The sequence below is a fragment of the Bradyrhizobium sp. USDA 4461 genome (assembly GCF_054055655.1).
The window spans coordinates 6,237,762-6,295,432 of record NZ_JBSRXM010000001.1 but is presented as its reverse complement, the minus strand read 5'-3'; the positions used below and the strand labels follow the sequence as shown (position 1 = coordinate 6,295,432).

Below are 57,671 nucleotides of genomic sequence, written 5' to 3'. Positions count from 1 at the left end.
CGACCCACCCGGGCTTCGCCAAGGGCAAGATGGAGCACGCGATCAAGATCGCGGCCGCAATCGTCGATCGCCTGCCGAAGGACACCTGCTCGCCCGAGACCACCGAGGGCAAGGAAGGTTTTCTGCATCCGGTCGCGATCTCAGGCGCGCTGGAGACCGCGCGGATCGATTTCATCGTGCGCGATTTCACCGAGGCCGGCCTGAAGCAGAAGGAAACGCTGCTCGAAGCGATCGTGAAGGACGTCATGAAGGGGTATCCGCGCTCGACCTACCGCATGGAGGTCAAGCAGCAATACCGCAACATGAAGGAGGTGATCGATCGCTATCCCCAGATCGTCGCCTATGCGATCGAGGCGATCCAGCGCGCGGGCCTCGCGCCGGTGAAGACCTCGATCCGCGGCGGCACCGACGGCTCGCGGCTGTCGTTCATGGGATTGCCCTGCCCGAACATCTTCGCCGGCGAGCACGCCTTCCACTCGCGGCTCGAATGGGTCAGCCGCCAGGACATGGAGAAGGCCGTGCAGACCATCGTGCACCTGGCGATGATCTGGGAAGAGCGGGCCTGAGATCTCGAACAGTCCTCTTCGTCATTGCGAACCAACCGGTCGGCGCGAACCGCCGCCGGATGACAAGCTCCGCGAAGCAATCCATGTCTCCGCACGCGGCACGATGGATTGCTTCGTCGCTATGCACCTCGCAATGACGGCGCTAACAACCCGTTCCGTTACGCCCGCGCCGTGACGATCCAGATCGCGCCCGGCAGCAGCACCGAATCGCCCTTCGCAAACGGCGCCAGCGCCTCGCGCATCGAGGCGATGGCGGCCGCGCGCACCTCATCCGGATGCCCTTCCAGCGCGCGGCTGGCCGGTCCGATCTCGAGCGTGCCCTGGATCGCGGCATCGATGCCGCGGCCGGTGGCGACATCGAGCTCGACCCTGCACGGCTCCATCGCAATGCCGGAGAAGCCAGCTTCAGCGAGGATCCGCTTCACCCGGGCTTCGGATGCAAACGAAAACGGACCGGGATCCTCAGGCCCGAGCTGCGGCAGCTTCGGCACGTGCTTGTAGACCGCGGCAAGCGGCGCCATGAAGAACGGGTTCTCGCGCGGCTCCTGCCAGCAGGCGAAGGCAAGACGACCGGTCGGCTTCATCGCCTTGTGCAGATTGGCGAACGATGCCGCCGGATCGGCGAAGAACATCACGCCGAAGCGCGAGGCCAACAGATCAAAGCTTTCGGGCGCGAACGGATGGACGGTCGCGTCGGCCAGCGCGAACTCGACCGGCAATCCCTGCGGCGTGCTCTGCCGCGCCCGCGACAGCATCGGCTCCGAGACGTCGACGCCGAGCACCCGGCCGTCGGGCGCGACTTTCGCCGCCAGCGCGAAGCTCGAGGCGCCGCTGCCGCAGCCGACATCGACCACACGCTCGCCTCCCTTCGGCGCGGCGCGATCGATCAGGAGATCGAGCACCGGCTGCAGCACGATGTCCTGCGCGGCCTGCCGGGTGGCCCAGCGCTGTCCGCCCGGCCCGTTCCAATATGCAATCTGATCGGCGTTTTGCGGGTGGCCTGCGTTCATCGGATCAAACCTCGTTGCGGAAGCATCCGGCGATGCTAGCAGCTCTCGCGCGTCGCAGCGCGCAACATCGGCGTGACCTGATAGGTGAATCCGGCGTTGGCCCTGGTGACGGGATCGTTGGCGACGATCTCGTTGGGATCGGCATCATCCGATAGTTGCAGCACGCCCAATCCCCAGACACCGGTGGGATCGGCGACCGGTCCGAAGATCAGCGCCTTGCCGGCCTGCAGCAGCTCACCGCAATAGGCGACGTGCGCCTGCATGATGGCGGCCTCCTGCGGCGTCATGTCCTGCGGAAAGGTCGGGCGCGGTCCGGTCAATTTGCAAACGTAGTACTTCATCGGACGGATCCGCAGACGGGAATCATTTGGCGGCTGCGCTGGTCGGCTTGGCCTGCTTCGGTGCGGCGGTCTTCGCGGCAGCGCCCTTGGGCGCGTCATTGCTGCGCGCAATGCCCCACGGGTCGGACGGCTTCTGGTCCGGCACGCCGCTCAGCGCACGCTGATAGGCGCGCTGCTGCCGCGCCTCGTTGGCCAGATCCGCCGGTGATTTCTCGACCTCTTCGCGATAGCGCTGGACGTGGTCGGCCTGCGCGAGTGCTGGTCCGGCAATCATGGTGAGAAGAAAAATCGCGGCGAGTTTGCGCATGCATCAAGTTCCCGGTTAGGCGGGGAAGAATAGCATCGCAGCCGCGTCGGCATCAAACCCACATCGCATCGCGCCGGCAGGAACCGCTCTCAGGCGAAAGCGTGACTTTCGGCATCTTTTCCCCGATCGGAGACCAAATAGCCTTTGCACACCAGCGCGGAGCAAGCGCGATCCCGGCCACCCCACAACTACCCCGAGGCCGGGATCGCGCCCTCTCCGCGCGCGCATGGAGGCCGAGCCATGGCCTTGCTACGGAGAGCTCATCAGCCCGAGGCCGCCTTGCAGCTCGTGAAACACCGCGCCATCGTCATCCTGCGCGAGTACGTGCAAGTGGAGGCTGAGCTGGTTGGAAGGGCTGTGGTCCTTACCGATGGGACGGCGGGGACCGTCGCGGACGTGTTCCTAGACGAGTCCCATGGGCTGCGCATATCGATCAAGGGCCATATCGGGAAGTGGCCGATCTCGACGATCAAGATGCTTCAGCAATAGAGCGGCGGCGTATCAGAGATGGGAGAACCGGTCCGCCGCGCTCTTCGAGCTTCGGCGTGACAGCCTTCACCCTGCGGCACCGAACAAGCGGATGAATTTGTGCTCAAGGCTGGCTTGCCCAGCCGTAGCCCGTGAGGTGCGAAGGCTGGTGGGCGGTGAGAGGATCGAACTCCCGACCAATGGTGTGTAAAACCAGTGCTCTACCGCTGAGCTAACCGCCCTTGCCCGCGGCGCCTCTTTAGCCTCGCCTGCCCCCGAGGTGCAAGGCCGCAAAGTCTCGATCCGTGGGCTTCAATCCTTTTCAATCCGTGGACCGTGCCGGCAATCCCTGGAGATCGTTGATCCAGGGTGCAGCCGAGCGGCACCAGAGCTGGCGTCGCGGGGGCAATTGGCCGCGCTGGCGGATGCTGCCCCAGCGGATGCCCCAGTCGTCGGGGCCGCCATCCTCGCCGCTCGTGAACAGCGGCGAGCCGCAATCGCCGCAAAAATGCTGGAAGCGGATCCGGCCGTTATCGCCCCGCTTGCCGTACACCTTTGGCTGACGCCCGGTGAGGTGGACCTGCTCGGCGGCGCAGATCACCGTGACGCGATAGGGCGAGCCGGTCAGCGCCTGGCAGTCCGTGCAATGGCAGATCGACACGAGCTCGGGGTCGATCTCGGCCCGATAGGTCACCGCCCCGCAATGGCATTGCCCGTCGATCTGCATCCGCACTCTCCCAAGTCCGTCAGACAAAGTCACTCGCCGGACCCCGGTTCCACCAGCACGGCCGGGCCTCCGGCCTACCACGTCAGGGCGCAATGCTGGTATCCCGGATCGGCCTTGTTTGGGATACCAAACCGGGATACGCCGATCACCTGACGCAGGAACGGCGCCATGTCACAGATGCTGCAAATCCACGACCAGCTCCGGGAAATGATCCTCTCACTCGACCTCGGCCCCGGCGAACGGCTGACCGAGCGCTGGCTGGAGAGCCGGTTCGAGGGATCGCGCACTCCGATCCGCGCCGCGCTGGTGCGGCTCGAAGGCGAAGAGCTGGTCCGCCGCGACGGCCGCAACTGGATCGTCGCGCCGATCGACCTCGGTGAGCTCGAAGCGCTGGCCGAGTTCCGGATCCCGCTGGAGACGACGGCCGTCCGTCTCGCCTGTGCGCGCGCGAGCGCGGCCGACATCGCCGCGATCGAAGAGATGCTCGATGCCTGCCAGTCCGGCGCGCCGCGCGAGGAATGGCACCGGGTCGGCACGGATTTCCATGTCGAGATCGCGCGGCTCTCCGGCAACCCCTTCATCGTCAAGGCGATCAAGGGCGCCATGACCCGGCTGTCGCGGGCGCGCTGGCTCGAAGTGTGGACCGAACCGTCGCGCGAGCAGGCTTGGCGCGAGCACCGCCGCATCCTCGGCTTCATCGAGGCCAACGATCCGGAGGTCGCCGCGCGCGAAGCCGCCGATCATATCAAGGACACCCGCGATCGCCTGCTGCGTTCGCTGAACGAGGATCGCCGCGGCCTGCGGGCGCGCGGCTTCGCCGTGATCGGGCTGCGCTGACATGGATATGGAAGTCGATCGCGAAGCCCTGCTCGACGCGGGCCCCTGGAAGCGCAACCTGATCGTCTGCGTGTTCGGCTCCTTCACGACCATCGTCGGCATGACCCTGCTGCTGCCGTTCCTGCCGCTCTATGTCGAGCAGCTCGGCGTCACCGATCACGCCGCTATCGTGCAATGGTCGGGTATCGCCTATGGCGCAACCTTCTTCAGCGCGGCACTGACGGCGCCGCTGTGGGGCCGGCTTGCCGATCGCTACGGCCGCAAGCTGATGCTGATCCGCGCCAGCCTCGGCATGGCGATCGCGATGTCGCTGATCGGCATGGCGCATAACGTCTACGAGCTGGTCGGCTTGCGGCTGCTGACCGGCCTGCTCGGCGGCTACGCCTCGGGCTCGACCGTGCTGGTCGCGGCGCAGACGCCGAAGGCGCGGTCCGGCTGGGCGATCGGCGTGCTGTCCGCCGGCATCATGGCCGGCAGCCTGGTTGGTCCGTTGATCGGCGGCGTGCTGCCGAACCTGATCGGCATCCGCGCGACCTTCTTCCTGATCGGCGGCGTGATCTTCTTCACCTTCCTCGGCACCACCTTCCTGATCCGCGAGGAGCCGCGTCCGAAGACGGCTAAAGGTAGCAAATCGCGCGGCGGCTGGGCGCTGGTTCCGGACAAGCGCCCCGTCATCGCGATGTGGGGAACCGGCCTGCTGCTGATGATCGCCAACATGTCGATCGAGCCGATCATCACGGTCTATGTCGCCCAATTGGTCGAGGCGCCACAGGTCACGTTCGTGGCCGGGCTCGTGATGTCGGCTGCGGCGTTCGGCAGCCTGTTGTCGTCGTCGCATCTCGGCAAGCTCGCCGATCGCGTCGGCCACTGGCGGATCATCACCATTTGCCTTGCGGTCTCCGCGCTGCTCCTGATCCCGCAGGCTTTCGTGGTCAGCGGCTGGCAGCTGATCCTGCTGCGCTTCCTGATGGGGCTCGCGCTCGGCGGCCTCTTGCCCTGCATCGCCAGCGTGATCCGGCACAACGTCCCCGACGCCGTCACCGGCAGCATGCTCGGCTACTCGATCTCGGCGCAATATGCCGGCCAGGTGATCGGCCCGCTCGCCGGCGGATTCATCGGCGGCCATATCGGCATGGCGCGCGGTGTTCCTCGGGACCAGCGTGCTGATGGCGCTCGGCGCGCTCGGCAATTTCATGGTCGAGAAAAAAGAGTAGTCGGCCTCGACCGAGCCCCCTCGCTCGCAAACCGCCAAAACAAAAACGGCGCCCGAAGGCGCCGTTTTCTATTTCAACTGGAGCTCGCGTCAGTGCGCCGTCAGGCCGCCGGACGCTTCATCCGAAGCATCGGGCTTGACGTCGACCTTGCTGGTCTCCTCTTCCCAGACGATCGGCGCGGGCACGCGGACCAGCGCCTTGGCGACGACCTCATCCAGCCGCGAGACCGGGATGATCTCCATGCCGCCCTTGATCGCATCGGAAATCTCCGTGAGATCCTTGGCGTTGTCCTCCGGGATCAGCACAGTCTTGATACCGCCGCGAGCGGCAGCCAACAGCTTCTCCTTCAGACCGCCGATCGGCAGCACGCGACCGCGCAGCGTGATCTCGCCGGTCATCGCGACATCGTGGCGGACCGGAATGCCGGTCATGACCGAGATGATCGCAGTGGCCATCGCCACGCCGGCGGACGGACCGTCCTTCGGCGTTGCGCCCTCCGGCACGTGAACGTGGATGTCGCGCCGGTCGAACATCGGCGGTTCGATGCCGTAGGTGATCGCACGCGAGCGGACGTAAGACGCCGCCGCCGAGATCGATTCCTTCATCACGTCGCGCAGATTGCCCGTGACCGTCATCTTGCCCTTACCGGGCATCATGACGCCTTCAATGGTCAACAGCTCGCCGCCGACATCGGTCCAGGCCAGACCCGTGACGATACCGACCTGATCCTCGTCGTCGATCTCGCCGAAGCGATACTTCGGAACGCCGAGGAACTCTTCGATATTCGCCTCGGTGACCTTCACCGACTTCTTCTTGGAGATCATCAGCTCCTTCACCGCCTTGCGGGCGAGTGTGGAGAGCTCGCGCTCCAGGTTACGCACGCCCGCTTCGCGGGTGTAGCGGCGGATCATCAAGAGCAGGGCCGCGTCGTCGATCGACCATTCCTTGGAGTCCAGACCGTGCTTGGAGAGCGCGCTCGGGATCAGATGCTTGCGCGCGATCTCGACCTTCTCGTTCTCGGTGTAGCCGGCGATCCGGATGATCTCCATGCGGTCCATCAGCGGGCCCGGAATATTCAGCGTATTCGCGGTCGTGATGAACATCACGTTGGACAGGTCGTAGTCGACCTCCAGGTAATGGTCGTTGAAGGTCGAGTTCTGCTCGGGGTCGAGGACCTCGAGCAGCGCCGACGACGGATCGCCGCGGAAATCGGCGCCCATCTTGTCGATCTCGTCCAGCAGGAACAGCGGGTTCGAAGTCTTCGCCTTGCGCATCGACTGGATGATCTTGCCGGGCATCGAGCCGATATAGGTGCGACGGTGACCGCGGATCTCGGCCTCGTCACGCACGCCGCCGAGCGACACGCGCACGAACTCGCGCCCCGTAGCCTTGGCGATCGACTTGCCGAGCGAGGTCTTGCCGACGCCGGGAGGCCCGACCAGGCACAGGATCGGTCCAGTCAGCTTGTTGGCGCGCGACTGCACCGCGAGATACTCGACGATGCGGTCCTTGACCTTCTCGAGCCCGTAGTGATCGGAGTCCAAGACCGCCTGCGCGGCCTCGAGGTCCTTCTTGACCTTGGACTTCTTGCCCCACGGGATCGACAGCAGCCAATCCAGATAGTTGCGCACGACGGTCGCTTCCGCGGACATCGGCGACATCTGGCGCAGCTTCTTCAGCTCGTGCTGGGCCTTCTCGCGCGCTTCCTTGGACAGCTTGGTCTTGGAGATCTTCTCCTCCAGATCGGCCAGCTCGTCGCGACCTTCGTCGTCGCCGAGCTCCTTCTGGATCGCCTTCATCTGCTCGTTCAGGTAATACTCGCGCTGGGTCTTCTCCATCTGGCGCTTGACGCGCGAGCGGATGCGCTTCTCGACCTGCAGCACCGAGATCTCGCTCTCCATCAGGCCGAGCACCTTCTCCAGGCGCTGCGTGACGGACAACGTCTCCAGGATGCCCTGCCGATCGGCGATCTTGACCGCGAGATGCGAGGCGACGGTGTCGCCGAGCTTGGCGAAATCGGTGATCGCCTGGACCACGCCGACGACCTCGGCGGAGATCTTCTTGTTCAGCTTCACATAGCTTTCGAAGTCGGACACCACCGACCGCGCCAGCGCCTCGGCCTCGACCGAGTTGGCGTCCGTGTCGGCGAGCGCAACCGCGGTCGCCTCGTAATATTCGCTGCGGTCGGAATACTTCTCGACCCGCGCGCGCTCGAGGCCCTCGACCAGCACCTTCACGGTGCCGTCGGGCAGCTTCAGCAGCTGCAGGACGCTGGCGAGCGTACCGGTCTCGTAAATTGAATCGGGAGCCGGATCATCGTCGGACGCGTTCTTCTGCGTCGCGAGCATGATCAGCGCGTCGTTCTTCATCACCTCTTCGAGGGCGCGGATCGATTTCTCGCGGCCGACGAACAGCGGCACAATCATGTGCGGGAAGACGACGATGTCGCGGAGCGGCAGCACCGGATAGGAGTGGCTTTCGCCGTGGACGATCGTTGGCCGGGGTTTTGAAGTCGTCATGGCCTATTCCTTTTGTTTTGCCCCCTTGCACGCAGTCCGCCTGCTTGCGCAACCGCCACAAGGTGCCTTGGTGATCCGGAACGAGAATGCCGTCAGCAGCCGCTTATTCCGCATCGTGAAGCGACGAATCTCAACGCGTGAGACCCCTCGCTGATAGCATTAGGTGGCTATCCGGCAGGGGGGTGTCAAGTCCGAGAAGTGCCGGGAAATATAGGCTAAACAAGCATTTGCGGCTACGCCGCAAGAGCGCTGCTGCTGCGCCACAGCGGCCGCCGGATCGCCCGGCAGCCGTGCATTTTTGGCGGGTCGGAGACCGCGCTCTTACGCGCTCGCGCTGCTCTCGACGGCGCGGTCGGAACGATCCGCGTAGATGTAGAGCGGACGCGCCGTTCCCTCGACCACTTCGCGCGAGATCACGACTTCCTCGACGCCTTCCAGGCCCGGAAGGTCGAACATGGTCTCGAGCAGGATGCTCTCCAGGATCGACCGCAGGCCGCGCGCACCGGTCTTGCGCTCGATCGCCTTGCGGGCGACCGCGCCAAGCGCCTCGTCGGCGAAGGTCAGCTCGATGTTCTCCATCTCGAACAGCCGCTGGTACTGCTTCACCAGCGCGTTCTTCGGATCGGTCAGGATCTTCTTCAGCGAGGTCTCGTCGAGGTCCTCCAGCGTCGCGACGACGGGCAGACGGCCGACGAATTCCGGAATCAGGCCATACTTCAACAGGTCTTCCGGCTCGACGTGACGGAAGATCTCACCGGTACGGCGGTCCTCCGGCGCAAGCACCTGCGCCGCGAAGCCGATCGAGGTCGAGCGGCCGCGCGCGGAGATGATCTTCTCGAGGCCCGAGAACGCACCGCCGCAGATGAACAGGATGTTGGTGGTGTCCACCTGCAGGAACTCCTGCTGCGGATGCTTGCGGCCGCCCTGCGGCGGGACCGAGGCCACCGTGCCTTCCATGATCTTCAGCAGCGCCTGCTGGACGCCCTCGCCCGACACGTCGCGGGTGATCGAGGGATTGTCCGACTTGCGGCTGATCTTGTCGATTTCGTCGATGTAGACGATGCCGCGCTGCGCACGCTCGACGTTGTAGTCGGCGGCCTGCAGCAGCTTCAGGATGATGTTCTCGACGTCCTCGCCGACATAGCCGGCCTCGGTCAGCGTCGTCGCATCGGCCATGGTAAACGGAACGTCAAGGATGCGCGCCAGCGTCTGCGCCAGCAGCGTCTTGCCCGAACCGGTCGGACCGATCAGCAGGATGTTCGACTTCGCGAGCTCGACGTCGTTGTGCTTGGTCTGATGGTTGAGCCGCTTGTAGTGGTTGTGGACGGCGACCGACAGCACCTTCTTGGCATGGCTCTGGCCGATCACGTAGTCGTCCAAAACCTTGCAGATCTCCTTCGGCGTCGGGATGCCGTCGCGCGACTTCACCAGCGAGGACTTGTTCTCCTCGCGAATGATGTCCATGCACAGTTCGACACACTCGTCGCAAATGAAGACAGTCGGTCCGGCAATCAGCTTGCGAACTTCATGCTGGCTCTTGCCGCAGAACGAGCAGTATAGCGTGTTCTTGGCGTCGCTCGTGCCGACCTTACTCATTCATTATCTCCGTCCGCCGTTCGATCTTGTTTGCCAGATCGACCCAATCCGGCACAAAACCGGGGTCTTGGGTAGATAGAGCAAATTCCGTACCAAAAAAGACCCTACGCAATACTGACCGTTGCAATCACGGTTTATTCGAATCTCCGCGATCATAGTCGATGCATTACAGCCAACCATGCTGGCATCCGACTATCAAGAATTCGCTAATCGGATGGCCGGCTCAAGACCGTGACAATACCGTGATTTTCCACGACCGCACGTGGAATACACGTCGAAATCCACGGAACGTTGCGGGATTACCACGCCGGCCAATGAGCACGAAAGCGGAACTTTCCGCTCCCGCCCATGCACTTGCGGGGTACTCCGCCGTCCCCCGCTTTGCCGGGTATGTGAGGCGTCAATGTGGTGGTCACACCAACGCCTCGGGATCTCTGCCAGGATCAGGCGGCCTTCGCGGAGGCCGGATCCTCGGGACGCTTGTCGATCACCTTGTCGACGAGGCCGAACGCCTTGGCGTCCTCGGCGGTGAGGAACTTGTCGCGCTCGAGCGCGTCCTCGATCGCCTTGTAGGTCTGGCCGGTGTGCTTCACGTAGATCTCGTTGAGGCGCTTCTTGAGATTCAGGATCTCCTGCGCGTGCAGCATGATGTCGGTGGCCTGGCCCTGGAAGCCGCCGGAGGGCTGATGCACCATGATGCGGGAATTCGGCAGCGTGAAGCGCATGTCCTTCTCGCCGGCTGCCAGCAGCAGCGAGCCCATCGAGGCCGCCTGCCCCGTGCACAGCGTCGACACCGGCGGACGGATGAACTGCATCGTGTCGTAGATCGCAAGGCCCGACGTCACCACGCCACCCGGCGAGTTGATGTACATCGAGATTTCCTTCTTCGGATTCTCGGCCTCGAGGAACAGGAGCTGCGCGACGATCAGCGTCGACATGCCGTCTTCCACCGGGCCGGTGACGAAGATGATGCGCTCTTTCAAGAGGCGCGAGAAAATGTCGTAGGCGCGTTCGCCGCGATTGGTCTGCTCGACGACCATCGGCACGAGGTTCATGTAGGTTTCAACGGGATCGCGCATGGAAGAACCCAGGGGTTAGGGGTGATGCAGAACTTTGCTCAAGACGACACTTTGCTCAAGACGACTTGGCTTAACGCTTAACCCAGATATGGGCCAATTTCCGGCCGACAAGACCGGGCAGCTGGCCGCACTACCCATCTGGGCAGGTCGCAGGAGTTCAAGCTGATTCGCGTCCGCACGCCTAGCGACGGGAGCCGTCGCGAGGCGCGCTTTCGCGGTTCATCATTAACGCGAGGTGCCGGAATTAAGCGGCAGTTTTCTCGGCGTCGTCTTCATCCTTGAACAGCTCTTCCTTGGTGACCTTCTTCTCGGTCACATTGGCGAGCTCGAGCACGAAGTCGACGACCTTGTCCTCGTAGATCGGGGCGCGGAGCTGGGCCAGCGCCTGGGCATTGCTGCGGTAGTAGTCCCAGACTTCCTTCTCGCGGCCGGGCGTCTGGCGCGCGCGCTCGATCACGGCACGCGACACCTCGTCGTCGGTCACGGTGATCTTGTTCTTCTCGCCGATCTCCGACAGCACGAGGCCGAGGCGGACGCGGCGGTCGGCGATCTTGTGGTACTCTTCCTTGGCCGCTTCCTCGGTGGTGTTCTCGTCGGCGAAGGTCTTGCCGGACGAGTCCATCTCGGCCTTGATCGAGTTCCACATCAGGTTGAACTCTTCGGCGACAAGCGACGGCGGCGCCTCGAATTTGTGGCTCTCGTCGAGGCGGTCGAGCAGCGCGCGCTTGACCTTCTGGCGGGTCGCGCCGGCGAACTCGGCCGTCAGGCGCTCGCGCATCAGCTCCTTCAGCTTGTCGAGCGACTCGAGGCCCAGCGTCTTGGCGAACTCCTCGTCGACCGTGACCTCGCCGGGCGCCTCGATCAGGGTCGCGGTGGTCTCGAACTCGGCCGGCTGGCCGGCGAGCTTTTCGTTAAGGTAGTTCTTCGGGAACGGCACCATCAGCGTGCGGGTCTCGCCCGCGCCGATGCCGGTCAGCTGCTCCTCGAAGCCCGGAATGAACTGGCCGGCGCCGAGCACGACCTGGATGCCCTCGCCGGTGCCGCCCTCGAAGGCCTCACCGTTGATGGTGCCCTTGAAGTTGATGGTGACGCGATCGCCCTTCTCGGCCTTGGCCCCCTCGGCCTTGGCGTTGTACGGGCGGCTACCCTCGGCGATCCGCTTGATGGCATCGTCGACGTCGGCGTCGGAGACCTCGACCACCGGCTTCTCGACCGAGAACGACTTGAAATCGGCGAGCTGGATCGGCGGCACGACTTCGATCGCGACGGTGTAGGTCAGGTCGGTCTTGCCCGACAGCAATTCCTCGACCTCGGCCTTCTCGGTCGGCATCGTGATCTTCGGCTCGCCGGCGAGGCGGAAGCCGCGATCCTCGAAGATCTGCCGGTTGGTGTCGCTGATGGTCTGGTCGATGGTCTCGGCCATCACCGAGCGGCCGTAGATCTTCTTCAGATGCGCCACCGGCACCTTGCCCGGACGGAAGCCGTTGAGACGGACCTTGTCCTTGAGGTCGACCAGCTTGGCGCCCGCCTTGGCATCGAGATCGGATGCCGGAACGCTGATCTTGAATTCGTGCTTCAGTCCCTCGTTGAGGGTCTCGGTGACCTGCATGGTATCAATCTTCTTCCGCTTTTGCCGCGGCTTGAAGCAGCCGTGACAGTGTTCAATCTGTGCGACGCTTAAGCCTTGCGGCCTGACGTCTGTGGGTTCGGCGAACCCTCGACCCCTTCGGGGCCCAAGGTTCTCCAAGAAATCGTCATGCAAACGCTGTAAGCGCTTGGTGCGGGCGGAGGGACTCGAACCCCCACAACTTTCGTCACTGGAACCTAAATCCAGCGCGTCTACCAGTTCCGCCACGCCCGCGCGAAAAGCATCCAGTCCGGCCGCGATGCCGCGGGCGGCCGGGCTTATAACATGCGCCCACCGGTTCGCAGCAAAAAAATGGCCACTGGAGAGCCCGCCCTGCGACCGATCGCGACTGGACAGGTACCCTCTAAAATGGTCCGCATCGGCCGGATGGCAAGTCCCGCAACACGTCCCGAATTTTCGCTCACCCGGCGCCACCTGATGGCCGCGCTCGGCGCCGCGGCGCTTTGCCCGGCATGGCCTGCGACCGGCTCGGCACAGGGCCGCGCCGCGGTCGCGCTGGTGGCCAAAACCGACCGCATCGCGCTGCGTCCGGACGGCCCGGAAACCCCGGTCTGGTCGCTCGGCAGCGGCGAGCTGCGCTTCAAGCGCGGCGAGCTGCTCGATGTGACCTTTGGCAACGAGCTGCCGGTCTCGGCCGCGCTCGATTGCCGCGGGCTCGATGGCATCCCGGCCGCGGAGCCGCTGGCCTCGCGGGCGCCCCTCGCCACAGGAGCAAAGGATACCTTCCAGCTGCCGCTCCGCCATGCCGGCACCTTCCTGTGCACGCCGCTGCTCGGCGATGGCGGAGCGGCGCCGACGCGGCCGCGCCCGCTGATCGTCACCGGCGCTTCCCCGGTCGCGGTCGATCGCGACGAGGTCTTGCTGATCGAGGAATGGCGCCTGCGGCCGGACGGCAGCGCGATCCCGCCCGGCAGCGATCCCAAGGATTCGACGCCAATTCATACAATTAACGGCAAAATCTCATACGAGATCTCGGCACCGGCCAATACCCGGCTCAGACTCCGCTTCATCAATGGCAGCCAACGCAGCGTGCTGGCGGTCAAGCTGGAGAACCTCGACGTCCGGGTGATGGCGATCGACGGCCAGCCGGCCGAACCGTTTTCGGCCCGCAACGGTGCCCTGGTGCTGGCTCCCGGCAGCCGTACGGATGTATTTGTCGACGCGGCCGGGCCGGCCGGAACCGGCTTTCCGATCCTGCTGCATGACGGCAAGCAGGCGCGCCCGGTCGGCAAGCTCATCGTCTCGAACGAACCGCCGATCCGGCCGGCGCCGTTCCCGCCCGCGCCGCCGCTGCCGGGTAACGACATGCCGGCCGCGCTCGACCTCAAGAGCGCCGCACGATTCGATCTCGCGCTCGGCATGCCGACCGATTGGTTCCGCCCTGCGGAGTTCAAGCCGTCGGCCGCGCCGGCGTTTCAGGCCAAAGCCGGCCGGCCGGTGGTGCTGGCGCTGACCAACCGCGGTGCGATCGCCAGCGTCTTTCGCCTGCACGGCCACCACTTCCGTCTGCTCGATCGGCTCGACGACGGCTGGAAGCCGTTCTGGCTCGACACGCTCGCGATCGAGCCCGGCCAGACCCAGCGCATCGCCTTCCTCGCCGAGTATCCCGGCCGCTATCTGATCGAGCAGGTCGCAGCCGATTGGGCCGCGCCCCGGCTCGTCCGATGGTACAGTGTCCAATAACAACAAGGGGAAACGTCCATGGGCCAGACAGTTGCGGCGATCCGCGGAGTGAAGGCGCGAAGCGTCGTGGTGCCGCTCAAGCGTCCGGTGAAGAACGCCTTCGGCGTGATCGATTCCGGCCCGCTGTTCCTGATCGATGTCGAGACCGATCAAGGTGTTACCGGCCGTACCTACATCTTCGCCTACAGCAAGCTCACGCTTAACCCGCTTTGTTATCTGATCGAGGAGATCGGCCGCGAGCTCATCGGCAAGCCGGTCGCGCCGTTCGACCTGATGAAGGCGATGGACGCCAGGTTTCGGCTGCTCGGCTCGCAAGGCCTGGTCGGCATGGCGGTGTCCGGCCTCGACATGGCCTATTGGGACGTGCTCGGCCAGCTCGCCGGCCGGCCGCTGGTCGAGCTGCTCGGCGGCTCGGCAAAGCCGATCAGGGCCTATGACAGCTACGGCGTGGTCGATCCGGTGGCTGACGAGCGCGCGCTGCGCCGTTCGCTCGACCAGGGTTTTCGCGGCATCAAGATCAAGGGCGGCGACGGCGATGCCGCCAATGACGAGCGCGTCGTCAAGGGCGTGCGCGCCCTGCTCGGTCCCGACATCGCGCTGATGATCGACTTCAACCAGTCGCTCGATCCGGCGGAAGCGACCCGCCGCATCGCCCGGCTTGCCCCCTACGATCTGCACTGGATCGAGGAGCCGGTGCCGCAGGAAAGCCTGTCCGGCCACGCCAAGGTCCGCGAGACCTCGCCGACGCCGATCCAGGCCGGCGAGAACTGGTGGTTTCCGCGCGGCTTCGCCGAGGCTGTCGCCGCCGGCGCATCCGACTTCATCATGCCCGACGTGATGAAGGTCGGCGGCGTCACCGGCTGGATGCAGGTCGCGGGACAGGCCGATGCCGCCTCGATCCCGATGTCGAGCCATCTGTTCGCCGAGGTCAGCGCGCATCTGCTGGCGGTGACGCCGACCGCGCACTGGCTCGAATTCCTCGACTTCGCCGGCGCGATCCTCACAAGGCCCGCCGAGATCATCGATGGCGCGGTGACCGCGCGCGGTCCGGGGCTCGGCATCGAGTGGAACGAGCCGGCGGTGGCGAAATATCTGGTAAGCTAGATTCGATCCAGTCTCATCGCGCTTTGGCGCGTCGAAATGGGTGAGGAGCCCGGAGGTCGTGCCAGTTTCCCCGCGCCTTTCGACCACCTCATTCGGCAAGTCCCTGGTGTTGTCGAGGCTCGTCCTGACCGGCCTGATCGCCGCATGCCTCACCGGACCGGCGTCCGGCAAGGATCGCGACGACGACAGCGGCAACTCGAACGCGGCGCCGAATATCTATCTCGATTTGCGGACAAGCTACGCAACGGTGCCGGCCGGCGCCCTGCCGGTCGGTTTCGGCAGCCCGGCTCTCTTCAGCGCGCTGCAGTCGCTCGCGCTTGCCAGGGGCGGCTCGCTTCCCGCGAGCGTACCCCTGCCATCCCGCCAATCGCTTGCCGTCGATTTCCCCTTGACGGTGGATGTCTCCGATACGGTCTCGCTCTACGCCGGCATGTCCGGCACGACGACCTACGGGCCGGCGCAGGGTTGGTCACCCTTCGACGCCACCAGTTGGAACGTCGGGTTCCAGGCGGACCTCTACAGTCAGAACGGCGGCTCGATCCCGACCATCACCTGGCAATCGACGTTCACCCAGACAATCCCGAACGGGCCGACGGCCACGACGACCTTCAACAACATTCTCGAGTTCGACTACGCCTTCGATGAGGACGCGACACGGGGAATGCTGGCGGGCATCCAGGACACCCGCGTCGAGGTCGCGACCGCGTTGGCCAGGATCCATCCGAACGTCATCGGCTATGTCGGCGGCTATTATCAGTGGCCGAGCAATTGGAAATTCACCGGCCGCGCCGGCGTGCAATACTTTGGCGGCGCGCAGCTCCTGAGCTTCGCGCCGATCCAGTCCTTCACCCAGCCCATTCTCAGGCTCGATCTCGATCGGATGGACGACAACGACAATCGTCTGTTCGGGGTCACGGCCCAGATCATATGGGTACCGAAGCCATCCTATCAGCTGACGCTGAGAACGCCGCTTTATCTCGTGCGCAAGTGATGCAGCCTGCCCTGTCGCAATCATAAATCGGCGAATGGGCGGCGGCTGCCCACCGGCGATCATGCGCTTCACCTTTGGCACGCATTGATGTAGGCCAACAAGACATCGGAGCGCCCAATGTCCACCACCAACAAGCTGACGCTCAAATTCCGTTGTCCGGCGGAGCTTGAGGGACTGATTCCGCGGCCTATCCCAGCGGCCCAGGGCGTTCCCGACTGGCTCAAGGCGATGCCGGCGACGGCGTTCTCCTCGATCAACCTGCACGACGAGGACACCATCAAGCGCTGCCCGCCATTCGTCGATGCGATGACCAGCGGATTCCTGCTGCCGCTGGTCTGCGATCTCAAGATCGAGGACGGCGAGATCACCTGGGACCACGACCTGCCGCCGGGAGGCACGCCCGAATTCCCGCGCTCGCCGATCGGATTTCACGACCCCGGTCAGGTCACCGGCACCCCGCTGTTCGAAGAGGGACGCTTCTTCCTCAAATTCCACAATCTGTGGACCGTCGAAGCTCCCGAAGGCTACGCGGTCTACTTCACGCATCCCGTCAACCGGTTCGACCTGCCGTTCACCACGCTCACCGGCCTGGTCAATTCCGATCTCTATGCCGACAATTGGGTGCATTTCCCGGCATACTGGCACGATAAGAATTTCAGAGGCGTCCTGCCCAAGGGGACTCCGATCGCGCAGTGCATTCCGGTGAAGCGCGACAGCTGGACCGCGGAGGCATCGCCGTTCACCACGGATGAAGCCAAGCGCGTCGGCGAATTTCGCGGCGAGCTCAAGCGCGAGCCCAACCTCTACCGCAGAAAATTCAGGGCCTAGTGTGCTGAATGCGAAGTTCGTGTGATCTCGCGGCTGCCATTTTCACGAACTTGGCATTCATAAAGCACACTAGAATCATAAGTTTGGTAGTGCCCTTGAATTTTGAAGTTCGCTCCCTTGGCGATCCTTACATTACCACGCACAGCGCACGATGGCCTTGCTTGCGTAAGAGCGCGTGACATTCGAGAACTCACCCTCGAACGTCGCAGCGGCCGACCAGCCGTTCGTCCATTTCTTCTCGATCGACGCCGTGGTGAGTGCGGAGTCCGAAGCCTGAGCGGCGCCGTTGACGACGAAGCTTGCGCCCGGCAGCGCCTGGAAGGTCGCGGCGATCGAACGATCCGGATCAAAGTCATGCGCCCAGGCAAGGCGCCCGCGCAGCGTCAGCGCGCCATCGCGAAGCGCGAACGACTTGTCTGTGCGGAAACCTAATTCGCTACGCGTGTCGGTCGGACTTCTTGCGCCATAGGTCAGCGCGAAGGCTGACGCGCCTGAGATCACCTGCTCGGCATAAGAAGGCACATTGAACGTGGTGAACTGCGCGGCCGCATAGGGCGTCAGCCCAGCCCCGCTCCATGGTTCGAGGAAGCGATACCCGCTCTCGATGCGTCCGGACCAAGCATTGGCATTGAACTCCGCGCGCAGATGATCGACAGCCGAGATCGTCACGATGCGATCGGTGGTGACGTCCTGCCAGCCGTAGGCAAGTGCTGCCGAGATGTAGGCTGGTCCATGGGTGTGGCGCAGATAGGCGCCGGCCTGGAACAGGTCGGAGCGTCCTGAGCCGAGGCCATTGACGCTGAAGTTCGTGCCACCGCCGGCGAGTGCAAAGCCGGCGAGCGTATAGGGCGAGAACAGATAGTCAGCGCCGATCGCCGTGCCCGAGATCGAACTGATGCTCTTATTCGAGCCGACCAGCGCATTGCCGTCGGTCGATTGCGAGCCGCCAAATCCTGCCGCCCACACGCTCCAGCGCCGCTCGAAGCTCGCCGGCGGCGCTTTGGTGAACATCGCGAAGGCCTCGTTTCGATTTCGGCCGGCGTAGGCGCTCAGCTCCTCATCCTCCGCAGAGCTGGACGCAGGCGACGTCAGACCCGAACGGCCGTTCCGCTGCAGGAACGGATCAGTCAACAGCCCCATAAAGAGGTTCATCGCGTCGAAGGTCGTCTGCTGCGATGAGGTGCCGATCTCGCCGGAGATTTGCGTGAGGCCCGCCGGCGTCAGCGCGCCGTAGATCAGCGGGATCGTGCCATTGACGTCAAAGAAACTTGTCAAGGCGTTCGCAACCGCCTGCTGGTTGCCGTTGAGACCGCCGGGAAGGGCGAAGTTCGACACGCCGGGAGGGACGAAGTCCAACACCAGATTGAGATAGGCATTGTTGGCGTCGGAGCTCAGCGTCGTGTGGAAGTCGGTCGGCAGATTGGTGGTGACCACCGTCGGACCGAAAGTACCGCTGACCCCACCCCCCGCGGTCAAAATCGTGTACTGCTTGGCAACATAGCTGCCGCTGGCGAACACCGCATTCACAGTGGCGCCGCCGAGAGTTGCGGCGCCCGTGATGGTCGCAAATGATGCTGTCGACGGGTTGACCTGGACAAAATACAGCGCACCGGACTGGAAGACGAGATTGCCGGCGATCGTCATCGAGGTGCCCGGCGTGCCGTTGCCCGGTGCGAAGCTGCCCCCGGACATGATCGTGGTTGTCACAGGACCGACCACGCCCGTTCCCGACAGCGTGCCACCGGCGTTGACGTTCACGCTTGTCGCATTGGCGATCGTGCCGTCGACCTGGAATGTGCCTTGATCGATGCTCCAGGATGCGGCGGCATTGGTGGTGCCCGTCAGCCTCCATGTGCTGGTGCCCGTCTTTTCGACGTTCGAAAAGCCCTGATACTGCGCCGAGGGTCCAATGCTTGAGATGTCCAAGCTGCTGTTGCTCGATCCGCCCAACCGCAGCGTGTCGGTGCCGGTGCCGACCACGTTGCCGGTGATGGTCGAGCCGGCCTGCAGCTCCAGCACATTGCTGCCGCCCGTGAAGGTGATCGCATTCGCACGCGTCATACCATCTCCGCCAAGGCCGCCCGAGATTGACCCGGCATTGATGACCGTCAGATTGGCTCCCGTGATGCCATCTCCGCCCGCGCCGTCGGCACCCAGATTTGTTCCCGTCGCACCGATCCCTCCATTGCCGCCGACGATTGCTGCGGTGGCCGTGTTGGCGAGCGTTCCGCCTTGAGCGAGCGAGGCGCCGATGCCACCCGCTCCGCCGTTGCCTCCAAATGTGCCCGTCCCACCGTTGCCACCACCACCGCCCGTGATAGCGCCCGAATTGGTGATGGCGCCGGTTTGACCAAGCGACGCGCCGAGACCGCCCGCTCCGCCATTTCCTCCAATCGAGGCCTTTCCACCGTCGCCACCGCGACCGCCCGTGATAGCACCTGAATTGGCGATGGCGCCGGCTTGACCAAGCGATGCGCCGGTACCGCCGCGGCCGCCGGCGCCGCCATTAAGAGAACCATCGTTGCCGGCAGCGCCATCGCCGCCCGCGATCGTAGCGGTCGGCATGTTGCGCACGACCCCACCGAGGGCGAGCGATGCACCGGCTCCGCCATTCCCGCCGTTTCCGCCATTCAGACCTCCAAATTCACCGGCCCCTCCGGCTCCGCCGGCCACTGTTCCAGAATTGGTCAATTCCCCATTGCCAGTGATGAAGATGGCTGCTCCGCCTGCTCCCCCGCCTCCTCCATTCAGACTTGATCCCAGTCCACCAGTTCCTCCGGTCCCGCCGGCCACTGTTCCAGAATTGGTCAATTCGCCGTTGCCGGTGACGAAGATGGCTGCTCCGCCAGCTCCCCCGCTTCCTCCACTGTTACCGACGCCATATCCACCACTCCCCCCTTGCCCACCGCTGACCGTTCCGAAATTGGTCAATTCCCCGTTGCCCATGACCGATACCGCTGCGCCACCCGTTCCACCGGATGCACCAAACTCGTTGATACTCGAGCCACCCGTGCCGCCGTTGCCGCCGGCGATCGTCCCACGATTCGTTGCGGTCGCGCCTTGAGCAAAGACTGCACCCGCGCCACCGTTGCCGCCGATTCCGGCGCGGCCGTTGTTCTGGTCAAGTCCCGCTGCGCCGCCGTTGCCACCGGTGAGGATGCCTAGGTTGTTCAGCGACCCGGTGTTGGCAAAGAAAACGCCAATTCCACCTGCGCCGCCGGCGCCATTGTCGCTTCTAGCGTCGATGTAATGACCAAACGCGTCACCGCCTGCACCGCCGGAGCTTCCCGCGACAGTGCCGTTGTTGATGAGCGCACCACCCGCTTGAAAAGCGACTCCGGTTCCCCCGCCGCCGCCAGCGCCTCCGCTGCCACCAAAGTCAACGAATGCTCCTCCTCCGCTCCCGCCAGCCCCCCCGATCAGGGAATGTCCGCTGCTCAGCGTGATGGTTGCACCGGCCGCCGTTACGGTAACGCCATTTCCTCCGGCGCCGCCCCCTCCTCCACCTGCAGTCACAGAGTCCAAAATATCGCTCTGGGTCGCAGGAGCATCGCCGCCAACGCCACCGGCACCGCCAGAATGATCGGCACCATAGACGGTGCTGATCGAAGCGACACTTCCATCGGCGCCGCCACCGCCGCCGCCGCCGCCGCCACCTCCGGACGGCTGGCTCGCTCCGGCCCCGCCAGCGCCGTTGTTGACACCGACCTGGCCAGCCACGCCGCCGCTGCCTCCATTTCCGGAAGGCCCATTCCCGCCATTTCCACCCGCGGCATTCGCACCGCCGCCACCGCCACCGCCGGCGCCCCAATCGCCTGGGCCGACGTTGCCCCCCGCCTCACCTGCAACCCCATAGGCGCCACCGGCACCGCCAGCAGTAGCGGCTTTGCCTCCGTTGCCACCGGCGGTTTGCGCACAGACAGAAGCCGACAGAGCGATGGTCAGGATCAGCGCCAGCGCGAGCGTGGTCGAACCGAGGCGAGATACGCAGCGCCCTACGACACGGCCAGGGCAATAGGACACACGCATGCTCGCTCCGAAATTCATCCGCCGTCCCTTCGAGCATCGGCGGGCCAAGGCGTAACAGGTCAAGACATTGCGCGCTGTGCCCAGCGTCTCAGCCGCAGATTCGAAAATGGAGTGATGCGCAAACGACACATGGTTCGCGCCGCCCGGTGGGCAGATGCGAATGAGCGCTTTGAGCCTGATTACCTGGGCTCGCCCGCCGAGCAGCAGCAGCGGCCGACCCTTGCTGCGCGAGCAGAGATCGGTTCGACAGGAAGCCTTCATCGGAACCATCGGTCCGCTGCCGCCCCTGATGCCGGCAGCGTTGCGCACAAGTCCCAGGAGAGCCGTCGGCTTAAAAAACCACGAAAGCCTCGCCGTTCAAGCAATTGTCAACTTGCTCTTCGTCTTGCGATCGCCTGGGATGCAAGGATGCAAATGTCATGGTAAGTGGCCAAATCCAAGCCGGAAATGCATGCATGTCCTCGATGTTACAAGGCCGGGGTAGCCAAGTCCTGCAGCAACTGCGCGAACGAACGAAGGGCGTTTCCGAAATCATCCCGCTCGCCTCGGAAAACGATTTCGAATTATCGTCGCGATCGATCTGGGTGCCGTTGAAGGCGGGAGGCGCATTGCTGATCGAGACCGCCACGACCGGCGTTCGATACGAGCGTACAGCGGCGGACGTCGCCAGCGGAGGTGTTGACGTCTTTCAGATCGCCGAGTGCGTGGAAGGAGAAATGGCCTTCACCTCCGGCCGCCGCGAATTGACAGTTCGCCCGCGCGACATATTTCTCGTCGACATGGCACGACCGAGCCGGACGATTCTGATCGAAGGCTGCAACCGTCGCTGCCGTGTCCGGACGTTGGTGCTGCCACGGTCGGTCCTGGCACCGCGGCTGGCCCACCCCGATTCTGCAACGGGCATTTTGTTGTCCGCAGGAAGCCGGCAGGCGGTCTCCCCTTTGACGTCCCAATACGCGGAACTGTGGCGGATCGCCGAGACAAGCGAGGGCGCTCCTGCTGCGTTGATCGACGTCATCGCTGATCTCGTCGCCGAAGCGGCTGGAAGCTCCGCTGATGCGGCGGGCGATGTCGAACCTGCCGATCGCGAGCTATTCCTGGCCATGATCAAACGATACATCGAAAGTCATCTTGAGACCGAGCCGCTCGGCGCAGAAGATCTGTGCGGCCGGTTCGGCATTTCGCGGGCAAGCCTCTACCGGATGTTCAAGCCCGAGGGCGGCCTTGCGGCTTACGTCCAGGACCAGCGATTGAATCTCGCCATGAGGCGGCTCGCTGAACCGGATGGAAAGAACATCCGGCTGCTCGATCTTGCGATCAGTCTGCGCTTCAGCAGCGATTCCACCTTCGTGCGGGCGTTCCGTCGCAAGTTCGGATTGACGCCGGGCGAGATACGGGAGACGTCGCACGCCTGGACGAACGAGGTTGCCCGCTCAACCCCCTTGCTGGGCGCGATGCACAGGTTCGCCCGGCGCTGACATCGGCAATGTCGACGTCGATCCATTGTTGCTGCGCGGCCTCTTGATGCATTGGCAGGATTACGGATTACGGTGACACTGCTGGACTGCACTTAACTCATTTAACTTGGAGCACGACGGGGTGTCGTCCGCTGCGCTCAGCCTGCGTCACCACCGAGGAATTTCGCGGCCGCGCGCTGCGAGAAGAAGAAGCGGCCATGCGACCCCGCGGCCATGACGAATGCCGCGCGTCCCAATAGCTGGGGCTGCCCCCGGACGACGGCACGCAGCGCCGCCTCGGCTGCGCCGCGCTCACCCTGTTCGAACAGGGATGACGCGAGATGGGCACGGGTCAAGCGGTCGTCCGGATACAGCGCGAGCGCGCGGCGCAGCGCATCCGCGGCCGCGGCGTAATCACCATGAAGGATCAGGACTCGCCCGAGCTGGCTAAGGACGTCGGGACGTTCCGGTGCAGCACGATGCGCGGCAGTGAGGACGCTCACAGCCCGCTCGATCCGGCCGGCATCGTGCAACAGGCGCCCCAAATCGTACTTCAGGTCGACGCTGTCAGGAGCCAGCGCAAGGGCGGCCTCGATCGTGCCGATCGCCTCGTCGTAGTCACCGGCCTTGGCGAGCTGGCCGGCGAGTTCCCGGAACGAGGGGAGGTATGGCGGCCGGCGCGCTGCCGTGCGGCGAAGCTGCGCAATCCCGTCCGGCGCGCGACCCGCGCCACACAGCAACGCGCCAAGCAGGGTTTCAACCTCGCCGTCCTCGCCGCGGCGCGCAACCCGCTCGAGCGGCGCGATCGCCTCGTCGCCTCGCTTCTGCCCCATCAGTGCATGCGCCAGCAGCAGCGCGGCGTGCCGGTCCGTGCGGTTCGATTTCAGGATGTTGGTCGCGATCTGCTCGGCCTGAGCAAACTGCTGCGCCCGCAACGCCAATGCGCCTTGTTGCAGCGCCTGAGCAAGGAAATTGTTCTGCCTGCCACTCACGAGCGAGATTCACGGTGCCGAGGGAATTTCCTGCGCGTTTAGCCCGCATCCCGCGACGCGTCCACCAAAAGTATCGTGAGACATGGCCACGAGCCGATGTTCGCATGCACGGATCATGCGGACATCACGCGCTTGATTTCACTCGCCGCCGGCGATCGTTCCGGGGCTCGGTTGCAGCTTGCCGCGTGCCTGCGCGAGCGGCCCCTCAGCGTCCATCGCCTCCGGCCGCAACGCCTCCAGCGGACGCTTGCGGGTCTCGATGCCGAGTACGGCGACCGCGACCGCCTGCACCACCAGCAGCCCGGCCACCACCGAGACGACGCCGGTGACGCCGAACCTCGTGAACAGCTCGACCACGGCGAACGGCGTGACGATCGACATCAGCCGGCCGGCCGTATTGCAGATGCCGGATCCGCGCATCCTGAGCTCGGTTGGGAACAGCTCGGGGATGTAGAGCCCCCAGGCCAGCGCCAGCATCACCGCCACAGTGAACACCAGCAGGAAGCCGATCACGACGAAGGCAACCGGATTGATGAACATCGGATAGATCAGCCCGAGCCCGGCCGCCGCGAGCGACAGCACGATCAGCGACGGCTTGCGGTCGATCTTCTCGCCGATCCACATGCCGGACAACGTGCCGAGCGGGCTGCCGAGCGTCATCAGCATGGTGTAGCCGAGCGACGACGACAGGTTGATGCCCTGCTTGACGAAGAAGGTCGGAATCCAGGCGATGAAGCCGTAGACCGCGGTGTTGAGCCCGATCAGGATCATGCAGCCGACGATGGTCCGCGCGATCAACGCGCGCGAGAACAGCCGCGTGAAGCTGGTATCGGGCCGGACCGGAGCGGGCTGATAGGCCGGGGTCGGCAGCGTCTCGCCGCTGCCGACCTCCTGCTCGATCGCAGCCAGCACGGCCTCCGCTTCCGCGCTCTTGCCTTGCGTCTCCAGCCAGCGCGGCGATTCCGGCAGCGAGCGCCGCAGGAACCACACGATCATCGCGCCGATGCCGCACAGCGCGAACATCCAGCGCCAGCCGAGATGCGGAATGACGACCCAGCCGACCAGCGTCGCGACGAACAACGCGCCGTTGGTGCAGGTCGCGAGCGCCGCGCCCCAGCGCCCGCGCTGCTGCGGCGGGATGAATTCGCTGAGCACGACATAGCCGACGACGATCTCGGCGCCGAGCCCGAGGCCCATCACGAAGCGCGCCGCGATCAGCCAGTTCATCGACGGCGCCAGCGTCGCCGCCAGCGCGCTGATGCCGAAGATCAGCAGGTTAGCCTGATAGGCGAACTTCCGTCCGAGGCGGTCGCCGGCAACGCCTGCCAGCCAGGCGCCGATCAGCATCCCGACAAACGTCGCCGAGATGAAGCGCGCATTCTGGGGGAGGTCCGAATATCCGGACTGGACCAGCGCGCCCAGGATGCTGCCGGCGAGGAAAATCTCGAAGCCATCGACGAACAGTCCGGCTCCGATCAGTGCGAAGATCCGGTAGTGAAATCCCGAGATCGGCAACCTGTCGAGCCGCCCACCCGCATTGACGCCTGTCGTGGTCAATTCTGCCTCCCTGATTTTGTTTTTTGATCGTTGTCTGCAGTGATGGTCGTGCCGGCATCATCCGGTCGAAACGCGCGCCTCCTCGCAGGCCTTGCTTGCATGCGCGGCTTGCGGTCGCGGCAAACCGAGGTTCTCGCGCAGGGTGTCGCCCTGGTACTCGCGCTGGAACAGGCCGCGGCGCTGCAGCTCGGGCACCACCAGGCGCACGAAGTCCTGGTAGGTGCCGGGCACATGGGTGGCGGCGACGACAAAGCCGTCACAGCCGCCTTCGGAGAACCAGCGCTCCATCTGATCGGCGACGGCCTTGGGCGAGCCGACGAAGGTCGGCAGTTCGGCGAGCGTCCCTCGACCGCTGAACTGGACGAAGTCGCGCGGGGTCGGGTTGGGCTTGCCGCAGAGATTCATGACGCGGTCGCGGATCGCCTGCAGCCCGCTGATCGAGGCCAGTTCATCCGACGTGAACGGCTCGTCCATTGGCTTGGCCGCGAAATCGTAGTTCAAGACCTCCGACAACAGCGTCAGCGCATCGATCGGCTTGGCGAGGGCGTCGATCGCCGCGAACTTGTCCTCGGCCTCGGCCTGGGTCTCGGCGACAACCGGGTAGACCGCCGGCGCGATGCTGATGTCCCTGCCCGTCTTCGCCAATGTTCCCTTCAAATCGGCATATTGCCGCTTGGCGATGTCGAGGGTGGGATAGATCACGAAGATCAGCTCACCCCAGCGCGCCGCGAAGGTCTTGCCGCGGCCGCTCTGCCCGGCCTGGATGATCACCGGATGCCCCTGCGGCGAGCGCGGCACCGTGAACGGCCCGCGCGAGCGGAAGAACTGCCCGTGATGATCGAGCCGGTGCACCTTCGCCGGGTCGGCGAACAGGCCGCTCTCGCGGTCAAAGCGGACCGCGCCGTCCTCCCAGCTGTTCCAGTGCCCGAGCACGACTTCCATGAACTCGTCGGCCCGGTCGTAGCGCAGATCATGGCTGAGATGCCGCGAGGCGCCGAAATTCGCCGCCTCGGAATCGTTCAGCGAGGTCACCACGTTCCAGGCGGCGCGGCCGCCCAGCAGCAGGTCCATCGTCGCGAACACCCGCGCGACATGGAACGGCTCGTAATAGGTGGTCGAGTAAGTCACGCCGATGCCGAGACGCTCGGTCGCCAGTCCCATCGTCAGCGCGACCGCAACCGGATCGAGCTTGGCCGCGCGCACTCCGTGGCGGACGGTCTCGCGGAAATCGTCGCCGAAGCGATCGGGGATCGCGAGCCGGTCGTCGAAGAAGGCGAGATGGAATTTGCCGTGCTCCAGCGTGCGGCCGATCTCCTGATAATACTCGCGCGAGAACCAGTTCGGTCGCGCCTCCGGGTGGCGCCAGGAGGCCGGATAGTTCGAGCAATTCTGGGCCTGCAGGAAGCCGATCAGTTTCATCTGCCTGGTCATGGCGTCGTTCCTTCGTGGCCGCAGGATAATGGGTTCATGTCAGATCACCCCGTCGTTGCGCAGCGCGGCGAGCGCCGCCGCCGTTGCGCCGGCAAGCGAGGTCAGGATTTCATCGGTATGCGCGCCGAGCGCCGCGCCGGCATGCTGGAACTGCGGCGGCGTGCGGGACATCTTCGGGATTGCGCTCGGCACCGCGATCGGCCCGGCACGCGACGGCACCTCGACGATATTGCCGCGGGCGCGGTACTGCGGATCGGCGAAGATGTCCGCGATGCTGTAGATCGGCCCGCACGGCACGTCATAGCGTTCGCATTCCGCAAGCGCCGTCTCGAGCGGCATGCTGCCGATCCAATCGGCGACCATGCCGTTAACCTCCTCGCGCCGCGCCAGCCGCCCGGCCATTGCCGCGTAGCGCGGATCGGTCGCAAGTTCGGGGCGCTGCATGGCTTGCGCCAGCCGCTCGAACATCTTGTCGCTCGAGCAGGCCAGCGCCACCCATTTGCCGTCGGCGGCCTGGTAATGGCTGTGCGGCACGACATTGACCGTGTCGGCGCCCAGCCGCTCGCGCACGAAGCCGGTCTTGGCAAACACGGTCGCCATCTCGTCGAGCAGGCGGAACACCGATTCATAGAGGGCGATGTCGACGACCTGGCCGTGTCCGGTCGCGTCCGCATGGCGCAGCGCCAACAGCACCCCGAGTGCGCCCCACAGCCCGGAGATATAATCCGCGAGCGAGGTCGAGCCCGGCATCACCGGCTGGCGTCCGGCTTCGCCGGCGAGATAAGCCAGTCCGCTGAACCCGTGGGCGATCCGGGCAAAGCCCGGCTTGTCGCGCAACGGGCCGTCCTGTCCGTAGGCGCTGATCCGCAGCATCACGAGCCTGGGGTTGATCTCGCGCAGCGCCTCGAAGCCGAGGCCCCATTTCTCCAGCGTGCCCGGCCGGAAATTCTCCAGTACCACGTCCGACTGGCGTACCAGCTCGCGGAACAGCGCGGCACCCTGCGCGTCCCGCAGGTCGAGCGTGACCGATTTCTTGTTGCGGGCCTCGCTGAGCCAGACGTAGCTGTCGCCGCATTCGCTCGGCGTGCCGAACCGCCGCAAGGGATCGCCTGTGCCGGGCTGCTCGATCTTGATCACCTCGGCGCCGAAGTCGGACAGCACGGTCCCGCAGAACGGCGCCGCCACGAAGGTCGCGATGTCGAGCACCCGAATGCCGGCCAGCGGCGGCTCATGCGACATTGCGCGCCCCCTCCCTGCCCGCCGCCGCGATCGCCTCGTGACGGTCGATGATCGCCTGCGCGCGCTTCAGCACCGCGAGGTCGATCAGCACGCCGTCCTGCCCGAAGGCGCCGTCGCCGCCGGCACTCGCGGATTGGATTTTGGCCGCGATCTCGCGCGCCCAGCCGATCTCCCGCGCGGTGGGCGAGAAAATTTCATTGGCGATCTCGAGCTGCGCGGGATGGATCGCCCATTTGCCTTCGAAGCCGAGCGCGGCCGCCCGCGCGGCGCTGGCGCGAAAGCCCGCGGCATCGCCGAAATTGGCGTAGGGGCCGTCGATCGCGCGCAGGCCGTGGGCACGGCAGGCGTTGGCGATGCGGGCCAGCGCGAAATGCCACTGGTCGTTCCAGTGCATCTGGCGCGCGCCGCCCTCGCCGGCATCGGTGAGCACCGCATAGCGCGGATCGGACGCGCCGATGATCTCGCCGCAGGTGCGCAGGTCGATCGAGTAATCGCCGATGCCGAAGATGACGGCCTCCAGCCGCTCCGACGCCTGCACGATGTCCTCGACATTGGCGAGGCCGAGCGTGGTCTCGATCAGGATCTCGATGCCGAGCGGCTTTGCGCGCGGGAACTCGCGTTCGAGCCCGGTCAGCAGCGCGTCGACGAAACGGACGTCGAAGGCGGTGCCGACCTTCGGCACCATGACGAGGTCGAGGCGCGGCGCGCGACTGACGATCTCGATGATGTCGCGATGCGCCCATTCGGTGTCGAGCCCGTTGATCCGCACCGCCAGCGTCTTGTTGCCCCAGTCGATCCGGTTCAGCGCCTCGATCGCGATCTCGCGCGCCTCGACCTTGCGCGGCGGTGCCACCGCATCCTCGAGATCGAGGAAGATGAAGTCGGCCGCGCTGTTCGCCGCGCGCTCGAAGAAGTGGGTGGAGGTGGCCGGAACCGCGAGCTCGGAACGCTGGACGCGGCGTGTCCGCGGCTTGGTGACGGTGAAGGACATGAAGCTTCTTTTCTGCATCGCGCCGCCGGATCGTCTCCCGCGGCCAATGCAATCATGCTAGATGTCCGACACTGATCTTTCTAACGAGATTATCTTAAGAACTATTCAGTTTGTCGGGATAATCTCTGCGGGGCACAATCGATGTCGCAGATCAATTTCAAGCTGCTGCACATGTTCATTGCGGTTGCCGAGAACAAGAGCTTTCGCCAGGCTTCCGAGCAGCTCAACCGCTCGCAATCCGCGGTCAGCATGCAGATCAAGCTGCTGGAGGACCAGGTCGGCGCCGCGCTGTTTCACCGCACCACGCGGCGCGTCGAACTGACCGCGGAAGGATTGCAGTTGCTCACGCATGCGCGACGCGCGCTCGGCGAATGGGAGAACGGTCTGCGCGAAATCCGCGAGGTGATCGACATCCAGCGCGGCACGCTGTCGCTCGCCTGCGTGCCGACCATCGCCGCGACCGTCCTGCCGCAAGCGCTGCATGCCTTCCAGGCGAGCTATCCCGGCATCAACATCAATCTGCGCGAGCTCGCGGCCGAGGACATGCTGGACTGCCTGCGCCGGCGTGAGGCCGATTTCGGCATCGGACCGGAGATGGACGGCTCGACCGAGTTTCAGTTTGCACCATTGTTCAACGATCCGATCTATGCCCTGGCGACGAGGGCGTTCCCGTTTCGCAAGCGCAGCTCGGTCGATCTCACTGAACTGTCCGCCTACCCGATCCTGCTCAACTCCAAATCGGCGGCGCTGCGCTCGATGCTGGAGCGCGCGCTCGCGGTGCGTAACCTTCAGATGAAGATCAAGTTCGAGGTCGAGCACAGCTATACGCTGGCCGCGCTGGCCGGCGCCGGCCTTGGCGTCGGCATTTTGCCGAAGGTCGCCCTGCCGCGGCCGGTCAGGAAGACGATGCAGGCGCTGCCGATCACGAATCCGACGCTGGAGCGCACGGTCTGCATCGTCTCGCTGCGGGGCCAATCTTTCTCGCCGGCCGCCAGCGCGCTGACGTCAGTGGTTCACAAATTCCTCAAGCCGCGCCCCTGAGCCGTCGGTCGTCAGTCGTCACGCCGGAGCGAGCGCGCGGAATGCGCCGCCGAAATAGATCAGCGGTGTCTCCCCCTCACGCAAATGCATCGCGCGCACCGCGCCGACGAAGATCGAATGCGTGTCGTGCGCATGTTCGTGGATCAGCTCGCAGTCGAGCCCGATCAGCGCTCCTTTAAGGATCGGCGCGCCCGTGGCAAGCGACAGCCAGCCGTCACTTTCCCTGAAGCGACTGTCCCGCTCGATGCCGCGGCGGCCGGCGAACACGTTGGCGAGTTCGGCCTGGTCGGCATGCAGCATGTTGACGCCGAACGCGGCCGTGCGCCGGATCAGGCCATGCGCGCTCGCCGCGCGGTTGACGCAGGCGATCAGCCGCGGCGGCGTGTCGGACAGCGAGCAGACCGACGTCGCGGTCATTCCGGTCCGGTCGCCCGGCCCGCCCGCGGACAGGATCGTCACCGCACCGGCGTGATGGCGCATCGCCGCGCGATAGGACGCCGGGTCGACGCTCCCGTGAAACGGAGCGGCGGTCCGCTCGGTGGTGGAAAGCGGATTGCTCGGTGCGTTCATCGAATTGGTCCATGCGAGGCAACGATCGCGATCGTATAGGCCAGCCGGACCGATCGAAGAAACGCAAATATCTAACCAGTTGTTCAGTTCCCGCGAACAATGCGGGGCAGCGGCTGCCACGCAAGCGACCCGGCGTCCCTGTGCGCCGGCTTCAGCGGTGCTCAAGGCGAACGGCGAAGTAGTGCCGCATTCCGAGAGGCCTTCGCAGGGCCGCCTAATACTCAATCCCGAACTCGTCATAGAGGCGGCGGAACACGGCCGGCAGCACCTCGGTGAGGTCTTCCGCGATCAAGCCGGGCCCCGCCTCGCCGGCCGCCTCGCCGTGCAGCCAGACGCCGATGCTGGCGGCCTCGAAGGCCGCGACGCCCTGCGCCAGGAAGCCTGCGATGATGCCTGATAGCACGTCGCCGGCGCCGGCGGTGGCAAGCCAGGGCGGCGCGTTGGCGGCGATGGTGGCGCGGCCGTCGGGCGAGGCGACCACCGTGTCGGCGCCCTTCAGCAGCACCACCGCGCCGGAGCGCTCGGCCGCGGCGCGCACGCGCTCGAGCTTGGAGCGGCCGGGATGCTTGTTGGAGATGTCGCTGAACAGCCGCGGAAACTCGCCCTCATGCGGCGTCAGCACCACCCCGTGTCCATCGGACGCCTTGATCGCCTCGAACAACCGGTCCGGCGAGCCGGCGAAACTCGTCAGCGCGTCGGCGTCGAGCACCAGATGGCGCTGCGCCGACAGCGCGGTGTGCACGAAGTCGCGGGTGCGCGCGCTGACGCCGGCACCGGGGCCGATCACGCAGGCGTTGAGGCGCTTGTCGTCGAGCAGTTCGGCGAACTGGATCGGGTTGTCGACCGCGCGCACCATCACCGCGGTCAGCGCCGCCGCGTTGACGGCCAGCGCATCGCGCGGCGAAGCCAGCGTCACGAGGCCGGCGCCGGCGCGCAGCGCCGCGCGCGCGGCAAGCCGCGCCGCGCCGGTCGAGGCGAGATCGCCCGACACCACGACGGCATGCCCCCTCGCATATTTGTGGCCGTCGATCCGCGGCACCGGAAACGACCAGCGCCAGGCCTGCGGCACGTTCTCCGCGGTCAGCGGCTTGATCTCGTCGAGCACCTGCGCGTCGATCCCGATGTCGGCGACGCGCACCCGTCCGCAATGGATCCGGCCCGGCAGCAGCAGATGCGCGGGCTTCTTGCGGAAGAAGGTGACGGTCTCGGTCGCCTGCACGGCCGCGCCCATCACGGCACCCGTGGTGCCGTTGATGCCGCTCGGCAGGTCGACCGCCAGCACCGGCGTACCGTTGGCGTTGATGGCCGCGATCATCTCCAGCGGATCGCCCTTGACCGGCCGGTTGAGGCCCGCGCCGAACAACGCGTCGATGATCAGCGCCGGCTTGCCGAGCGCCTGCGGGTTGAACGGCAGCACCGGATATTTCCAGCCCTTGGCCGCCAGCGCCGCGTCGCCCTGCAGGCTGTCGCGCTCGCAGAGCAGGATCACCGAGACCTCGCGGCCGCGCGCGGCAAGCTCGGCGGCGGCGACAAAGCCGTCGCCGCCATTGTTGCCGCGGCCGGCGACCACGACGATCGGCCCCTCCTCGACCAGGTCCATCGCGGCTTCAGCGACGGCCTGGCCGGCGCTCATCATCAGCGCAAAGCCCGGGGTGCCGGCTGCGATGGTCAGCCGGTCGGCGCGCTCCATCTCGGTTGTGGTCAGAACGTCCATGCCGAATCCTCAATCGCTTCGCCTTTTCGAGAGGCAATTCCTGTGACGTTCGCGGGACTTCTCATGACCGAATGCATACGGATTGATCTATTTGCCTATTTGTTAGGCTTGGATATCATGGCCCATGTGGTTCGATATCAACCGATTGCCTGTTAAAAGGCTGATAACGTTCCGAAATCGGGGACCTTAACAACTTGGCATAGACCCTGCTTTTGAGGAAGCCGCGTACAAGGGCCGCATCATGCGACCATTGCGCGTGTTTCCGGCCACAAGCCGGAAGGCTTACGACCAACCTGACTGCGCCCCACGCGCATCGAACTCGACCCTGCAATCTGCAATGCCCGGGAGGCGCTCAGTGAAGAAGATTGAAGCCATCATCAAGCCCTTCAAGCTCGACGAGGTGAAAGAAGCGCTCCAGGAAGTCGGACTGCAAGGCATCACCGTGACCGAGGCCAAGGGATTTGGCCGCCAGAAGGGCCACGCCGAACTCTATCGCGGTGCGGAATACATCGTCGACTTCCTGCCCAAGGTGAAGATCGAGATCGTGATCGGCGACGAGCTGGTCGAGAAGGCGATCGACGCGATCCGTCGCGCGGCCCAGACCGGGCGGATCGGCGACGGCAAGATCTTCGTCTCCAACATCGAGGAAGCCATCCGCATCCGGACCGGCGAATCCGGGCTGGACGCTATTTAAGGGCGGTGCTATCCGGAATTTCTGACGGCAAAAGAGAAAAAAGGCTGCTTCGGCAGCCTGATTTCGTTTGAGCAGTCACACGAACCCGCCAAAAGCGGGAATAACGTCGCTCACCGCTGGAAACCGACCCGCACATCATAAGGGGTATTCATGAAGACCGCCAAAGACGTCCTGAAATCGATCAAGGACAACGACGTCAAGTACGTCGACCTGCGCTTCACCGATCCGCGCGGCAAGTGGCAGCACGTCACCTTCGACGTCAGCATGATCGACGATGACATCTTCGCCGAGGGCACGATGTTCGACGGCTCGTCGATCGCCGGCTGGAAGGCGATCAATGAATCCGACATGTGCCTGATGCCCGACCCCGTTACCGCGACGATCGATCCGTTCTTCGCCGAGACCACCATGGTCATCACCTGCGACGTGCTCGAGCCGACCACCGGCGAACCCTACAACCGCGATCCCCGCGGCATCGCCAAGAAGGCCGAGGCGATGGTGAAGTCGATGGGCGTGGGCGACACCGTGTTCGTCGGCCCCGAGGCCGAGTTCTTCGTGTTCGACGACGTGCGCTACTCGGCCGACCCGTACAACACCGGCTTCCGCCTCGACTCCTCGGAACTGCCGATCAATTCGTCGACCGAATATGAAGGCGGCAACCTCGGCCACCGCATCCGCACCAAGGCCGGCTACTTCCCGGTGCCGCCGCAGGACTCGGTGCAGGACATGCGCTCCGAGATGCTCGGCGCGATGGCCAAGATGGGCGTCAAGGTCGAGAAGCACCATCACGAGGTCGCGTCCGCCCAGCACGAGCTCGGCATGAAGTTCGACACCCTGACGCTGATGGCCGACCAGATGCAGGTCTACAAGTACTGCATCCACCAGGTCGCCCACATCTACGGCAAGACCGCAACCTTCATGCCGAAGCCGGTCTATGGCGACAACGGCTCGGGCATGCACGTCCACCAGTCGATCTGGAAGGAGGGCAAGCCGACCTTCGCCGGCAACAAGTACGCCGACCTGTCGGAGACCTGCCTGCACTACATCGGCGGCATCATCAAGCACGCCAAGGCGATCAACGCCTTCACCAACCCGTCGACCAACTCCTACAAGCGCCTGGTCCCGGGCTATGAGGCGCCGGTGCTGCTCGCCTACTCCGCGCGCAACCGTTCGGCGTCCTGCCGCATTCCCTATACGGCGAACCCGAAGGCCAAGCGCGTCGAGGTGCGCTTCCCCGACCCGATGGCCAACCCCTATCTCGGCTTCGCCGCGATGCTGATGGCCGGCCTCGACGGCATCAAGAACAAGATCGATCCGGGTCCGGCGATGGACAAGGACCTCTACGATCTGCCGAAGGAAGAGCTGAAGCAGATCCCGACCGTCTGCGGCAGCTTGCGCGAAGCGCTCGAGAGCCTCGACAAGGATCGCGCGTTCCTCAAGAACGGCGGCGTGTTCGACGACGACTTCATCGACGCCTATATCGAGCTGAAGATGACCGAGGTCGCCCGTTTCGAAATGACCCCGCACCCGGTCGAGTTCGAGATGTACTACTCGCTGTAAGTCTTGCAGCACGCACGAATGCGAAAGGCGCTTCCGATGGGAGCGCCTTTTGTTTTGAACGGTGCGGATGGGTAGAGCGCAGCGAAACCCATCGACTCTGGTCCGCGGAAAACATGATGGGTTTCGCTTCGCTCTACCCATCCGACGGTTCTGCGCACTTACTTTCGCGCCTTGCGATCATTCGACAGCCGGCTCGCGAATCCCTGGGTCGCCGCGATCAGCGTCTCGATCGCGCGTGACGAGCGCGCCTTGTTCGGCTTCGCCAGCTCCTGCAACAGCAGGCCGTCGATACCGGCCAGCATGAAGCGGGCGACGTCGGCGCATCCCGCCGCATCGAGCTCGCCGGTTCGCACCGCGACGCCTTGCAGGATGTCCTGATAGACCTTGATGTAGGCGTCGTACTGATAGGCCGCTAGCCCGGCCGCATCGTCACGGCGGAGCGCATAGAGCGTGAGTTCATACTGCACGATCTGCAGCTCGAGCGTTCGCGTCAGATAGCGCCAGCCGGCGCGCAGGGATTCGCGGATGCAGCTCGCGATGTCGGCGCTATCGCCGGTTTCCTCGCGCAGCGCCGTGGTGGTCTCGTCGATCAGATGTTCAAGCACCGCGAGCAGCAGCGCGCTCTTGCTCTCGAAATGATAGTGCAGCGTGGCGAGGCGGACGCCGGCGCCGGCCGCGATGTCGCGCGTCGTGGTCGCCGCGACGCCGCCGGTGCCGAGTGCCTGCAAGGCGCCCTCGATGATCTGGCGCCGCGTCCGTTCGCCCTTGGCACCGACCGCCTCACGTCCCGCGATTGCCATCCGTTTCTCCAATGCGCTCAACGATTGTTTATCCCGTGCCGCACAAATTTGCATGTTGCACAAAATTGGTCATTTGACCAGTTTTGTCTCCTGTGTTTATCCTTGCGGCAATGAGCACCGGATGAACCGGGGACAACACTCGTCGAGAGGAACGGGACCATGACCGCAGCCACCGCTCGCAACAACGACACGCTGATCCGTCACGTCGTCTACCCCTTCGCCAATGCCAACTTCCTCGCCGAGAACCCGCCAATCTGCATCGAGGGCGGCGAAGGCGTCTATGTCTCGGACGGCCATGGCGGCCGCTATCTCGACGGACAGGCCGGGCTGTGGAACGTCAATGTCGGGCATGGCCGACCCGAGATCAAACAGGCGATCATCGAGCAGCTCGATCGTCTCAGCTTCTATTCGACCTTCGGCAACACCACCAACAGCCCGTCCGTCGCGCTCGCCGACGAGCTCTGCCGGCTGGCTGCGCCGGAGGGCATGGTGCGCGCATTCTTCTCGTCCGGCGGCTCGGAGGCCAACGAGGCGGCGATCAAGCTCGCCAAGCAATATTGGCGGCTCGCCGGCCAGCCGCTGCGCACCAAGATCATCTCGCTGCGCGGCGCCTATCATGGCGTGACATTGGGAGCGCTGTCCGCCGGCGGCGTCAACGTCTACAAGGAGCAATTCACGCCACTGCTGCCGGGCTTCTTCCAGGTCGAGACGCCGCACGTCTATCGCAACCCGTTCACGTCGGACCCGGAGGCGCTCGGCCGGCTCTGCGCCGAGTTGCTCGAGCGCGAGATCGTCTATCAGGGACCGGACAGCGTCGCCGCCTTCATGGCCGAACCGGTGCAGGGCGCCGGCGGCGTGATCGTGCCGCCGGCGAATTTCTGGCCGCTGCTGCGCGAGGTCTGCGATCGCCACGGCGTGCTGCTGATCGCCGATGAGGTCGTCACTGGGTTCGGCCGCTCGGGGAGCATGTTCGGCAGCCGCGCCTGGGGCGTCAAACCCGACATCATGGTGTTCGCCAAGGGGATCAACAGCGGCTACATCCCGCTCGGTGCCACCTTGATCAACGCGAAGGTCGCAGCCGCCTTTCAGTCCGACGACAAGTCGCAATTCACGCCGCGCGCCTTCATGCACGGCAATACCTATGCCGGCCATCCCCTCGCCTGCGCCGCCGCGATCGCCAATTTGCGCATCGTCGAACAGGAGGAGCTGCCGGCCAATGCCGGCAAGGTCGGCGCCTATCTGCTGGCGCGGTTGAAGGACATCCAGAAGCGTCATCCCAATATGGGCGACGTGCGCGGCAAGGGGCTGATGCTCGGCATCGAGCTGGTCGCCGATCCCGTGACCAAGCGGCCATTCGACCTCGCGGAGAATTTCGGCCAGCGCATCTGGGAGCGCTGCGTCGCCAAGGGCGTCCTGATCCGCAACCTCGCCGATACCTTCATCATCTCCCCGCCGCTGACGTTCACCACCGAACACGCCGACAAGATCGCGGATACGTTCGACGAGGCGATCAGCGCGGTGGAATAGATCGACACGAGGCGGGCGCGACAGGGACAAGGGATCGTTCGCATGGCTACTGGGTTCGTCTGCCATGAACTTTACATGTGGCACAACACCGGCAACTGGGCCCAGGTGTTTCCGCCGGGATTGACGATCCAGCCCGGCACTCATGCCGAGAATCCGGAGACCAAGCGCCGCTTCCGCAACCTGGTCGAGGTCAGCGGCCTGCTCGATCATCTCGTGCAGATCAGGCCGCGCGCGGCGACGGTGGCCGAACTCGCCCGCGTCCATACGTCGGAGCATATCGCCCATATCAAGCGCCTCAGCGACGCCGGCGGCGGCGATGCCAGCCAACTGACGCCGCTCGGCGCCGGCAGCTACGAGATCGCATTGCTTGCAGCGGGCGGTGCCATTGCCGCGGGCGAAGCGGTCGCATCGGGCGCGGTCGAGACCGCCTATGCACTGGTCCGTCCGCCGGGACATCATGCCCGGCCGGAGCTGGGCATGGGGTTCTGCCTGTTCGCCAACGCCAGCATCGCGATCCGGCATTTGCAGGCCACCGGCCAGGTGGCGCGCGTCGCCGTGGTCGACTGGGACGTCCATCACGGCAACGGCACCCAGGCGGTGTTCTACGAAGACCCGAGCGTGCTGACGATCTCGCTGCACCAGGACAACCTGTTCCCGCCCGATTCCGGTGCGCTTGCCGAGAACGGCGACGGCGCAGGCGGCGGCTACAACATCAATGTCCCGCTGCCGCCGGGCTCCGGCATCGGCGCCTATCGCACAGCATTCGAACGCGTCGTGCTGCCCGCGCTCTACCGCTTCGCACCCGACATGATCGTGGTGGCATCGGGCTTCGATGCATCGGGCGTCGATCCGCTCGGCCGCATGATGCTGTCATCTGCGGCGTATCGCGAGATGACGCGCATGCTGCGCGCTGCTGCCAAGACGTTGTGCAACGGCCGCATCCTGATGACGCATGAAGGCGGCTACTCCGAAATGTACGCACCCTATTGCGGGCTCGCGGTGCTCGAGGAGTTGTCAGGCATCAAGACCGATATCGCGGATCCCTGGGAGCCGTTGATGGCCGCATGGGGCGGCAATGAATTGCAACCGCATCAGGCCGCGGTGATCGATGCGGCTGCCGCGCTCGTCAGCCGGCTGCCTGCTGCGCGCTGACGATGGCATTGCTGAATGCGATTGCCGGATGCCATGGCACGGTTCGTGCAGTAATCGCTGCAACAGCCGCGGCCGTGCATCTCCTGCTTTAAAGGGAGGCGTCGGATAGTCCGCGCCGGAGACGAAGGGTACTGACGATCATGCTCGACCGACGTTCACTTCTCGGCGGCGTTGCCGCCGGCGCAGGTTCAATTGCAATGCTGGCGAGCTTGAACAACGGCGCGCGCGCCGCAGGCGGCCCGGTCAAGGTGGGCTCGGCCTTGCCGATGTCAGGTTTTGCCGCCGCTGACGGCATCGAGTTCAAGAACGGCCTCACGCTCGCCGCCGAAGAGATCAACGCCGCCGGCGGCATCCTGGGACGTCCGATCCAGATCGCGATCGAGGACACCAAGGAGATGGGCGCCGATATCGTGACCCAGGCGATGCAACGCCTGATCGATCGCCACTCGGCCAGCGCGATCATCAACGGCTACAATGTCGGCACCAACATGGTGGAGATGGACGTCGCCGCCGACAACGACGTGATCTTCGTGCACTACAACACGCTGATCTCGCACAACACGAAATTCCTCAGCGATCCGCAGCGCTACTACTCCTGCTTCCAGGGTGATCCGCCCGAGTTCTACTACGGCCCCGGCTTCCTGCTGTTCCTGAAATCGCTGATCGACAGCAAGCAGTGGAACCCGCCGAACAAGAAGATCGCGATCATCCCATCGGCGAACGAATATTCGATCGTGATCGCCAACGCGATCCGCGACCGCGTCAAGGAATTCGGCTTCGAGCTCGGTCTTTATGAAACCGTGCCGTTCCCGACCAACCAATGGGGACCGACGCTCGCCAAGCTGCGCCAGGACCCGCCGGCCGCGATCGCGGTGACGCACTTCCTGCCGCAGGATCTGGCGCAGTTCATGACCCAGTTCCTGCCCGAGCCGACCCAAAGCCTGGTCTACATGCAATACGGGCCGTCACTCCCTGCATTCCGCGAGATCGGCAAGGAAGCGGTCAACGGCGTGATCTATTCCACCGTGATCGGCTGCCTGCCCGACGAATTCTCCGCGGCCTACCGCAAGACCTATCGCGAGAAGTTCGGCGCCAATGCCGCCTTCATCACGGGCTCGCAGACCTATGACGGGCTGTGGCACTATGCATTGTCGGCCGCGATCGCCGGCGGCGCCAGCGAGCCCAGCAACAAGGAGCAGACCCGCAAGATCTCGGAAGCGATGAAGCGGCTGATCTATCGCGGCGTCAACGGCATCTACCACGCCGATCCGAAGGGCCAGTCCGCCTTCTGCTATCCGACCCAGATCAAGGATCCGTCGCTCGGAATGGTGCACCAGTTCCTGCAACACCAGGACTACCGCACCGATCCCAAGCTGATCGCGCCCGCGCTCTACGCGACGGACACCATGAAGCTGCCGCCGTGGATCAAGGCGTAAAGGCCGACGCGGTGACCTCCCCTGACCAGACGAACGGCCCGCTGCTCGTCTGCGAGGACGTGACCAAGACCTTCGGGTCGCTCCGTGCGGTGGATGGTCTGTCCTTGAGCGTTCGCCCCGGCGAGGTGGTCGGGCTCGGCGGCCCGAATGGTGCCGGCAAGACGACATTCTTCGACGTCGTCACCGCCGTCACTGACATCACCGAGGGCCGCATCCTGTTTGCGGGGCGCGACATCACCGGCCTTGCCGCACATGAGGTGTGCCGCGCCGGAATCGCTCGCACCTTCCAGCTCAATGCGGCGTTCGACAGCCTTTCGGTGCAGGAGAATATCGAGGTCGCCGCGCATTTCGGCGACACTAACCGCCGCTTCCCGGGCTTTGCGGTCAGCCGGGCCGCCCGGCAACGCGCCGCCGCAGCGCTCGATCTGGTCGGCATCGCCGGCCGCCAGCGCATCGCGCGCGACCTGCCGGTGCTCGACCGCAAGCTTCTGATGATCGCGGGCGCCGTTGCGACCTCCCCGCAACTGCTGCTGCTCGACGAACCGGTCGGCGGCCTCAGCCCGTCGGAGGTCGATCGCATCGCCGACGTCGTCAGGCGGCTGTCGGCATCGGGGATTGCGATCCTGCTGATCGAGCACGTCATGCGCTTCCTGCTCTCGCTGTCGACGCGCGTGGTGATCATGCACCACGGCAAAGCGATCTTCGAAGGCGCGCCCTCGGCGGTCGCCGATGACCAGACCGTGGTCGAGACCTATCTGGGCAAGGCCGCCACCAGCCGGCTCAAGGCCTTCTTCGTCAAGCAGCCGGAGCTCAGTGCCCATGGCTGACCCGTCCAATTCCTCCGGCCTCGTCGTCAACGGGCTCGTGACCGGCTACGACGCGCGCAACGTCCTCACGGGCGTCTCGCTGTCGCTCGATCCGGGCGAGCTCGTCACCGTGGTCGGCCCGAACGGGCACGGCAAATCCACGCTGCTGCGCGCGATCTCCGGCCTGCTCCCGGTGCGCAAGGGATCGATCTCGCTGAATGGCCGCCTGATCTCCGGCCAGCCGGCGCATCGGGTCGCGGCCAGCGGCGTGATCCATGTGCCGCAAGGCGATCTGTTGTTCGCGGGCATGAGCGTTCTCGAGAACCTGCTGATGGGCGCTTATCTCGATTCCGATCAGGCGGCGGTGGCGCGGCGGCTCGATGAGGTCTTCACGCTGCTGCCAAAGCTCGCCGAGCGGCAGAGCCAGATCGCAGCCAGCCTGTCCGGCGGCGAGCGGCGGATGGTCGGCATCGGCCGCGGCTTGATGATGAAGGGCACCGTGATGCTGATCGACGAACCGTCGCTCGGCCTCGCCCCGATCATCATCGAGCAGATCTACGAGGTGATCGGGCGGTTGAAGGCCAGCGGCCGCACCATCCTGCTGGTCGAGGAGAACCCGGCGCGCGTCGCCGACATCGCCGACCGCATTCACCTGCTCGACAACGGTGCTTTCGTCTGGTCGGGCGAACCATCCGTGCTGTTGCAGCGCGACGAGCTGCTCGCAACCTATCTCGGAGGCTGATCGCGTGGAGATCATAGGACCCGTCATCGTCTCCGGGATCACCACCGGCGCGCTGTACGCGCTGGCGACGCTCGGCCTGTCGCTGGTCTGGGGCTCGCTCGGCATGCTCAATATGGCGCACGGAACGCTGTTGACGCTCGGCGGCTACACCGCGTTCACCGCCGCCAGCCAGCTTGGCTTGCCTGTGCCGCTCGCGGTGCTTGCCGCCGCCGCGGTCGGCGGCGTGATCGGCGCGCTGATCTTCATGCTGGTCGCCTATCCGCTGTCGCGCCGCAGCCCGGAGACCTTCGAGACCACCATCATGATCGCGACCTTCGGCGTCGCGCTCACGCTCGAGAATGCGGTGCTGCGGCTCTATGGCGGCCAGCCGCTGGGGCAGCCGCTCTCGGTCGGCGGATCGATCAATCTCGGCGGCTTCGTGCTGCCCTGGCAGAACCTCGTCATCATCGTCAGCGCCATCGCATTGATGGGCGCAACCGCGCTGTTTCTCACCCGTACCAAAGCTGGGCGCGCCATTCGCGCCACCGCGCAGAACCCCGATGCCGCCAAGCTGATGGGCGTGCCGGTGGCACGGGTCTATCTCCAGGTCCTGATCCTGTCCGGCATGCTCGCCGGCGTCTGCGGCGTGCTGGTGTCGTCGATCACCCAGCTCTCGCCCTCGCTCGGCGCCGATCCGATGCTGAAGGCCTTCATCATGTGCGTGGTGGCGGGGCTCGGCAACCTGCCCGGCGCGATCATCACCTCGTTCGGCCTCGCCATCGTCGAGGCGCTGGTCCAGTTCCTGGCCGGCGCGCGCTGGGGTTTTCCGGCGCTGCTGGCGATCGTGATCCTGGTGCTGATCCGCCGGCCCGGCGGGCTGTTCGGCCGGGTCGAAGTGCGGCGTCTGTGAGGCCGATGTGAAACGCAGTGATCTCGCCAACCTCCTGATCGGTCTCGTCGTGCTCGCCGCGGCGGTTGCGTTGCCGTTCTATGTCGACAGCCGCTACGTGATCGGCCAGGTCACGCTCGGCCTGTTTTATGCGATCGTCGCCTCGCAGTGGAACCTGCTGTTCGGCTTCTCCGGCGTGTTCTCGCTGGCGCAGATGGCGCTGTTCGGCTTCGGCGGCTACGCCACCGCGATGCTGTGCTTCTATTTCGGTCTCAACGTCTGGGCTGCGATGCCGCTCGCGGCGATCGCGACCGTGCTGTTCAGCCTGGTGATCGGTGCGGCTTGCCTGCGCCTCAGCGGCGCCTATACCGCGCTGCTGACGCTCGCGGTCGCGCAGGTGATGTATCTGTTGATCGTCACCGACACCGACTGCTTCGTGATGGTCGGCACCCAGTGCCGGCAACTCACCGGCGGCGCGGTCGGCTTCGCGCGCTTCGGCGATCTCGGCACCCGCGCGATGTTCAAGGCCAAGTTCCTGGTCGCGGACTACGCGCTGGTGGTGGCGCTCTTCGCGATCACGATGCTGTTCACTTGGGCCATCATCCGCGGCCCGATCGGGCTTGCCTTCCGCGCGCTGCGCGACAATCCCGGCTGCGCCATGGCCCGCGGCATCAGCCGCTTCCAGATGCAATTGCTGGTGTTCGGCCTGTCGGCGTTCTTCACCGGGCTCGCCGGCGGGCTCTATGCCGCGCATTTCAATGCGATCGGCCCCGGCGTGCTGTCGTTCTCGCAGCTGTTCTTCATCATCGCGATGGTGGTGGTGGGCGGCATCGGCCGTCTCTGGGGGCCGCTGGTCGGCGCCATCGTGCTGGTCGCCGCCGACGAGGCGATGCGCGAGATCGGCGAATTCCGCTCGCTCGGGCTCGGCATCATCATCGCCGCTGTCATGGTGCTGATGCCGAACGGCCTGATCGGCTTGTTTGAGAGCATCTGGGACCGCTTGCGCCGGCTGCGCTCGCGCGGTCCCGCGATGACGGCAGAAATCTCCGGCGACACGCCGGCGTGACCAATGGAGTGACAGATGTACGATACGATCATCGTGGGCGCAGGTTCGGCCGGCTGCGTGCTGGCCAATCGGTTGTCCGCCGATCCTGCCCGCAAGGTGCTGGTGCTGGAGGCGGGCCGCGCCGCGCCGCTGGCGTCCGACATCCCCTCGGACTGGCCGACGATGTTCAACACCGCGGTCGATTGGGGGTTCTACACCGAGCCCCAGGCCGGCTGTCGCGGCCGCCGGGTGTTCTGGCCGCGCGGCAAGATGGTCGGCGGCTCTGGCGCGATGAACGCAATGATCTACATCCGCGGCCTGCCCTCCGATTATGATGGCTGGGAAAAGGCCGGCTGCACCGGCTGGGGCTGGCGCAACGTGCTGCCTGACTTCATCGCCTTCGAGAACAATGGCGATTTCACCGACAGCCCGCTGCACGGCACCAAGGGCCCGCTGTATGTCGCCCATGTTCCGTTCGTCGATCCCCACGAAAAACTCTGGCTGGAAGCGGCCAACGCCGCCGGTCATGCGCACAATCGCGACTTCAACGGCGCGAGCCAGGAAGGCGCCGGCTTCTTCCAGTTCGTGATCAAGCAGGGCGAGCGGTTCGGCACCGGCAAGGCCTATCTGCGTCCCGCATTGGAACGGCCGAATCTGACGGTCAGGACCGGCGTCCGCGTGATCCGCGTGATCGTCGAGAAGGGCCGCGCCACCGGGGTCGACTATCTCGAGAACGGCCAGCTCAAGACCGCACACGCGGCCGGCGATGTCGTGATGTCGTCAGGCGCGATCGGCTCCGCGCAGCAATTGCTGCTGTCGGGCATCGGTCCTGCCGACGAGCTGAAGGCCGTCGGCGTGACGCCGGTGCACGATCTGCCCGGCGTCGGCAAGGATCTGCAGGACCACATCAACATCCCCATCACCTTCTACACCAAAGAGAAGATCGGCGTCGGCGCCTGGACCGACGAGAGCCTGGAGGCCAGCCTGAAGGAATGGCAGGACGGCCGCAGCGGTCCCCGCTCCTCGCCCTGGGTCGCCGCCGGCGCCCATGTCCGCAGCCGCCCCGATGTCGAGCCCGATCTGCAGCTCTACGGCGCCATCAGCCCGCACCGCGACTATGTGCGCTTCCTGTCCTCGAAGCCGGGCATCACCCTGCATTCGACCTTGCAGCGGCCGAACAGCCGCGGCGAATTGACCCTGCGCTCGGCCGATCCGCTGGAAAATCCGGCGATCGACCCGCGCTATTTCTCGTCCGATCCGAGCGGCAGTGACATCGCAACGCTGGTCGAAGGCGTGCGGATCAACCGCCGTATCGCGGCGCAGTCGCCGCTGAAAGAGCTGATCGAGGGCGAGATCACGCCGAGCGTGGAGGCGACCGGCGACGCCGACATCGCCGACTACGTCCGCGGCCATTGCACGACGCTGTACCATGCGTCCTCGACCTGCCGCATGGGCAACGACGGGATGGCAGTGGTCGATCCCACAAGCTTCAAGGTGCACGGCCTCGACGGCCTCCGCGTCGCCGACGCCTCGGTGATCCCGATCATGATCTCGGGCAACATCCAGACGCCCACGATCCTGATCGCCGAACGCGCCGCCGCCGCGATCGCCGCCTGACGTATCTGCGCCGACCTTTCCAATCGTGCGTGCAAAAGGCGCTTCCGGTGGAAGCGCCTTTTGTCGTCGTCGCGGTCGGTTACACCTTCGCTTTCGCAATCCGCCGCCCGCCGGCGTCAAGCGGCCCGAAATTGCCCGCGATCAGGTCCGGCGACGGGATCATGCCGCCGAGCGACCAGCTCGCCGGCTCGCCCTCCTCGATCTTGACCCAGACGTTGCGGCGGAAATCGGGATTACCCTGGCCCTCGATCTCGACCATGAGATCGGTGACGCGCTCGAGCATCGCGCGCTTCTGCGCGACGTCGAAGATGCCGCGGACGGTGGAAATGGTGACGTAAGGCATGGTCTCTCTCCATTGCTGAGGTGGTGACAACGATCGCGAAGATGGACCGCCATGGCCTAATCAGGCAGTGGCCGATCGGACAGAGATCGGGCAATATCTGCCACTGGCCCGCTCGCCCCGATCGGATAGGATGACGGCAACGTCTGGAGGCCCCATGAAACTTGCGATCCTTGCGCTGGAAGGCTGTATGCAATCGGCGGTCGCCGGCATCGCCGACATCCTCACCCTCGCCAACCATGTGATGCAGCTGCGCGGCGGCAACGCGCGCTTCAGCTGGCAGACGCTCTCGCTCGACGGCAAGGCAGTGCGCGCCGGCGGCGGCAAGCTGCTCGCGGTCGATGGCGCCGTCGGCAGCCGCACCGGCTGCGACGCGGTCATCGTGCCGGGCAGCCTCGTCGACCACCTGACCGCCGAGCGCCTGCAATCGCAATATGACCGCGCCGGCGCCTGGCTGCGCCGGCAGCACGCGAGCGGCCGGCTGATCGGCGCCTTCTGCAGCGGCGTGCTGCTGCTCGCCAATGCCGGCCTGCTCGACGGCCGCCGCGCCACCATCACCTGGTGGCTGCAAAGCGAGCTGCGCCGCCGCCATCCCAAGGTCGACCTCGCCAGCGATGCCGTCATCACCCAGGCCGACCGCCTGGTCTGCGCCGCCGGCCCGATGTCATGGGTCGATCTGCTGCTGCGGCTGATCGAGCTGGTCGAAGGCGCGGAGGTCGCAAAGGTCTGCGCCGACTATGCGGTGATCGACACCGCACAGCGCACCCAGGCGATCTTCATGCCGCTCGGCTACATGTTCGGGCAGGACCCGCTACTGATCAAGGCGGACATGCTGGTGCGCCGCACCGGCAGGACGCCGGTCACGGTGCGCAGCCTCGCACATGCGCTGGGCCTGAGCGAGCGCACGCTGAACCGCCGCTTCCGCGAATTGACCCACGAGCCCCCGCAGGCCTTCATCATGCGCCGCCGCGTCGAGCACGCCCGCACGCTCTTGGAGACCACGACCCAACCGATCAAGACGATCGCCCGCGCCACCGGCTACGAGGACGAGAGCAGCTTTCGCAAGGCCTTCCGCAAGCTGACGCTGCTGTCGCCGCAGGCCTATCGCGCCCAGCGCACGATGCGTGCGGCATAGCCACCCGGAAGATTACGGTCAGCAACACTGACAAACTGCGCGACGTGATGCGACGCGGCACGCACGCTTTGACGTTCGGAATCGACAATGATCGGTGCCGGGTGTTCACTCAACGGCAAGGCCCCGAAAGCGGCCGCGATAAAACAGACACGCTCATTTTGCATTTGGGAGAAACGAGATGTCCTTCGTCGCTCGGCGAATGGCGGCGGTTTCGACCGCCATCATTATTCTCGCCGTCTGTTCCGGCAGCGCATTTGCCCAGAAGAAATACGACACCGGCGCAACCGATACCGAAATCAAGATCGGCAACATCATGCCGTACAGCGGGCCGGCATCCGCCTATGGCACCAGCGGCCGGGCTCAGGCGGCCTATTTCCGCAAGATCAATGCCGAAGGCGGCATCAATGGCCGCAAGATCAATTTCATCTCCTATGATGACGGCTACAGCCCGCCGAAAACGGTCGAGCAGGCGCGCAAGCTGGTCGAGGGCGACGAAGTCCTGCTGATCTTCGCCGCGCTCGGCACGGCGCCCAACGGCGCCATTCAGAAATACATGAACACGAAGAAGGTGCCGCAGCTGTTCATTCAGACCGGTGCGACCAAATGGAATGATCCGCAGAACTTTCCGTGGACCATGGGCTGGCAGCCCAGCTATCAGAGCGAGGGCCGGATCTACGCCAAGCACATCTTGAAGGAAAAGCCGAACGGCAGGATCGCCGTGCTCTACCAGAACGACGATTACGGCAAGGACTACCTCAAGGGGCTGAAGGACGGCCTCGGCGACAAGGCGGCATCGATGATCGTTGTCGAGGATGCGTATGAGGTCGCCGAGCCGACCATCGACACGCACATCGTCAAGATGAAATCGCTGAATGCCGATGTGTTCGTCGACATCGCCACGCCGAAATTCGCGGCGCAGGCCATCAAGAAGACGGCCGAGATCGGCTGGAAGCCATTGCACATCCTCAATTTGGTCGCCTCCTCGATCGGCGCCGTGATCCAGCCTGCGGGCTTCGAGAACGCGCAAGGCATCATCTCGGTGGCCTATCTGATGGATCCGCTCGACCCGCAATGGAAGGACGATCCCGGCATGAAGGCCTTCGACGAATATCTCGCTAAGTACTTCCCCGAAGGCAATCGGGCCGACGGCCTGGTGGTGACGGGTTACAATTCCGCTCAGACCCTGGTCCAGGTACTGAAGCAGTGCGGCGACGATCTCACGCGGGCGAACGTGATGAGACAGGCCGCGAACCTCAGGGCTTTCCGCACCAACAACCTGCTGCCGGGAATCACCATCAACACCAGCCCGATCGATTTCGCGCCGATCAAGCAGATGCAGCTCCGACGGCTCAAAGGCGAGCGCTGGGAGTTGTTCGGGCCCATGCTCAGCGCGGAAGTCGGAGGCTAGCCGACCGCAGTCACCGCACCGTTGCCCTGGCATCCGCCGGGACGACGATGCGACGCCTAACGTCTACACCCTGAACAGCTTCGCGTAGCGTGCCTTGATCGCCTCGCTCTGCGCCTGCACCTGGGCCGGATCGGCCTTCAGCATCTTCAATTTGTCGAGCGGCACGTGGCCCGCCTTCTCCTTCACCTTGCCGTGGAACGAGCGGTGCGCGAACTCGTCGGCCAGCATCTGCTGGGTCTCGGCGCTGAAGACGAAGCTCTGGAACAGCCGCGCCGCGTTCGGGTTCGGCGCGTTCTTGAAGATGCCGCTCGGCACGATGATCAGCGGCGCGCCCTCGGCCGGATAGACCACCTCGACCGGCTTGCCCTGGTCCTTGGCCAGCACGAGGTTGTAGTCGTTGCCGTCGGCCATGACCGCGCGCTCGCCGAGCAGGATCTTCTTCGGCGGATCGGCCGCCGACTGCACCTGCATCACCCGCTGCTGCGAAAGCTTCTCCAGATACGGCCAGCCGAGATCGCGCGCCAGCACGAAGGTCGCGGTCATGATCGCGCCGGAGTAGCCCGGGTGACCCTTGACGATCTTGCCGCGCCATTTGGGATCGAGCAAATCGGCGTAGCTCTTCGGCGCCTCCTCGCGCCTGACCTGCTCGGTGTTGTAGCCGATCACCTCGAACCAGGCGCAGGACGTCGCGGACGTGCCGTCCGGATCGATCTGGTCGGCGGGAAAATTCCTGGCGACCTCTTCCGGCAGATAGGCGGCGAGCCAGTCGTTCTTCTTCCAGTCGAGATAATGCGCGGGATCGGTCGAGTTGGCGACGTCGACGGCATGGATGCCGCTGCCCTGCTCCTGCGCGATGCGCTGGAAGATCCGCTCGGCGCCGGAACGTTCGACGCGGATGCTGATCCCGGGATATTTCTGCTCGAAGTCGCGCGCGAGCCGCTCGGCGGTGTTCAATTCCAGCGCGCTGTAGAACGAGATCTTGCCTTCCTTCTTGGCCGCCGCGATCAGGTCCGGCGTCACCGCCTCCGCCGGCGGCGCCGCCGCCCGTAAGGGTTCGGCGAACACCATGCCGGCCGCGGTCGCTGCCGTCACCTTGAGCCAGTCGCGTCTCGACCATTTGCGGTCCTGCATTCCATGCTCCCCAGAATCGGGCCGTTGACCGGCCGCGCCGTTGTTGCAGGAGCATAGCAGCCTGGGCGCGCTACGTCTTGTCAGGCGGATTCTCGCGCAGGAAGCGTTCGAGATCGGGCTGCACGGAGTAAGGCTGCGGAACCGGATCGCCCTGGAAGTCGATCTGAAGATCGAGGCAGCGCCGCAGCATTCGCGCCAGCTCGCTGCGCCGATACGGCTTGGTGAGGAGCGGGATGCCGTGGCCGCTGCGCCCCTGCTGTGCCGGCAGCACGCCGTCGCTGTAGCCCGAGGTGAACAGCACCCGCAGCGCCGGACGCCCGGCCATCAGCGTATCGGCCAATTGCCGGCCGTTCATGCTGCCGGGCATCACGATGTCGGTGAACAAAAGATCGAACGCGGTGCCGGAGCCGACGATCTCGAGCGCGGCGTCCGCGTTGGCCGCCACCAGCACCTTGTAACCGAGGCCTTCGAGCTGCTCGGTGACGTAGGCGCGGATCGTGGGATCGTCCTCGACGCACAGGATGGTCTCGCTGCCGCCCCTGACCGGCTGATCGTCCTCTTCGGCTGCGCGCTGCGCGGCGCCGTCGGCCTTGGGCAGATAGATCCTGAAGATCGCGCCGCGTCCGGGCTCGCTCTTGACCTCGATGCCGCCGCCGCTCTGCTTGACGAAGCCGAACACCATGCTGAGCCCGAGTCCGGTGCCCTGCCCGACCTCCTTGGTGGAGAAGAACGGATCGAAGATCTTCTCCAGATGCGACGGCGAAATCCCGGTGCCGGTGTCGCTCACCTCGATCACGAGATGGTCGCCGGCGCGCTCGACCCCGCGCGCCACGGCGTCGGGAACGCCGAGCTGGACGTTGCGGGTCGCAAAGGTCAGCGTGCCGCCCTCGGGCATGGCATCGCGCGCATTGATGGCGAGATTGACCAGCGCAGCACCGAGCTGGCTGCGGTCGACAAAGGCGAGCCAGGCGCCGCGGCCAAGCTCGGTCCTGATCTCGGTCTGCGAGCCGAGCGTCTGCGATAGCAACCGCACCACCTCGCCGATCAGGTCGTTGACGTCGGTCTCCGCGGGCTGCAGCGGCTGCTTGCGCGCGAATGCCAACAGGCTCGTGGTGAGCTGCGCGCCGCGATCGGCGGCATCGCTGATCAGCTTGGCGATCGCGGCAAGCTGCGGGTTGTCCTTGACGCCGTCGGCAAGGATCTCGACCGTGCCGGTGATCACGGTCAGCATGTTGTTGAAGTCGTGCGCGATGCCGCCGGTCAGCCGCCCGAGCGATTCGGTTCGCTGCGCCTGGATCAGCTGCTCCTCGGCGATCCGGCGCTGGGTGATGTCCCGGACGAAGGCATTGATGACGTAACCGTCGCCGCGCCTGAGCGCATTGAGCGACACCTCGACGAAGAACCGGTGGCCGTCGCGGTGCACGGATTCGGACTCGTACCGCATCCCCATGCCGCCGCCGGCGGTCTCCTGCAGGAATCGGGCGATCCGCTGCCTGTGCGCATCCCGAAGCTCCTCCGGAAACACCAGCTCCACCACCCGGCAGCCGAGCGTCTCGGTCCGCGTCCAGCCGGTCAGTGCCTCGGCCTGCGGACTCCAGTCGAGCACGATGCCGTCCTGGTCGGTCTGGACGAAGGCGTCGAGCGCGGTCCTGATGATGGCCTGTGCCATCTGCTCGCTGTCGACCAGCGCCTGATGCGCCCGCCGTTGCGCGGTCACATCGTGCAGCACGGCCACCGCGCCGCGCAACCTGCCGGCGTCGTCGCGCAGCGGCCTGGCGTTGGCGACGATGCAGACCTCCGGATCCGGCGACAGCGGTCTGACGATCAGCTCGAAATCGTCGACGTCATCGCCGCGCAACGCGCGCGCCACCGGCGTCTCCGAGATCGGCATCACGGTCGTGCCGTCGGGATAATAGTTCTGGAAGCTGCGAACCCCGGTCAGGGTGTCGAAGCCGGGGTCGACTTTGTACAGCCGCCGCGCCGCGGCGTTGGCGATCACGACCACCCCATGCTGCTCGACCACCACCACCGGATCGCGGATGCTCTCGATGGTCTTCTCCAGCAGGTTCTGCCTGCTGCCCAATTGCGCCGACAACTCGGCCAGCGTCGCGGCGAGCCGCGCGGCTTCGGGATTGCCATCAGGGCGGACCGGCGCCGGCTCGCCGCGCGACAGCGTCTCCGCCGCCCGTGTCATCTGGGCGAGCGGCTCGGACGTTGGCCTGGCAATCCCCTCAGCACTCATCAATACCACCGCAACCACGCCACCCGCGAGCAGGATGCCCGACGAGGTGACGGCATGGATGAAGCCCGGCGCGAGCAGCAGCACCACGACCGGAGGCATCAACCCGGCCGCCAGGCGGCCCGACAAACTCATCCCGACCGACTCATCGCGAGCCGCTGCACCGGAAAATGGAAAAGGAAAACAGTGTCAGAAAGGACGTCGGCGCCGGGGCAATATCGGGTGGCTTACCCCTTTGCTTAGCCGAGTCCGGGCTGCCAATCCGCCACTTTCGTGTCCGTATAAGTACGGAGACAAGCCGCAGGCATGGGCCGATGCCGGATGAACCGGTCCCAGTATGGGGCGGATCGGGGTCAATTGAGGCGATCTTCGCGTGATCCCGGCCCTGCTCGGGCGACGGCGGAGACGTTCACCGCCTCGCGGAAGGCCTTGTCAAACGCGACGTGGCGCGGGAGCGAACCCCGCGGAGCTCCTGCAATGCGCGTCAGCCCTGCAGGCTGGAGCCGTTGGAGAGAACCGACGCCGGCTTGGCCAGGCCGAGATGATCGCGAAAGGTCGAACCGGAATATTCGGTCCGGTAGAGGCCGCGCCGCTGCAATTCGGGGACGACCAGGCTGGTGAAGGCCTCGACGGATTCCGGCACATAAGGCGGGAAGATATTGAAGCCGTCGGCCGCCCGTTCATCGAACCAGAACTGAATGTGATCGGCGACCTCCCTCGGATTGCCGACCACGACCGCGCCGGTGCTGATGTGTCCGACGATGAGATCGCGATAGGTCAGACGGTTGGGACCTTTGACGTCGCGGCGGGTGAGCCGCGTGACATCGGCAAACAGCCGCCGGCCGTTTTCATTAGCCTCCGCCAGCACCGCGGGATCGACCGGCGCATCCCGGTCCTGACCGGAAACGTCGACGCCGATCGCGGCCGACACCGCGGTGAGGTTGCGGCGCTTGCCCATCCTGCCGAGGGATCCGTAGCGGCTGGCCTCGCCGCCATCGCCCTCGGGCTCCAGCGCGACAAAGGAATTGAGGTGGTCGAAGATCGCGACGGCCTTCTCGGTGGTCTCCGCGACGACGGGAGTGAGCCCGGGCAGGATCGCGATGTCGGCATCGCGCCTGCCGTATTTGCCGGCCCTGGATTTGACGTCCGCGTAGTACGCCTTCGCGCTCTCGATCGTCGCCTGGCCGGCGAAGATGACATCGGCATCGCGCGCGCCGAGCTCGCGCGAACGGTCCGAGGTGCCGGCATGCAGGATCACCGGGTGGCCCTGCGGCGGGCGCCGGACATTCAGCGGCCCGGCGACGTCGAAATAGCGCCCCCTGTGATGCAGCGGCGTGATCGCATCGCTATCCCAGAGCCCCCGCACCACGGCGACGAATTCGTCCGCCCAGTCGTAGCGCCGCTCAGTGTCCCAATGGGCCTGGCGGGAGAAATTGCCCGCGGCGATCTCATCGGCGCCGGTCACCAGATTCCATGACGCGCGGCCCTGGCTCAAATGATCCAGCGACGCCAGCATCCGCGCGAGATTGTACGGATCGTAATAGGTCGGATTGGCCGTGACGACGATGCCGATATGGCTGGTCGCGGCCGCCAGGCTCGCGCCGGACACGAACGGCTCGAGGCGCGACATCTGCGAGGGATTGGTGGTTTGCAGGCTCGGATCGCTCGCGAGCCGATCGCCAAGGAACAGGAAGTCGAACTTGGCCGCCTCCACAAGCCGGGTGACCCGCTGCAGGAACTCGATGTCGAAGGCGGCGCCTGCATGCGAGGACGGATAGCGCCAGCCGCTCGGGTGTGTGCCACCGGCCCAGAACATCAAGCCGAAATGCAATTCTCGCTTGGACATGATGAAACGCTCGCAGGATGGTTCAGGCAGCCGTGCTGGCCGGCCGTGGTGCTTGCTGTTCGAAGACATTGCGCGGCCGGGCCAGGCCGAGCCTGTCGCGCAGGCTGGCCGGTCCGTCGCCGGACCGCAGCCGCTGCCGCCGCACCAGTTCCGGGACGACATCGCGGGCAAAGGCATCGAGGCCGCGGCCGACAACCCGAGGCGCCACCAGCAGGCCATCCAGCGTCACGGCATTCGCCAGCGACTCGATCCGGTCAGAGATCTCCGACGGGGTGCCCGACAGATGATTGAGGGCGGACGTCCCTGGCGCGGCTGCCGTATGGTCCAGCCCGATGAACGGCACGATCTCCGCAAACAGGCGCACGCGCTCATCGCGCTGCGCGGCCCGCGCAGCCGCGAGCACGCCGTCACGCAAGGCGACGACATCGCCCTCCGTCCCGGCCCCGAGGATGGCGATGTCGGCGTGCCGACCCGCGAACTCCGCCGACCGCTTGTCCACCACGCGGTGAGCGACGATGACCTGGCCCTGAGGCGGCCGTGCGACGTTCAGCGGTCCCTTGACCCTGAACGAAGGCCCGGCGTGATCGATCGGATGGATCTTGCTGCCATCGACGAACACGCCGCTGTGCTTGTCGCGAACAAAGGCATCGTCCTCCCAGCTATCCCAGAGCCGGCGCGCGATATCGAGGATCTCGCCGGCACGCGCATAGTGGAGGTCAGGCGCAACCGCGGCCTGCCCGTAATTGGCGCCGGCAGGATCGACCGCGCCGGTCGAGACCAGCCAGCCGGCCCGCCCATGCGTGACATGATCGAGCGAGGCGGCGAGCCGCGTCACATTATACGGCTCGACATAGCTGGTGTTGGCCGCCGCGATCAGACCGATACGGCGCGTCCTGGTCGCGAGAAAGGACGCCGTCGTGAACGCTTCGCTGCGGGCAGGCGCGGCATCGCCGACGCTGTCGTCGATCAGGAGGAAGCCAAAGCCGGCCTCCTCCAGGTCGCGCGCAAGACTGGTCAGGTGGACGGGATTCAGCGGATCGAAGCTTTCGTCATGCGTCTGCTGGCCGGATTGCGGCGCATAGAGAAAGCCGAGGTGGAGCGGTTTGGCCATGTTGGTCTCCGTTCAGTCAGGCCACGGTTGCAGTCGCCGCTGGCTCCAGCGCGCGGAGTGCCTCGTAGATCCGGGCTTCGCGTTGCAGAAGCTCGATGTCGCCCCGCCGACGCGGGCGCGGCAGCTCGAGGGTGACGATCTCGGCGATCCGTCCGGGCCGCGGTGACAGCAGCACGATGCGATCGGCAAGGAACACCGCTTCGCCGACGTCGTGCGTCACGAACACGATGGTCTTGCGGCGCTGCTGCCAGATTCGGATCAGGTCTTCCTGCAGCCTGTTGCGGGTGACGTAGTCGACCGCGCCGAACGGTTCATCCATCAGGATGACGTCGGGATCATTGACGAGCGCACGCGCGATGCCGGCGCGCTGCTTCATGCCCCCGGAGATCTGGTGCGGGAATTTGCCGCCGAAGCCATCGAGCCCCACCAGCGCCAGATGCTCATCGACCAAACGCCGGGCTTGCTGCTTGTCCACGCCGCGTAATTCGAGCCCGAGGCCGACATTGGCCGCAACCGTTCGCCACGGATAGAGCGAGGCATCCTGGAATACGACGCCGAGCTCTCCGCCGGGGCCGTCGATCGGCTTGTTGCGAAACAGCACCGAGCCGCCGCTCGGCTGCTGCAACCCGGCGAGGATTTCCAGCAGCGTGCTCTTGCCGCAGCCGCTGGGTCCGAGCAGCACGACGAACTCGCCCTCCTCGACCGAGAAGCTGATGTTGCTGAGCGCACGCACCGGCGGCGTGCCGGGATAGATCTTGTCGAGCGACCTGATGGTGAAGGCAGGCATGCCCTCGCGCTCCTGCTTGCTCTCGCTCACTGCGTCTTGCGCCCGGGATAGACGAACGGCTTCACGTACTCCTGGGGAATGAAGCGCTCATCGATGTATTTGGCGGCGTCGTAGAACTCCTTCTGGTTGCCGACATCGATCTCGAGCTGCTGGGTGTCGTGGATCGCCTTCGGATCGATCGCCGGATTGGCGTCCCAGACGTCGTCCTCCTGATAGATGGCGCGCTTCACCGCCTCCGGATTGATCTTCAGGCGGGCCTGCAGCCAGGGCAGGTATTCGTCGTAGTGCGCCTTGGCGTAGGTATAGGACTTGAAGTAGGCCCGTAGGCCGCGCCGCAGCAGATCGGGATCGTTCGCGATCACCGCGTCGCCCGCGATCAGGACGCCGGTGTGATAGGTCGGCAGATAATCCCAGGCCCGCGCCAGCGTGGTCGAGACTCCCTCGATCTCCCCGAGCGCCGCGAAGGGCTGATGGATGATGGTGGCGTCGACCTGGCCGGTCTCCAGCGCGCCGTAGGCCTTTTCGGTGGCACCGGCGGCAAACAATGTCACGTCGCGGTCGGGATCGATGCCTTCGGCCCGCAGCAGATAACGCGCGACCGACGCGAGGTTGCCGCTGGTGTCGGGTCCGACGCCGATCGTCTTGCCCTTCAGGTCCGCAAACGACTTGATGCCTTTGCGCGCGATCAGGAAATACGGCCCTTTCGAACGGAACGCGGCGGCGACGATCTTGATCGGCGCTCCCAGGGCGGCAGCACGCAGATAGACGCTGGTCGGCCCGAAGGCGAAGGTCACGTCGCCGCGCGAGGTGGCCGTGACCGGATCCTGCGTCCCGACGAATTCGACGTTCAGGCCTTCCTCGGCGAAGAACCCCTTCTCCACGCCGAACACGATCGGCTGCTGCGTATAGCTTGTGGTGTCCTGCAGTTTGAGGGTTTTCTCCTCCTGCGCACCGGCCGCCGCGGCGAAGCCGAGCGCAAGTGCGGTCAAGACGAGCAGACGAGCCGGTAGGGCTGTTGAGAGCATGATCGATCCCTTCGAAACGAACTGTGACGGGAAGACGCGGAACCGGGATCGGTCAGACGTATTTCCACCTGAGCAAGACGCGCCGCTCGAGCAGATCAACCAGATAGATGATCAGCAATGCGATCGACGTGACGAGAATGACGAGGGCGAAGACACCGGCGGTGTCGTAGATGCCCGACAGCTTGTTGAGCAGGTTGCCGACGCCGGCCTTGGAGGCGACGATCTCGGCAAAGAGAGTCGCAAGCAGGCAGGTCGCCGCCTCGATGCGCACCGCGGCCACGATCGACGGCGTGGCGGACGGCAGCACCACCTTCCAGATGATCTGACGCTGGCTCGCGCCGAGCGCCCGCGCGACCTTGATATGGTTGTCCTGAACCTGCTTGATGCCGGCAATGGTGTTGAAGACGAACAGGAAGTAGCAAAACAGGAAGATGATGAACACCTTGTGTTCGAAGCCGAGGCCCAGATAGAGCGTGAGAAGCGGAATGATGGTGACCTTCGGGATCGCCATGAACCAGATCAGGAACGGGTTGAGAAACCGGTGCACCTTCGGGAACAGGGCCATGGCGATGCCGGTCGCGATCCCGAGGATCGCGCTCAGCGCCACGCCGACGCCGGCCTCGGCGAGGGTCACCGAAAGATGAAACAGCAAATTCTCCCTGGTGAAGAGCTGAGGGAAAGCGCCAAGAATCTGCGTCGGTGACGCCAGATAGATTCGTTTCACTGCACCGCTATCGACCGCGACCTGCACGGCCAGCAGGATCGCGGCGACCACCAGCATCTGGATGATAACGATCCACGGCAGCCTGGCGGCGTAAGAGCGTAGCGTCTTGCTTCTGTCCTTGTCAGCGGCCTGAACATCAACGACGGTTTCGATCGACTCGACTGACATAACCACGTCCCATTACGCAACGGTCGAAGATCACGCTTGCGACCGCGCTCTTGCAGTGCAAGCAAGCTAGACCATTTCGACAGAGAAGATATTCCATAGTTTCGAGCCAGGCGTGATGACCTATCTCGCAAAGCCGCGTGCGACAGTGAAGGAATATGCAGATGAACTACGCAACGCTCGCGAACACCGGAATCCAGGCGTCCCGAATTACGTCGCGTGTTCGAGCGGTGGACCGAAGGATTGAATGCCGCGGGCGGTGAGCGAGGAATTTCGGTTATCTCCTCTGCATCGGCGAGCAACGTCCCCTTGCGCGCGCGCCACTGAGTTGCCCGACGTCACAAGCCGCAACCTCCTTCGTCATTCCGGGGCTCGCGAAGCGAGAACCCGGAATCCATTTCACCACACGTGATGCGGCCCAATGGATTCCGGGCTCGTGCTTCGCACGCCCCGGAATGACGAGGGGAGAGAGCCGCGGGCCCTTACATCTGAGTTGCCCGACGGCGCAAGCCCCCCGACGAAAATATTTCGCTTTATCCGAAGAGCAACTCAATGTATGAATTCCCCGTCTCACCCGATCGAGGGGCGCTTCGCGGTCGTCACGAACGCGGGTCGAGATGCGGTGGACGCCGATTGCGCAACTGACGAGTGCGCATGAGGCGGACGGCGAAATCGTGCAGGCCTGACGCCCTAGCGGTAGGTGTCTCTTCCGATTGCGCAAATGCGCGTTGTGAAGACGGTGACAAACAAGCCCAGTCTCGCCGGGGAGAGCACGTATAAGCCGTAACCCATCGCGCAGGGAAAGCCGGATTGCTCCGGTTACACCTGTGGTCCTACCCCCGAGCTTTCTACCCATTGCTCGGGGCCCATGGGTGCGATCGGCACCCGGCTTTCCCTGCGCCCTCACCAACGGAGAGGGCGGAACGAAAGAGCAAAGCTCGGACAAAAGATGTCGCGAGAATGGAAAACTGCGTCCTCACCTAAAACCGTCATCGCACGGCTTGACCGGGCGATCCAGTACGCCGCGGCCCATCGGCTCAATAGCGCCTGCCTCTGGAATACTGGATCACCCGGTCAAGCCGGGTGATGACATCGTGCTTAAAACGCGCAGGAACAACAGCAGTGAAAGCAGCCCCTACGCCGCGCGCCGCCTCTCGCGCAGCGCGTCGCCGAAGGCCTCGAACAGCGCGCGGTTGATCGGATTGCGTTGCGGATCGTATTCGGCGTGCCACTGCACGCCGAGCGCAAAACCGGGCGCGTCGGCGATCCGGATCGCCTCGATGGTGCCGTCCTCGGCAATGCCCTCGATCACGACGCGCTTGCCGGGCTCGAGGATGCCCTGACCGTGCAGCGAATTGACCCGGATGGTCTCGCGGCCAAGGATTTTTGCGAAGGCGCCTCCCGGCGTCAGTGCGACATCGTGACGATCGGCGAACACCACGGTCGGATCGGGATGGATCTCGCCGTTCTCGAGCCGCGGCATGCGGTGGTTCATGCGGCCCGGAATCTCGCGGATCTCCGGATGCAGCGAGCCGCCGAAGGCGACGTTCATCTCCTGCAGCCCGCGGCAGATG

At 65.1% G+C, this 57,671-nt stretch carries 47 protein-coding genes, 2 tRNA genes and 1 pseudogene (2 of these 50 cut by a window edge); 22 read left to right on the top strand and 28 right to left on the bottom strand.

Annotated features, from left to right (window positions below):
- A protein-coding gene (gene pepT, locus ACVINW_RS29530) for a peptidase T (RefSeq protein ID WP_456754520.1) crosses the window boundary here: on the top strand, positions 1–566 show its end. 691 nt of this gene lie to the left of the window's left edge; only the last 566 of its 1,257 coding nucleotides appear in the window; its start codon lies beyond the left edge, outside the window; it ends in the stop codon at positions 564–566.
- Between the two features lie 158 nt (positions 567–724).
- Here the strand turns inward: pepT and ACVINW_RS29525 are convergent, their stop codons facing one another.
- Genes ACVINW_RS29525 through ACVINW_RS29515 form a run of 3 tightly spaced genes read right to left on the bottom strand, consistent with a single transcriptional unit; the run spans position 725 to position 2,224 of the window.
- On the bottom strand, positions 725–1,576 hold the full coding sequence (locus ACVINW_RS29525) for a class I SAM-dependent methyltransferase (RefSeq protein WP_456754519.1): 852 nt from the start codon (positions 1,574–1,576) through the stop codon (positions 725–727).
- Between the two features lie 35 nt (positions 1,577–1,611).
- On the bottom strand, positions 1,612–1,917 hold the full coding sequence (locus tag ACVINW_RS29520; protein WP_456754518.1) for a YciI family protein: 306 nt from the start codon (positions 1,915–1,917) through the stop codon (positions 1,612–1,614).
- Between the two features lie 22 nt (positions 1,918–1,939).
- Positions 1,940–2,224 (bottom strand): hypothetical protein, encoded by a 285-nt coding sequence (locus tag ACVINW_RS29515; RefSeq protein WP_456754517.1) that lies wholly within the window; start codon positions 2,222–2,224, stop codon positions 1,940–1,942.
- A gap of 279 nt (positions 2,225–2,503) precedes the next feature.
- Between ACVINW_RS29515 and ACVINW_RS29510 the strand changes: the two genes are divergently transcribed.
- The gene (locus ACVINW_RS29510; RefSeq protein ID WP_456756533.1) at positions 2,504–2,713 is read left to right on the top strand and encodes a PRC-barrel domain containing protein; all 210 of its coding nucleotides are present in this window, start codon (positions 2,504–2,506) and stop codon (positions 2,711–2,713) included.
- A gap of 146 nt (positions 2,714–2,859) precedes the next feature.
- Here ACVINW_RS29510 and ACVINW_RS29505 read toward each other — a convergent pair.
- Positions 2,860–2,934: transfer RNA gene (locus ACVINW_RS29505), tRNA-Val, on the bottom strand.
- 80 nt (positions 2,935–3,014) lie between these two features.
- Positions 3,015–3,419 (bottom strand): GFA family protein, encoded by a 405-nt coding sequence (locus tag ACVINW_RS29500; protein WP_456754516.1) that lies wholly within the window; start codon positions 3,417–3,419, stop codon positions 3,015–3,017.
- A 168-nt stretch (positions 3,420–3,587) separates the two neighbouring features.
- Between ACVINW_RS29500 and ACVINW_RS29495 the strand changes: the two genes are divergently transcribed.
- Positions 3,588–4,256: a GntR family transcriptional regulator gene (locus ACVINW_RS29495; RefSeq protein ID WP_456754515.1), complete on the top strand. Its 669-nt coding sequence runs from the start codon at positions 3,588–3,590 to the stop codon at positions 4,254–4,256.
- 1 nt (position 4,257) lies between these two features.
- Positions 4,258–5,470: pseudogene (locus ACVINW_RS29490) on the top strand (MFS transporter).
- Between the two features lie 89 nt (positions 5,471–5,559).
- Here the strand turns inward: ACVINW_RS29490 and lon are convergent.
- From lon to ACVINW_RS29465, 5 genes are all read right to left on the bottom strand, one after another.
- Positions 5,560–7,989, bottom strand: a complete 2,430-nt coding sequence (lon, locus tag ACVINW_RS29485; protein ID WP_456754514.1) for an endopeptidase La — start codon at positions 7,987–7,989, stop codon at positions 5,560–5,562.
- 321 nt (positions 7,990–8,310) lie between these two features.
- On the bottom strand, positions 8,311–9,585 hold the full coding sequence (gene clpX / locus ACVINW_RS29480; RefSeq protein ID WP_018271869.1) for an ATP-dependent Clp protease ATP-binding subunit ClpX: 1,275 nt from the start codon (positions 9,583–9,585) through the stop codon (positions 8,311–8,313).
- A 443-nt stretch (positions 9,586–10,028) separates the two neighbouring features.
- On the bottom strand, positions 10,029–10,664 hold the full coding sequence (locus ACVINW_RS29475; protein WP_076857756.1) for an ATP-dependent Clp protease proteolytic subunit: 636 nt from the start codon (positions 10,662–10,664) through the stop codon (positions 10,029–10,031).
- Positions 10,665–10,908: 244 nt separating this feature from the next.
- Complete coding sequence (gene tig, locus ACVINW_RS29470; protein WP_456754513.1) at positions 10,909–12,273, bottom strand: trigger factor; 1,365 nt, start codon at positions 12,271–12,273, stop codon at positions 10,909–10,911.
- Positions 12,274–12,440: 167 nt separating this feature from the next.
- Positions 12,441–12,525: transfer RNA gene (locus ACVINW_RS29465), tRNA-Leu, on the bottom strand.
- A 135-nt stretch (positions 12,526–12,660) separates the two neighbouring features.
- On the opposite strand from ACVINW_RS29465, the gene ACVINW_RS29460 reads away from it, so the two are divergent.
- From ACVINW_RS29460 to ACVINW_RS29445, 4 genes are all read left to right on the top strand, one after another.
- Positions 12,661–13,995: a multicopper oxidase family protein gene (locus ACVINW_RS29460; RefSeq protein ID WP_456754512.1), complete on the top strand. Its 1,335-nt coding sequence runs from the start codon at positions 12,661–12,663 to the stop codon at positions 13,993–13,995.
- An 18-nt stretch (positions 13,996–14,013) separates the two neighbouring features.
- The gene (locus ACVINW_RS29455) at positions 14,014–15,099 is read left to right on the top strand and encodes an enolase C-terminal domain-like protein (RefSeq protein WP_456754511.1); all 1,086 of its coding nucleotides are present in this window, start codon (positions 14,014–14,016) and stop codon (positions 15,097–15,099) included.
- Positions 15,100–15,157: 58 nt separating this feature from the next.
- Complete coding sequence (locus ACVINW_RS29450; protein WP_456754510.1) at positions 15,158–16,090, top strand: hypothetical protein; 933 nt, start codon at positions 15,158–15,160, stop codon at positions 16,088–16,090.
- A 117-nt stretch (positions 16,091–16,207) separates the two neighbouring features.
- Positions 16,208–16,918, top strand: coding sequence for a hypothetical protein (locus ACVINW_RS29445; RefSeq protein WP_456754509.1), 711 nt, complete (start codon positions 16,208–16,210; stop codon positions 16,916–16,918).
- Positions 16,919–17,050: 132 nt separating this feature from the next.
- Here the strand turns inward: ACVINW_RS29445 and ACVINW_RS29440 are convergent, their stop codons facing one another.
- Positions 17,051–21,217 carry an autotransporter domain-containing protein gene (locus ACVINW_RS29440; protein WP_456754508.1) on the bottom strand — a complete coding sequence of 1,389 codons (4,167 nt, stop codon included), beginning with the start codon at positions 21,215–21,217 and terminating at the stop codon, positions 17,051–17,053.
- A 185-nt stretch (positions 21,218–21,402) separates the two neighbouring features.
- Between ACVINW_RS29440 and ACVINW_RS29435 the strand changes: the two genes are divergently transcribed.
- Entirely contained in the window at positions 21,403–22,425 is a 1,023-nt protein-coding gene (locus ACVINW_RS29435) for an AraC family transcriptional regulator (RefSeq protein ID WP_456754507.1), read from the top strand.
- 137 nt (positions 22,426–22,562) lie between these two features.
- Here the strand turns inward: ACVINW_RS29435 and ACVINW_RS29430 are convergent, their stop codons facing one another.
- From ACVINW_RS29430 to ACVINW_RS29410, 5 genes are all read right to left on the bottom strand, one after another.
- Positions 22,563–23,396, bottom strand: a complete 834-nt coding sequence (locus ACVINW_RS29430) for a tetratricopeptide repeat protein (protein ID WP_456754506.1) — start codon at positions 23,394–23,396, stop codon at positions 22,563–22,565.
- Positions 23,397–23,534: 138 nt separating this feature from the next.
- Positions 23,535–24,953 (bottom strand): MFS transporter, encoded by a 1,419-nt coding sequence (locus tag ACVINW_RS29425; protein ID WP_456754505.1) that lies wholly within the window; start codon positions 24,951–24,953, stop codon positions 23,535–23,537.
- 57 nt (positions 24,954–25,010) lie between these two features.
- A complete protein-coding gene (locus ACVINW_RS29420) occupies positions 25,011–26,384 on the bottom strand; it encodes an LLM class flavin-dependent oxidoreductase (protein WP_456754504.1) in 1,374 nt (457 codons plus the stop codon).
- Between the two features lie 39 nt (positions 26,385–26,423).
- Positions 26,424–27,623 carry a CaiB/BaiF CoA transferase family protein gene (locus tag ACVINW_RS29415; RefSeq protein ID WP_456754503.1) on the bottom strand — a complete coding sequence of 400 codons (1,200 nt, stop codon included), beginning with the start codon at positions 27,621–27,623 and terminating at the stop codon, positions 26,424–26,426.
- Positions 27,613–28,614, bottom strand: a complete 1,002-nt coding sequence (locus ACVINW_RS29410) for an HpcH/HpaI aldolase/citrate lyase family protein (RefSeq protein WP_456754502.1) — start codon at positions 28,612–28,614, stop codon at positions 27,613–27,615. The genes ACVINW_RS29415 and ACVINW_RS29410 overlap by 11 nt, the downstream gene beginning before the upstream one ends.
- A 141-nt stretch (positions 28,615–28,755) precedes the next feature.
- Between ACVINW_RS29410 and ACVINW_RS29405 the strand changes: the two genes are divergently transcribed.
- A complete protein-coding gene (locus tag ACVINW_RS29405) occupies positions 28,756–29,655 on the top strand; it encodes a LysR family transcriptional regulator (protein ID WP_456754501.1) in 900 nt (299 codons plus the stop codon).
- Positions 29,656–29,673: 18 nt separating this feature from the next.
- Here the strand turns inward: ACVINW_RS29405 and ACVINW_RS29400 are convergent, their stop codons facing one another.
- Positions 29,674–30,225, bottom strand: a complete 552-nt coding sequence (locus ACVINW_RS29400; RefSeq protein ID WP_456754500.1) for a flavin reductase family protein — start codon at positions 30,223–30,225, stop codon at positions 29,674–29,676.
- A 214-nt stretch (positions 30,226–30,439) separates the two neighbouring features.
- Positions 30,440–31,939 carry an NAD(P)H-hydrate dehydratase gene (locus tag ACVINW_RS29395; protein ID WP_456754499.1) on the bottom strand — a complete coding sequence of 500 codons (1,500 nt, stop codon included), beginning with the start codon at positions 31,937–31,939 and terminating at the stop codon, positions 30,440–30,442.
- Positions 31,940–32,294: 355 nt separating this feature from the next.
- Between ACVINW_RS29395 and ACVINW_RS29390 the strand changes: the two genes are divergently transcribed.
- On the top strand, positions 32,295–32,633 hold the full coding sequence (locus ACVINW_RS29390; protein WP_044542445.1) for a P-II family nitrogen regulator: 339 nt from the start codon (positions 32,295–32,297) through the stop codon (positions 32,631–32,633).
- Between the two features lie 150 nt (positions 32,634–32,783).
- Entirely contained in the window at positions 32,784–34,193 is a 1,410-nt protein-coding gene (gene glnA, locus ACVINW_RS29385; RefSeq protein WP_456733062.1) for a type I glutamate--ammonia ligase, read from the top strand.
- Positions 34,194–34,351: 158 nt separating this feature from the next.
- Here glnA and ACVINW_RS29380 read toward each other — a convergent pair whose 3' ends face one another.
- Positions 34,352–34,993 (bottom strand): TetR/AcrR family transcriptional regulator, encoded by a 642-nt coding sequence (locus ACVINW_RS29380; RefSeq protein ID WP_456754498.1) that lies wholly within the window; start codon positions 34,991–34,993, stop codon positions 34,352–34,354.
- A gap of 159 nt (positions 34,994–35,152) precedes the next feature.
- Between ACVINW_RS29380 and ACVINW_RS29375 the strand changes: the two genes are divergently transcribed.
- The 8 genes from ACVINW_RS29375 (at position 35,153) to ACVINW_RS29340 (ending at position 44,186) form a co-directional block, all read left to right on the top strand.
- On the top strand, positions 35,153–36,520 hold the full coding sequence (locus tag ACVINW_RS29375) for an aminotransferase class III-fold pyridoxal phosphate-dependent enzyme (RefSeq protein ID WP_456754497.1): 1,368 nt from the start codon (positions 35,153–35,155) through the stop codon (positions 36,518–36,520).
- 42 nt (positions 36,521–36,562) lie between these two features.
- On the top strand, positions 36,563–37,672 hold the full coding sequence (locus ACVINW_RS29370; protein ID WP_456754496.1) for a class II histone deacetylase: 1,110 nt from the start codon (positions 36,563–36,565) through the stop codon (positions 37,670–37,672).
- A 140-nt stretch (positions 37,673–37,812) separates the two neighbouring features.
- Positions 37,813–39,108 carry an ABC transporter substrate-binding protein gene (locus ACVINW_RS29365; protein ID WP_456754495.1) on the top strand — a complete coding sequence of 432 codons (1,296 nt, stop codon included), beginning with the start codon at positions 37,813–37,815 and terminating at the stop codon, positions 39,106–39,108.
- Positions 39,093–39,935 carry an ABC transporter ATP-binding protein gene (locus ACVINW_RS29360; protein WP_456754494.1) on the top strand — a complete coding sequence of 281 codons (843 nt, stop codon included), beginning with the start codon at positions 39,093–39,095 and terminating at the stop codon, positions 39,933–39,935. The genes ACVINW_RS29365 and ACVINW_RS29360 overlap by 16 nt, the downstream gene beginning before the upstream one ends.
- Positions 39,928–40,656 (top strand): ABC transporter ATP-binding protein, encoded by a 729-nt coding sequence (locus ACVINW_RS29355; RefSeq protein ID WP_456754493.1) that lies wholly within the window; start codon positions 39,928–39,930, stop codon positions 40,654–40,656. Before ACVINW_RS29360 ends, ACVINW_RS29355 begins: the two co-directional genes overlap by 8 nt.
- Before the next feature lie 4 nt (positions 40,657–40,660).
- Positions 40,661–41,545 (top strand): branched-chain amino acid ABC transporter permease, encoded by an 885-nt coding sequence (locus ACVINW_RS29350; protein ID WP_456754492.1) that lies wholly within the window; start codon positions 40,661–40,663, stop codon positions 41,543–41,545.
- Between the two features lie 7 nt (positions 41,546–41,552).
- Positions 41,553–42,590, top strand: coding sequence for a branched-chain amino acid ABC transporter permease (locus ACVINW_RS29345; RefSeq protein WP_456754491.1), 1,038 nt, complete (start codon positions 41,553–41,555; stop codon positions 42,588–42,590).
- Positions 42,591–42,605: 15 nt separating this feature from the next.
- Complete coding sequence (locus ACVINW_RS29340; RefSeq protein WP_456754490.1) at positions 42,606–44,186, top strand: GMC family oxidoreductase; 1,581 nt, start codon at positions 42,606–42,608, stop codon at positions 44,184–44,186.
- A 79-nt stretch (positions 44,187–44,265) separates the two neighbouring features.
- Here ACVINW_RS29340 and ACVINW_RS29335 read toward each other — a convergent pair whose 3' ends face one another.
- Complete coding sequence (locus ACVINW_RS29335; protein WP_456754489.1) at positions 44,266–44,529, bottom strand: tautomerase family protein; 264 nt, start codon at positions 44,527–44,529, stop codon at positions 44,266–44,268.
- Positions 44,530–44,683: 154 nt separating this feature from the next.
- On the opposite strand from ACVINW_RS29335, the gene ACVINW_RS29330 reads away from it, so the two are divergent.
- On the top strand, positions 44,684–45,661 hold the full coding sequence (locus tag ACVINW_RS29330; protein WP_456754488.1) for a GlxA family transcriptional regulator: 978 nt from the start codon (positions 44,684–44,686) through the stop codon (positions 45,659–45,661).
- 178 nt (positions 45,662–45,839) lie between these two features.
- A complete protein-coding gene (locus ACVINW_RS29325) occupies positions 45,840–47,069 on the top strand; it encodes an ABC transporter substrate-binding protein (protein WP_456754487.1) in 1,230 nt (409 codons plus the stop codon).
- Between the two features lie 63 nt (positions 47,070–47,132).
- On the opposite strand, the gene ACVINW_RS29320 is transcribed toward ACVINW_RS29325, so the two are convergent.
- The 8 genes from ACVINW_RS29320 to ACVINW_RS29285 form a co-directional block, all read right to left on the bottom strand.
- Positions 47,133–48,200 (bottom strand): ABC transporter substrate-binding protein, encoded by a 1,068-nt coding sequence (locus ACVINW_RS29320; RefSeq protein ID WP_456754486.1) that lies wholly within the window; start codon positions 48,198–48,200, stop codon positions 47,133–47,135.
- 70 nt (positions 48,201–48,270) lie between these two features.
- A complete protein-coding gene (locus tag ACVINW_RS29315; RefSeq protein ID WP_456754485.1) occupies positions 48,271–50,574 on the bottom strand; it encodes a PAS domain S-box protein in 2,304 nt (767 codons plus the stop codon).
- Positions 50,575–50,923: 349 nt separating this feature from the next.
- Complete coding sequence (locus tag ACVINW_RS29310; RefSeq protein ID WP_456754484.1) at positions 50,924–52,285, bottom strand: LLM class flavin-dependent oxidoreductase; 1,362 nt, start codon at positions 52,283–52,285, stop codon at positions 50,924–50,926.
- 22 nt (positions 52,286–52,307) lie between these two features.
- The gene (locus ACVINW_RS29305) at positions 52,308–53,396 is read right to left on the bottom strand and encodes an LLM class flavin-dependent oxidoreductase (RefSeq protein ID WP_456754483.1); all 1,089 of its coding nucleotides are present in this window, start codon (positions 53,394–53,396) and stop codon (positions 52,308–52,310) included.
- A 16-nt stretch (positions 53,397–53,412) separates the two neighbouring features.
- The gene (locus ACVINW_RS29300; protein ID WP_456754482.1) at positions 53,413–54,213 is read right to left on the bottom strand and encodes an ABC transporter ATP-binding protein; all 801 of its coding nucleotides are present in this window, start codon (positions 54,211–54,213) and stop codon (positions 53,413–53,415) included.
- Positions 54,210–55,208 carry an ABC transporter substrate-binding protein gene (locus ACVINW_RS29295; RefSeq protein ID WP_456754481.1) on the bottom strand — a complete coding sequence of 333 codons (999 nt, stop codon included), beginning with the start codon at positions 55,206–55,208 and terminating at the stop codon, positions 54,210–54,212. Before ACVINW_RS29295 ends, ACVINW_RS29300 begins: the two co-directional genes overlap by 4 nt.
- A gap of 52 nt (positions 55,209–55,260) precedes the next feature.
- Entirely contained in the window at positions 55,261–56,100 is an 840-nt protein-coding gene (locus tag ACVINW_RS29290) for an ABC transporter permease (protein WP_456754480.1), read from the bottom strand.
- A gap of 1,132 nt (positions 56,101–57,232) precedes the next feature.
- Positions 57,233–57,671, bottom strand: the 3' portion of a protein-coding gene (locus ACVINW_RS29285) for a gamma-glutamyl-gamma-aminobutyrate hydrolase family protein (protein WP_456754479.1). The gene runs 332 nt beyond the window's last position; 439 of the gene's 771 nt are visible here — the last part of the coding sequence; its start codon lies beyond the right edge, outside the window; it ends in the stop codon at positions 57,233–57,235.

What these genes read in the sequence shown, in the direction of transcription:
- ACVINW_RS29305 (WP_456754483.1), bottom strand. Translation starts at nt 53,396, where the DNA reads ATGGCCAAACCGCTCCACCTCGGCTTTCTCTATGCGCCGCAATCCGGC.
- ACVINW_RS29445 (WP_456754509.1), top strand. Translation starts at nt 16,208, where the DNA reads ATGTCCACCACCAACAAGCTGACGCTCAAATTCCGTTGTCCGGCGGAG.
- ACVINW_RS29370 (WP_456754496.1), top strand. Translation starts at nt 36,563, where the DNA reads ATGGCTACTGGGTTCGTCTGCCATGAACTTTACATGTGGCACAACACC.
- ACVINW_RS29310 (WP_456754484.1), bottom strand. Translation starts at nt 52,285, where the DNA reads ATGTCCAAGCGAGAATTGCATTTCGGCTTGATGTTCTGGGCCGGTGGC.
- ACVINW_RS29315 (WP_456754485.1), bottom strand. Translation starts at nt 50,574, where the DNA reads ATGAGTTTGTCGGGCCGCCTGGCGGCCGGGTTGATGCCTCCGGTCGTG.
- ACVINW_RS29520 (WP_456754518.1), bottom strand. Translation starts at nt 1,917, where the DNA reads ATGAAGTACTACGTTTGCAAATTGACCGGACCGCGCCCGACCTTTCCG.
- ACVINW_RS29395 (WP_456754499.1), bottom strand. Translation starts at nt 31,939, where the DNA reads ATGGACGTTCTGACCACAACCGAGATGGAGCGCGCCGACCGGCTGACC.
- ACVINW_RS29460 (WP_456754512.1), top strand. Translation starts at nt 12,661, where the DNA reads ATGGTCCGCATCGGCCGGATGGCAAGTCCCGCAACACGTCCCGAATTT.
- ACVINW_RS29405 (WP_456754501.1), top strand. Translation starts at nt 28,756, where the DNA reads ATGTCGCAGATCAATTTCAAGCTGCTGCACATGTTCATTGCGGTTGCC.
- ACVINW_RS29335 (WP_456754489.1), bottom strand. Translation starts at nt 44,529, where the DNA reads ATGCCTTACGTCACCATTTCCACCGTCCGCGGCATCTTCGACGTCGCG.
- glnA (WP_456733062.1), top strand. Translation starts at nt 32,784, where the DNA reads ATGAAGACCGCCAAAGACGTCCTGAAATCGATCAAGGACAACGACGTC.
- ACVINW_RS29330 (WP_456754488.1), top strand. Translation starts at nt 44,684, where the DNA reads ATGAAACTTGCGATCCTTGCGCTGGAAGGCTGTATGCAATCGGCGGTC.
- ACVINW_RS29375 (WP_456754497.1), top strand. Translation starts at nt 35,153, where the DNA reads ATGACCGCAGCCACCGCTCGCAACAACGACACGCTGATCCGTCACGTC.
- ACVINW_RS29420 (WP_456754504.1), bottom strand. Translation starts at nt 26,384, where the DNA reads ATGACCAGGCAGATGAAACTGATCGGCTTCCTGCAGGCCCAGAATTGC.
- ACVINW_RS29415 (WP_456754503.1), bottom strand. Translation starts at nt 27,623, where the DNA reads ATGTCGCATGAGCCGCCGCTGGCCGGCATTCGGGTGCTCGACATCGCG.
- ACVINW_RS29410 (WP_456754502.1), bottom strand. Translation starts at nt 28,614, where the DNA reads ATGTCCTTCACCGTCACCAAGCCGCGGACACGCCGCGTCCAGCGTTCC.
- ACVINW_RS29435 (WP_456754507.1), top strand. Translation starts at nt 21,403, where the DNA reads ATGTCCTCGATGTTACAAGGCCGGGGTAGCCAAGTCCTGCAGCAACTG.
- ACVINW_RS29440 (WP_456754508.1), bottom strand. Translation starts at nt 21,217, where the DNA reads ATGGTTCCGATGAAGGCTTCCTGTCGAACCGATCTCTGCTCGCGCAGC.
- ACVINW_RS29290 (WP_456754480.1), bottom strand. Translation starts at nt 56,100, where the DNA reads ATGTCAGTCGAGTCGATCGAAACCGTCGTTGATGTTCAGGCCGCTGAC.
- ACVINW_RS29400 (WP_456754500.1), bottom strand. Translation starts at nt 30,225, where the DNA reads ATGAACGCACCGAGCAATCCGCTTTCCACCACCGAGCGGACCGCCGCT.
- tig (WP_456754513.1), bottom strand. Translation starts at nt 12,273, where the DNA reads ATGCAGGTCACCGAGACCCTCAACGAGGGACTGAAGCACGAATTCAAG.
- ACVINW_RS29500 (WP_456754516.1), bottom strand. Translation starts at nt 3,419, where the DNA reads ATGCAGATCGACGGGCAATGCCATTGCGGGGCGGTGACCTATCGGGCC.
- ACVINW_RS29475 (WP_076857756.1), bottom strand. Translation starts at nt 10,664, where the DNA reads ATGCGCGATCCCGTTGAAACCTACATGAACCTCGTGCCGATGGTCGTC.
- ACVINW_RS29525 (WP_456754519.1), bottom strand. Translation starts at nt 1,576, where the DNA reads ATGAACGCAGGCCACCCGCAAAACGCCGATCAGATTGCATATTGGAAC.
- ACVINW_RS29365 (WP_456754495.1), top strand. Translation starts at nt 37,813, where the DNA reads ATGCTCGACCGACGTTCACTTCTCGGCGGCGTTGCCGCCGGCGCAGGT.
- ACVINW_RS29325 (WP_456754487.1), top strand. Translation starts at nt 45,840, where the DNA reads ATGTCCTTCGTCGCTCGGCGAATGGCGGCGGTTTCGACCGCCATCATT.
- ACVINW_RS29495 (WP_456754515.1), top strand. Translation starts at nt 3,588, where the DNA reads ATGTCACAGATGCTGCAAATCCACGACCAGCTCCGGGAAATGATCCTC.
- ACVINW_RS29320 (WP_456754486.1), bottom strand. Translation starts at nt 48,200, where the DNA reads ATGCAGGACCGCAAATGGTCGAGACGCGACTGGCTCAAGGTGACGGCA.
- ACVINW_RS29355 (WP_456754493.1), top strand. Translation starts at nt 39,928, where the DNA reads ATGGCTGACCCGTCCAATTCCTCCGGCCTCGTCGTCAACGGGCTCGTG.
- ACVINW_RS29515 (WP_456754517.1), bottom strand. Translation starts at nt 2,224, where the DNA reads ATGCGCAAACTCGCCGCGATTTTTCTTCTCACCATGATTGCCGGACCA.
- ACVINW_RS29340 (WP_456754490.1), top strand. Translation starts at nt 42,606, where the DNA reads ATGTACGATACGATCATCGTGGGCGCAGGTTCGGCCGGCTGCGTGCTG.
- lon (WP_456754514.1), bottom strand. Translation starts at nt 7,989, where the DNA reads ATGACGACTTCAAAACCCCGGCCAACGATCGTCCACGGCGAAAGCCAC.
- ACVINW_RS29295 (WP_456754481.1), bottom strand. Translation starts at nt 55,208, where the DNA reads ATGCTCTCAACAGCCCTACCGGCTCGTCTGCTCGTCTTGACCGCACTT.
- clpX (WP_018271869.1), bottom strand. Translation starts at nt 9,585, where the DNA reads ATGAGTAAGGTCGGCACGAGCGACGCCAAGAACACGCTATACTGCTCG.
- ACVINW_RS29380 (WP_456754498.1), bottom strand. Translation starts at nt 34,993, where the DNA reads ATGGCAATCGCGGGACGTGAGGCGGTCGGTGCCAAGGGCGAACGGACG.
- ACVINW_RS29455 (WP_456754511.1), top strand. Translation starts at nt 14,014, where the DNA reads ATGGGCCAGACAGTTGCGGCGATCCGCGGAGTGAAGGCGCGAAGCGTC.